We start from the raw sequence: 55,185 nt of genomic DNA, 5'->3' as shown, positions 1-55,185 counted from the left end.
CGCGTCCGCTTCGCTGAGGACGCCGGCGATCGCCGCTGCGGTGATCTCGCCGACGGAGTGGCCGGCGGCGGCGCCGATCTCGACCCCGGCTGCGCGCAGCGCGCGGGCCGTCAGCAGACCCGCGGCGACGATGAGCGGCTGCGCGATCGCCGTGTCACGGATCGTGTCGGCGTCACTGACCGTGCCGTGCGCGATGAGATCGACGCCGATCGCGTCGGACCAGCCTGCGACGAGCTCGCGCGCTGCGGGGTCGGCGATCCAGGGCTCGAGGAATCCGGGGGTCTGGGAGCCCTGGCCGGGCGCGACGAAGACGATCACGCCTTCCATCTTGCCGAAGCCGACGGACGTCTGACTGGCGTGTTCCAATGAAGAAACCGCGAAGGCTTTATCGAACCCCTACAGTCGGCGGCGGCGGTTGCTGCCGTCGGGCTCGGCGATCGCGCCGATGATGAGCGCCGACTGCAGGATCAGCGCCTCTCGGGCGCCGGTCGCATCCCATCCGATGACATCGCCGACCCGCTTCAGCCGATAGCGCACGGTGTTCGGGTGCACGAACAGCTCGCGCGCCGTGGCCTCGAGACTGCGGCCGTTGTCGAGATAGCTCCACAGCGTGTTGAGCAGCTCGGGGGAGTGCGCCTTGAGCGGCTGGTAGATGCGGTTCACGAGCGTCGAGCGCGCGAGGGGGTCTCCGGCGAAGGCGCGCTCGGGCAGCAGGTCGTCCGCATGCACGGGGCGCGGGCAGGTGCGCCACGCCTTGGCGACGGCGAAGCCCGCCAGCGCGGCCTTCGCGCTCTTCGACGCGTCGACGATGCTCGGCACGGCGTGGCCGAGCACGAGGAATCCCGGACCGAAGTTGGGCTCGAGCTGCGTCGCGATCTCGAGGAACCCGATCGGCTCCGGCGTCGAGGCCGCCTCTTCGTCCTCTCCGTGCGCCGGCGCGCCCGCGCGCCCGATCACCACGACGAGACGGCTGCCCTGCACGCCGATCAGCACATCGGCGCGCAGATGCCGCGCGGTGCGGCGGATCTGGTCGACGTCGAGCATGCGCGGTGCGGTGCCGACGAGCACTGCGACCTCGCCGCGCCCGTGCCAGCCGAGCGCCGCGATGCGGCTCGGCAGCTCGTCGTCGTACTCGCCGGTGAGGATCGAGTCGACGACGAGAGCTTCGAGCCGGGCATCCCACAGCCCTCTCGACTCCGCGGCGCGCGCATAGACGTCAGCCGAGGCGAAGGCGATCTCGCGCGAGTAGATCAGGATCGCGTCGCGGACGATCTCGCCGCCGTCCTTGGCGCGGTCCTCCACGACGGAGACGACGACGCGGATCAGCTGCAAGGTCTGCTGCAGACTGATCGAGCGCAGCAGCTCGCGCGGGGCAGAGCCGAACACGTCTGAGGCCACCCACGGAGTCGCCGTTGGGTCCTCGAACCAGTCGATGAACGACGTGATGCCCGCCTGGGCGACCAGCCCGACCGCCGAGCGCCTGCCCGGCGGCATCTCGCTGAACCAGGGGAGGGTGTCCTCCAGCCGCTTCAGTGTCGCGCTCGAGAGCTCGCCCGAGATCTTGCGAAGCCAGGCGAGCGTCTCGTCCTTGGTGCGGCGCACCGCCACCCTAGGCGTCACCGCCCGCGTTGCCCGACGTGCCGGCGTTCACGTTGAACAGCTCGTAGCGCTGGATGGCCTGCAGGGGCAGCGAGGGGTCGATCTTGCCCTCGGCGACGAGCTGCTCGAGGGTGCGGACGACGACGGAGTGGCTGTCGATGTAGAAGTAGCGACGGGCGGCCGCACGCGTGTCCGAGAATCCGAAGTCGTCGGCGCCGAGCGTCGCGAAGCGGTTCGGCACGAACTGTCGGATCTGGTCGGGCACCGCGTGGGTGAAGTCCGTGACGGCGACGACGGGGCCCTCGGCGCTGGCGAGCTTCGCCGTGACATAGGGCGTCCACGCCGGCTCCTCCGGGTGCAGGAAGTTGTGCTCCTCTGCCTTGAGCCCGTCACGACGCAGCTCGTTCCAGCTGGTCACCGACCACACGTCGGCCGACACGTTCCACTCGTCGGCGAGGATCTGCTGCGCCTCGAGCGCCCACGGCAGGGCGACGCCCGATGCCAGGATCTGCGACTTGACGGCCTTGTCGGCCGCGCCGTCCTTCAGCTTGTAGATGCCCCTGACGACGCCGTCGACGTCGAGGTCCTCGGGCTCGGCCGGCTGGACGATCGGCTCGTTGTAGACCGTCAGGTAGCACATGACGTTCGGCTCGGGGTGCGTGCCGCCGTACATGCGCTCGAGACCGGCGCGCACGATGTGGCCGATCTCGTAGCCGTAGGCCGGGTCGTAGGTGATCACAGCCGGGTTGGTGGCGGCGATCATCGGCGAGTGGCCGTCCATGTGCTGCGTGCCCTCGCCGGTCAGCGTCGTGCGGCCGGCCGTGGCGCCGATCACGAAGCCGCGCGCCAGCTGGTCGCCCGCCGCCCAGAAGGCGTCGGCGGTGCGCTGGAAGCCGAACATCGAGTAGAAGATGTAGACCGGGATGAGCGGCTCGCCATGCGTCGCATAGCTCGTCGCGAACGCGGTGAACGCCGCGGTCGCGCCCGCCTCGTTGATGCCGACGTGGAACAGCTGGCCCTGCGGGCTCTCCTTGTAGGACAGCAGCAGCTCGCGGTCGACCGAGGTGTAGTGCTGGCCGCGCGGGTTGTAGATCTTCGCGTTCGGGAAGAACGCGTCCATGCCGAAGGTGCGAGCCTCGTCAGGGATGATCGGGACGATGCGCGGGCCCCAGTTCTTGTCGCGCAGCAGGTCCTTGAGCAGGCGGACGAACGCCATCGTCGTGGCGATCTCCTGCTGGCCGGAGCCGCGCTTCGCGATCGCGTAGGCGCTGTCGCCGGGCAGCTCGAGCTGCGTGTACTTCGAGCGGCGCTCAGGCAGGAATCCGCCGAGCGCGCGGCGGCGCTCAAGCATGTACTGGATCGCCTCGTCCTCTGGGCCGGGGTTGTAATACGGCGGCAGCCAGTGGTCGCCCTCGTTCAGCTGCTCGTCGGTCACCGGGATCTGCAGCGTGTCGCGGAACAGCTTCAGGTCTTCGAGGGTGAGCTTCTTCATCTGGTGGGTCGCGTTGCGGCCCTCGAAGTGCGGCCCGAGGCCGTAGCCCTTGATGGTGTGGGCGAGAATGACGGTCGGCTGGCCCTTGTGCTCGACCGCCGCCTTGTAGGCCGCGTAGATCTTGCGGTAGTCGTGGCCGCCGCGCTTGAGCGCCCAGACCTGGTCGTCGCTGTAGTCCTTGACCAGCTCGAGCGCGCGCGGGTCGCGGCCGAAGAAGTTCTCGCGCACGTATGCGCCGTTCTCGGCCTTGTACGTCTGGAAGTCGCCGTCGGGCGTGGTGTTGAACAGGTTCAGCAGCGCGCCGTCGGCGTCGCGGGCGATCAGGTCGTCCCACTCGCGGCCCCAGATGAGCTTGATGACGTTCCAGCCCGCGCCGCGGAAGTAGCTCTCGAGCTCCTGGATGATCTTGCCGTTGCCGCGCACCGGGCCGTCGAGGCGCTGCAGGTTGCAGTTGACGACGAAAGTCAGGTTGTCGAGACCCTCGTTGGCTGCGAGCTGCAACTGGCCGCGCGACTCGATCTCGTCCATCTCGCCGTCACCGAGGAACGCCCACACGTGCGAGTCGTTGTCCTTGATGCCGCGGTTCGCGAGGTAACGGTTGAAGGATGCCTGGTAGATCGCGTTGATCGGGCCGAGACCCATCGACACCGTCGGGAACTGCCAGAAGTCGCTGAGCATGCGGGGGTGCGGGTAGGACGGCAGACCGTGCGGCGCGCGCGACTTCTCCTGCCGGAATCCGTCGAGCTGCTGCTCGGTCATGCGCCCCTCGAGGAACGCGCGCGCGTAGGCGCCGGGGCTCGAGTGACCCTGCAGGTACAGCTGGTCGCCGCCCGACGGGTCGTCCTGCCCGCGGAAGAAGTGGTTGAAGCCGACCTCCCACAGCGACGCGTAGGAGGCGTAGCTCGAGATGTGGCCGCCGACGCCGACGCCGGGCCGCTGCGCGCGGTGCACGGTGATCGCGGCGTTCCAGCGCAGCCAGCGGCGATACCGGCGCTCGAGTTCCTCATCGCCGGGGAAGTCCGGCTCGTCCTCGGCGGAGATGGTGTTGATGTAGTCGGTGGTCGGCACCTGCGGCACGCCGAGGTGCAGCTCCTTCGAGCGGTCGAGCAGGCTGACGACGATCTCGCGCGCACGCTCGGGGCCCGCGCTCTTCACCAGTTCATCGAGGGATTCGCGCCATTCGGCGGTCTCCTCGGGGTCCGAATCGACGCTCTTCACCGAATACGGGTCCTGGTGGTTAACAGTCACTTCGACCTCTTCCTTGTGCCGGTCAGTACCTGTGTCAGGCGCATGGTTGTCGGATTACGACATCGGCGCCGAGGTTCAGCCTAGTAGTGCGCGCAACGTGCTGACGCGCACCTTCGAGCCCGGGCTTAGGCTGTGCGCATGGCGTTGGAGAACGACACCCAGGCCCCCGATTTCGAGCTTCCCAACCAGTTCGGCGAGCCGGTGCGGCTGAGCGATTTCCGCGGGCGCAAGGCCGTCGCACTGGTGTTCTTCCCGCTCGCGTTCTCGGGCACGTGCACGGGCGAGCTGTGCGAGCTGCGCGACAACCTGAGCATCTTCGAAGACGCCGAGGTCGAGCTGATCGGCGTCTCCGTCGATTCGAAGTGGGCGCTGCGCGCCTGGTCGGAGACCCAGGGCTACGGATTCCAGCTGCTGGCCGACTTCTGGCCGCACGGCGCCGTCGCGAAGGACTACGGGGTCTTCCTCGACGAGAGGGGATTCGCCAACCGCGCGACCTTCGTCATCGATGAGGACGGCGTGATCCGCGCCAGCTTCATCTCCGCGCCGGGCGAGGCGCGCCCGCTCGCCGCGTACCGCACGGCACTCGAGCAGCTCGCCGCCCGCCGCGCACTCAGCAATTAGCGGAGTCGGTCGAGCGCGTCCGCCAGGAAGGCGTCGCGCCGCGCGACCATGAGCTCGCGCGTGAGGTCCGGGCGCGCGATGGCCTCGATGGTCGACTCGACGAACCAGCCGAGATCGGGTGGGGTGTTGACGGCCGCGACCGCGTCCCAGTAGGCGAGGTCCTGCGCGGGTTCGCCGGCCTCTCTCTCCCAACCGGCGAGCACATGGGCGGATGCCTCCTGACCCCAGTTCATCGCGGCGTCGAGCCGCAGCGACCCGAGGTCCACGCCCGCGCGCCCGGCGCCGGCGCAGCCCCAGTCGATGACCGCGACGAGTCCGCCGTCGCGCCAGAGGGTGTTTCCAGACCAGAGATCGCCGTGCACCAGGCCGGTGCGCCCCTCGGCCTCGATGCCGTCGAGCCGCCTGGCGGCCCGCTCGAGCAGCGGGTGCGGGGAGGCGGCCCGCAACGCCGCGAAGTCGACGCCGTCGATCGGCCGCGCGACCTCAGGCAGCTCGAGGTCACCCAGGTTGGAGCGGAAGATCGTGGCGGCCATCGCTCCGAGGGCCTCGAGGCGCACGGGGGAGGCCTCGATCGGCTGCGCGCTCGCCCCGTCGATCCACTCGACGAGCAGCAGCGACGACTCGTCGTCGACGCGCGAGCCGAGCACGTTCGGCACGGGAACGCCCTGCAGGTCGGCGATCGGCATCGCCGTCTCGGCCCGTGCCTGCTGATCGGCGTCGTCGGGGCCGCCCACCCGGAGCACCGCGCTTCCCCCGCCGTGCGCGTCGCCCCATGTGATCAGCCACTGCGATCCGCCGGCCTTCAGCGGCTTCACCTCGGTCACCGCGTCTCCGCCGACGAGCTGCAGAACCCACACGAGCTGGTCGCGGCTCGGCGAGGCCGCTGGTCTTCCGGCATCCGTCATGCCGTCGACGCTACGCAAGGATGGAGCAATGAGCTACGAGGTCGACGAGCGGGTCACCGAATACGCGGCCCGGCGCGTCGAACTGGTCACGAACGCGCACTTCGAGGCGCTCGCAGCCGCGTTCGAGAGTGCGGTGCCCGAGCTGACGGATGCCGCAGCGCTCGACCGCCTCGCCGAGGACGGCGACTGGCAGGCCTTCACCCGCCGCCTCGCGTGGGAGTCGCCGAGCGGCTTCGTGCGCGTCTGGTCGTCGCGGCCCGGCGAGCTGATGAACGCAGCCGGCAGCGGCAGGCCGAGCGGAGTGTGGCTCATCGTGAACCACGCGATCGGCGCACGCCTCTTCCGGCACGACCCGGCGACGGTCCTCTACAGCCCCGTGCGCGTCGAGGCGCATGCGGCGGCCGGCGCCGGCACCGTGCTCGCGTTCGACGTGCCGGGCGCGCGGCTGCGCAGCTTCGGGACGAACAAGGTCACCCAGGCCGGCGCCGAACTGGACCGGGCGCTGGGTGATCTCGTCGAGGACCTCGGCCTGCCGAGGCCGGTCGCCCTGCGGCGCTGACCGCCTATTTGAGCACGTCGATCTCGCCCGGGTTCGGGCCGCCCTGTCTTCCCATGCCGAAGTTCGCGATGTAGATCGCGCCGTCGGAGCCGACCGCGAGACCGGTCGGGGTGACGAGGTTCGGCACGAGCACGGTGTGGGGATGCCCGGGCGTGCTGGCGACCTTCACCAGGTCGCCCGGTGTACTGGGCGCCCCGAGCAGTCCACCCGTGTTGAACTCGAGCACGAGCAGGGCGCCCTGGCGATCGAAGGCGAGGTCGGTGATCGCCGAGAAGCCAGTCGCGTACACCGTCGGAGCCTGGCCGGGAACGACGCGGTAGACGTCGGCCGACCCGGGCGTCGACGGTGCGCCGCGCAGGCCTCCGACGTACAGCGCACCATCGGGGCCGACCGTCAACGCGTCAGGCACGGCCTGCCCGTCGCTCGTCGCCGGCAGTGTGGCGAGCTTGCTCAGCTGCCCGGATGGCGCGAGCCACAGCACGTCGTTGGCCGCGGCATCCGCGATCGCGTAGCCGCCGCGGTACGCCACGACGTCGTAGGGGTCCGAGTCGTAGGCGGTCTCACCGGGGCCTGAGCCGAGGCTGCTCGCAGTCTGCGGCTTCGCGGCCGCGAACGCCGCGAGATCCGGTGTGAGCTGCCACGAGTAGGACGGCGCCCCGAACGCCGCGGTGACCAGCTTGCCGAGCTCGTCGCCGGTCAGCAGGAGGTTGGAGCCGTCAGATTGCACCGTGAAGTCCTGCATGGTGACGATCAGCTGACCCTTGCCGAAGGCGACCGCCGACGGCCCGAGCACCTCGCCGGTGTCCGCCTGGGAGACGGACTCGAGCCCGCTCAGCACGGGAGTGACCTTGCCGTGCGCGAGCTTCCCGATCGCACCGGTCTTGCCGACGCAGGCCTCGGTCGTCCCGCCCAGCTGGCTGGGGACCGCCACGCAGCGAGCCGGGTCCACGCCGCCGGCGCCGGCCTCCGCGACGTAGAGGGCACCGTCGGGGCCGAAGGCGAGATGGCGCGGGCTGTCGACCCCGGTGGCCGCGACGGAGAGCGTCGGCTGATGCACCGGAGGACGAGACGGCGGCGGTCCGGGATGGAGCGGAGCTTGAGCGAAAGCGGCGGACCCGGCCGCTACAGAGAGCAACATGGCGGCCAGGCCGCCGAGGGCGAACATCGACTTCCGATTCACGGTGGAACCTCTCACGTGTCAACAGGGTTGGTGCGAGAGAGGTGAACTGCGCTCAGTTGTCGATTGTGTTTCTAGTCCGCCCGGTTCTTCGCGTCAAGCAACGAATCGCCGTGACCCGCAGTCACTAGACCGCGGCTTCAGCGATGGAGAACCGCACGTTCCCCTGCTCGCTGACGTCCGCGTCGAGGATCTTGTCGTCGAGCGAGATCGCGGCGTTCGGCTCGAGGAACACGCGTGCCCCGTCTGCCTCGATCACGGTGTCGGAGTCGGCCGGCTGCGGCGCGACCTCGACGGCGTACTCGCGCGATTCGGGCGCGGCGCTGCTGATGCGCAGGCCTGCCTCTTCGCTGGTGCCTCCGCGCGAGGCGAGGGTCTTGACCACGGTGCTGGCGTTCTCGGTCAGGGTGAGCATGATGCGTCCTTCCGGTTGCGTACAGGAGTCAGCCACGGTTCCGGGTTCGGCGCAGAGCCTCAACCCCGTTTGGGGGACACTCTGCAGATTGTCAGGTCGAGAATGATTCACGATGACCGAATTCGATGACCTCGAGCGGATGCTTCACGCGCGCCGCACCGAGCTGATGCTGCGACGCGGCGAGCTCGATCAAGCCGTCGCCGGCCTCGGCGCCCTGCGCGACGCGAACAACGACGACGAGCACGACCCGGACGGGGCGCCGGTCTCTGGCGAGTGGTCGCGACTGACAGGCATCCGCCACGATACCGAGAGCGAGCTGGCCGCAACGGATGCCGCGCTCGACCGCATCTCCGCAGGGACGTTCGGGGTCTGCGCCAGCTGCGGCAGACCCATCGCGCCCGCACGCCTCACAGCCCGCCCGACGGCGACGCTGTGCATCGCCTGCGCAGAGCGCGCCGGCCGCCGCCCCTAGACTCTTCGCGAGGGCCTTTAGCTCAGTTGGTAGAGCACTTGGTTTACACCCAAGATGTCGTCGGTTCGAGCCCGGCAGGGCCCACCCAATGTTGGACTCCGTGCTGAGCGTCCATGATTCCGACACCTGAGCGAGCACTCACTGGTGCACATGCGCCCGCTGCCCGTCGCGGTCAAAGATCATGATGAGTTCGACAGGGCCATCCAGGGCCGTGATCGCGTGAGGGACCATCGTGGCGAACTCCGCCGCCTCGCCCGCGTTGACGTCGATCTGCCGCTCGCCCAGCCACAGCCGCGCGCGCCCCTCGAGCACAAGGAACCAGTCGTGACCGGGGTGCACCCGTTGGCTGAGAGGGGCCTCGGACGGCTCGAAGCGCATCTTCATCGCGACCGTGCGCCCGTCAGGACGGCTCAGCGGCCATGTCGTCCGCGCGCCGCTGTGGTGCGCGACCGGACGGATGACGACGTCATCGTCAGTGGGCGCCTCGAAGAGAACATCCAGACTCAATTGGAGAGCGTTGGCCAGCGGCACGAGCACGTCCAGACTCAGCGTGCGCTTGCCGGTCTCGATCCGGCTGATGGTCGAGGGGCTGAGGTTGGTGCGCTCGGCCAGTTCCTCAAGCGAGTACCCCAGAGTGGCGCGCATACTCCGCAGGCGCGACCGTGCTAGCGCTTCGACATCGGCGACTCCGCTCACCTGACCATCCTGACGTATCTTGCGATTTCCGCAAACAGCATTGCTGAATGGGCCTGACTCCGTAGGGTCGGTCACATGGACGAGAATCCCACGCAACGCCAGCACTCCGCCCTTCCCCAGAACTCGGAGCACGGCGGTCACGTCCACTACCCCACCACTGAGCGGCACTGCGATGCCGCGGTGATCGGCGGCTCAGCCGCGGGCCTCGCCGGTGCTTTGCAGCTTGCGCGTCAGCGGCGCAGCGTCGTCGTGGTCGATGACGGCACGCCCCGTAATGCACCGGCGGCGCACATGCACGGCTATCTGGGACACGAGAGCGCAGCCCCCGGGGAGCTGAGGAGGATCGGGCGTGCTGAGGTGCGCAGCTACGGCGGGGAGGTGCTCACCGGCCGAGTCACCGGTGTGCACCGTGGCGACGACGGCAGGTTCAGACTCGGTCTCACCGGCGGTCACACGCTGGTGGCCCGCCGAGTTCTCGTCGCAACTGGCCTGACCGACCAGCTCCCAATGATTGACGGCCTCGCCGAGCAGTGGGGGCGCGGCGTGGTCCACTGTCCGTTCTGTCATGGCTTCGAGGTCCGCGACCAGCGCCTGGTGCAGATCGTCACCCAACCTTTGAGCCTGCACCCGACACCACTATTCCGGCATCTGACCAACCGCTTGACCGTCGTGCTCCACGATCCGACCGGAATCGACGAGGGGGTCATCGACGCCCTCGCCGCCTCCGGCGTCGTCATCGAACGCGACGAGGTGGCCCGGATTCTCATCAGGCCGGACGGCGAGGTATCCGGCGTAGAACTCAGCGACGGTCGCATCCTCGAAGCCGACGCCGTTGTGGTCGGTTCGCGGTTCCAGGCCCGTGCCGAGGTGCTGGCCGGGCTCGGACTCACCACCACCCCGCACCCCACCGGCGCCGGCGACGCCCTCGTGGTCGACCTGCGCGGTGAGACCACAGTGTCCGGGGTCTATGCGGCCGGCAATGTCACCGACCCGAGCCTGCAAGTGCTGCCCGCGGCCGCCCACGGCAGCCAGGTCGGGGCCATGATCGCCTTCAGCCTCGCAGAGGAGGACCTGCGCAACGCCGGCCGACTCTCCGGGGAGGAAGCCGATTGGGACCACCGCTACAGCGGAGCTGACCGAGAATGGAGCGGCAACCCCAACGGCACGCTCGTTCACGAGGTCACCGACCTGACACCCGGCCGGGCACTCGATGTCGGAGCCGGCGAGGGTGCCGATGCCCTTTGGCTGGCCGAACACGGGTGGAAGGTCACCGCCACCGACATCTCCGGCAATGCGCTCGCCCGAGTGCGCGCCGAAGCCGAGTACCGCGGACTCACCATCGACCTCCTACGCAGCGACGTCAACGACCCCGCACCCTTCGGCACCGAGACCTTCGACCTGGTTTCACTGCAGTACGGCTCGTTCAAGCGCACGCCCGACCAACGCGGTCTGCGCAGCCTGCTCGACGCCGTTGCTCCCGGCGGCACGCTCTTGGTCGTGCACCACGACCTCACCCCCATGCTCGAACCTCTGGACGCGGCGGCCCAGACCCGGATGTATGACCCCGAGGCGTTCGTCGGCGTCGAGGAGATGGCAGCCGCGCTCACCGCCGACCCGGAAACCTGGCACATCGAAGTCCACGAAACCCGGCCACGGCCCCCAGGTGCGGCCAGCACCCACCACGTCGCCGACGTCGTGCTACGCGCCACCCGACGGACGATCTGATCGCGCCGCCCGCCTGCTCGAGCATCACAAGCCCGATCGTGTCGGTCATGATCCCTGCTCTCTGCCAACCACACGGTCGGCGTGTCGAACCAGGAACCAGTCACACCGTTGATCGATCGGACAGACCCCCACCCGGTGGCGGGTCGGCTTAGGGGAATCTCAGAGCGTCGCGCCGAGGCTCGGCAGGTGCGACGCATGGCGATCAAAGTGCCCGAGATCACGGCTCTGTTCTGGGTGACGAAGCTGCTGACGACCGCGCTGGGGGAGGCGGCGAGCGACTACCTTGTGCGTGTCATCGACCCGGTGATCGCCGTGGGAGCCACGTTCCTGGTCTTCGCCGTCGCGATCGTCGCGCAACTGCTGGCGCGGCGCTACCGGCCCTGGCTCTACTGGGCGACCGTCACCATGGTCGCCGTGTTCGGCACGATGGCGGCGGATGTGCTGCACGTGGCGCTCGGCGTTCCGTACCTCGCGAGCAGCGTCGGCTTCGCGGTCATCCTCGCGATCGTCCTCGTCGCATGGCAGCGCACCGAGTGCACGCTTGACATGCACAGCATCCACACGACGCGCCGCGAGCTGTTCTACTGGGCGACCGTCAGCGCGACCTTCGCGCTCGGAACCGCTGCCGGCGATCTGTTCGCGACGGTGTTCCACCTCGGGTACGCGGGCGCGACGGCGGTGTTCGCGCTCGCCATCCTCGTCCCGCTGGCAGGCTTCCGGTTCTGGCACTGGGGCGCTGTCGGGAGCTTCTGGTTCGCCTACATCCTCACGCGGCCGCTCGGCGCGTCGGTTGCCGACTGGTTCGGCATGGAGCGCACGCTCGGCGGCCTCGGTATCGGGCACGGTCCGGTGGCACTGGTGCTGGTCGGCCTCACGGCCGGCGCGGTGGGGCTGGCTCAGGCGCGCGACGGCGCGATGACGCGCCCGGCCTCGCGCAGGAACGCGGGGCCGGCTACCTCTACGCCGTCGAGGTAGCCGCCGCTAGCGCGTGAGCAGTCGCTGCATCCTGGCCTTCGCGCGGTTCTCGTTGATGATCCAGGCGATGTCTGCGTCCGTCGCCGCACGCGCCTCGAGCTCGGTCCAGAGCTCGAGGCCGTGCTCGGGGGCTGCCGCGATCGCGACGCTCCAGCAGTAGCCGAGCGCCTGCCGCAGGGTGCGCACGTCCTCATGCCGGCGCTGCTCGAACGGGACGCTCTGCAGTCGGTCGGTCGCCGCGCGGCACGCCGTCAGTGCGGCATCCGCCATCTCGGGCGCACGAAGCAGGCGTGGCTCGCAGATGCCGGCGATAGCGGCGCGCACGACGCGCGGCGGGCCGGCCAGGAACCGGTCGACGAGCTTCAGCAACAACTCAGTCGACGCGTCGCCGACGCGCTGCAGCGCCATCGCCGCACCCTCGCGCACCCGCCAGCTGTCGTCGGCCGCCAGTTCTGTCAGACGCGCCACGACGGCCTCGTCATCAGGTCGCTCGAGGTACAAGCGCCCGAGCGCTGCCGTCGCGCACAGCCGCCGGAATTCATCGGGCGAACCGGTCAGCTGCCAGACGATCTCCTCGGGGGCGACGTCCGCGAATGCGTCGACCAGTGTCAGATTGGCGCGCGGCCCCGGCAGTCCGGAGTTCTCGTCGAGGTACTTCAGCAGGTGCAGCGGCTTGTGCCGCATCGAGAGGAGGTCGTCCTGCGCATCGGTGCGGGCGGTCATGCACGCCTACTTGTTCGGCACGACGATCGTCGGGCCTTCGAGGTTCAGCACGACGGTGTGGCTCACCGAGCCGAGGAAGAAGCGCTGGATGCCGCGCGAGGACCGCGTGCCCACCACCAGCAGCGAGCCGCGAGCGGCCTGGTCGAGGAGGCCCCACGGCGCGAGGCCGTGCACGAGCTTCTTGGTGATGACGAGCTCCGGCCAGTCCTCGGCGAACTGCGCCACCGACTCGTCGAGCACGTCCTGGTGGACCCTCTGCAGCGATTCGAGGAAGCCGTCGTCCGGCGGCAGGTAGGCGTCCTGCCAGGGCGTCGGCTCCTGCCAGACGTGCACGATGACGAGCTCCTCGCTGCCGCGGGCGAGCGCGATGCGCGCGGCCACGCGCGCCGCGGCCAGCGAGGCCGGCGTGCCGTCGACGCCGACGACGACCCCCGTGCCGAGCTCTGCCTCACCGTGCGGGATCAGCGCCACCGGGCCCTTGGCACGGGCGGCGAGCCGCGCGCCGAACGAGAACGCGTAGCGCAGCGACAGGCCGCGGCGCCGGTCGGTGCCCACGACCACGAGCTTCTCAGGGCTCGTGAGACCCGCGAGAACCTGGGGCGGGTCGCCTTCCACGAGCTGCGTGGTGACCTGGATCGACGGATGCTTCGCCCGCACCTCTGCCGCGACGCCCTCGGCGTCGCTCTGGATCTGCGCGCGCTGCGCGGCGTCATAGCTCTTCTTCGCGTCGAGCACGGTGAGCAGCGTGAGCGGGGCGGCCAGTCTGTCGATGCGCTGCAGAACCCAGTCGAGCGCTGCGTCCGCAGCCTCGGATGGCTTCCACCCCAGTACGACCTCGTCGACCTCGTAAACACGCTTCCCGGCAGCATCCGTCATGTCGTCACTCAACCGCCGCGCGCACGCTCACGTCAAGCTGTCTGAGATACTGATGACATGGTCGAAGCTGTGCTCTGGTCCGTTGTCGGTCTCATCGCCCTGGTTGGCACCGTGCTCGGCCTCGTGGCCGCCTTCGCGATGGGCTCCACCGGCTACCGCAAGTAGCTCGCGAAGCGGTAGCGCACTCCGCTCGGGCTCTGGTTCCAGCCCGAGTCCGGCTCGACTGACGCCCGCAGCCAGTCTTCCCCGATCGGCGGGGCGAACGCGTCGCCGGGGGCGTCGATGTCGACCTCGGTGACCTCGAGCCGCGTCGCGAGCGCGATGGTCTGGGCGTAGAGCTGGCCGCCGCCCATGCACCACGCCTGCTTGCCGGGGTCTGCGGCCGCGAGCGCTTCGTCGACCGAGTGCACGACGGTCGCGCCGGGCGCGTCGAAGCCCGGGTCGCGGGTGACGACGATGTTGTCGCGACCGGGCAGCGGGCGAACTCGCTCGGGCAGTGAGTCCCAGGTCTTGCGACCCATGATCACCGTGCCGCCGAGCGTCAGCTCCTTGAAGCGGCGCTGCTCGCCGGGGATGTGCCAGGGGATGTCGCCGTCACCGCCTATCACCCCCGCCGTCGTCTGCGCCCAGATCAGCGCGAGCGGAGCGGGCACTGGGCTCACACTGCGACCGCGGCGCGGATCGCCGGGTGGTGCCGGTAGTCGACGACCTCGAAATCCTCGTACGAGTAGTCGAAGATCGAGTCCGGCCTCCGGTTCAGCTTGAGGGTCGGGTACGAGAACGGGTCGCGCGTGAGCTGCTCGGTGACCTGATCGACGTGGTTGTCGTAGATGTGGCAGTCGCCGCCCGTCCACACGAAGTCGCCCACCTCGAGTCCGGTCTGCTGCGCCACCAGGTGGGTGAGCAGCGCGTAGCTCGCGATGTTGAACGGCACGCCGAGGAACAGGTCGGCGCTGCGCTGGTAAAGCTGGCAGCTGAGCTTGCCGTCGGCGACGTAGAACTGGAAGAGCGCGTGGCAGGGCATCAGCGCCATCTCGCCGAGCTCGCCGACGTTCCAGGCGCTGACGATGATGCGCCGCGAGTCTGGCGTGGTCTTCAGCTGCTCGATCACCTGGGCGATCTGGTCGATGTGCCGGCCGTCGGGCGTCGGCCACGACCGCCACTGCACGCCGTAGACGGGGCCGAGCTCGCCCGCGGCATCCGCCCATTCGTCCCAGATGGTGACCCCGTGCTCACGCAGCCAGCCGACATTGCTCTCGCCCCGCAGGAACCAGAGCAGCTCGTAGGCGATCGACTTGAAGTGCACCCGTTTCGTCGTGATGAGCGGGAAGCCCTCTGACAGGTCGAAGCGCAGCTGGCGGCCGAACACGCTGCGCGTGCCGGTGCCGGTGCGGTCGCTCTTGTGCGCGCCCGTCGCCATGACGTCTCGCAGCAGGTCTTCGTACGGAGTCTCGATCAGCGCACCCACGACACCAAGGTTACGGCGCGCGCGGGTGCGCGCGCGGCAGTGCCCCAGGGCCACTCGGATGCCTGACCGATAGGCTGGTCACGTGCAAAAAGGCGGCAACGGAGGCGGCGTGTCGCACTCCGGCGACGGGGGCGTCGACGACGACGACCCTGAAGTCACCGCGATCACCCGACGCCTCGACCGCACCGGCGACACCCTCGGTGCCATCGACGAACTCGAACAACTGCTGATCGAGCGCACCGGGCACATCCCGATCGTGTCGCCCGAGCTCCTCGCCGCGCACGGCGCGCGAATGGCGCAGGCAGAGCAGGCGCCGCCGGAGACGCGGTGGACCGTTTCCGCTGGGGCTGAGCCTGATTCTGGGGCTGCGAGCGGGGCCGAGCCAAAGCCGGCACCCGAGCACGAGGCTGAGCCTGAGGCTGAGCCTGAGCGGGCCGACCCCGACGAGGTCGACTGGTCGATTCCCGCGCGCCCGCCGCTCGAGCCCGCGCCCGGCTTCAGCGCGTGGGTCGACCCTGCTGCGGTCACAGCGGCCTTCGACGCGCAGGCCGCCTCGGAGTTCACCGATGTCTCGACCAAGGTGTTCGCCGTGTTCTCGGCCGAGCGCATGGACGAGACGGGTCCCGTCTTCGCGATGCCGGCGCAGGCTGCGCCTGCGAGGGTCGAGGATCCGCCCGCCTCGCCGCCGCTCATCTCGACTGTTCCCGTGCCGGAGCCGAGCGGCTCGACGGAAGAGCTCGACGAGCTCGACGGCATCGACGATCTCGTCGGCGTCGAGACGCCCGCACCGATGCCGAGCGCGCCGCCCCCGTCCACTGCGGAGCACGAGCCCGCCACGCTCGCCGACGATCAGTCTGCAGGGAAGCCGAAGCGCCGGTTCTGGCCCTTCGGTCGCCGGTAGGCTGGCAGGCATGCCGTACGCCCTTTCCGACGTGCTCGCCGAAGCCGAGCGGCTCTGGCCGACGGCCGGCGCGGAAGGGTGGGACGCGCCGGGACTCGTGACCGGCTCGCCGAGCCAGAGCGTCGCCTCGATCCACCTCGTGGTCGACGCCGTCGCCGACTCCCTCGACGAGGCGATCGCCGCCGGCGCCGACCTCGTCATCGCCCACCACCCGCTGCTGCTGTTCGGCGTGAAGTCGGTCGCCGAGACGCACTACAAGGGCTCGGTGCTCGCGAAGCTGATCCGCTCGGGCACCGCGCTGCTCTCGGCGCACACCAACGCCGACGTCGTGGCCGACGGCACGAGCGCGGTCCTCGCCGAGAAGCTCGGGCTCACCGGCATCCGCCCCATCGAGCCGTCCGCCACGCCGGGGACCGGTATCGGACGAGTGGGCGAACTCGCGGAGAGCAGCACTCTCGGTCACCTCGCGCGCGCCGTGGCCGAGCTGCTGCCGGCGACCGCGGGCGGCGTCCGGGTGGCGGGGGAATATGAGCGCCAGGTGCGTCGAGTCGCTGTCTGCGGGGGAGCCGGCGACTCGCTCCTCGGTAACCCGGAGGTCGTCGGCGCCGACGTCTACATCACCGCAGATCTGCGCCATCACCCCGCGTCGGAGGCGCGGGAGCAGCACCTGCTCGGCGCGGGTCCTGCGCTCATCGACGTCTCGCACTGGGCCAGCGAGTGGCTCTGGCTCGACACCGCCGCGGCGCAGCTGCAACAAGCGCTGCCCGAGGCGTCCGTCACCGTCAGCGAGGTCCGCACGGACCCGTGGGACTTCGCGATCGTCCGCTGACGACGCACTCTTGAAGGGACACATGAAAGCTACGCCCGCCCATCAGAAGGAGCTGCTGCGCCTGCAGGAGCAGGACAACCGGCTCGCGCGAGTCGCGCACAGCCTGAAGAACCTGCCGCAGGACAAGCAGCTGGCCGAGCTGCAGCCGCAGGCCGAGCAACTGCGGGCGCGGCTCGTCGAGGCGACAGGGCGCCTTGAGGATGCCAAGGCGGAGCAGCAGCGGCTCGAGTCCGACATCGCGGTCGTCGAGCAGCGCCTCACCCGAGACGAGCAGCGCCTGCAGTCCTCAGCTTCCGCGAAGGACATCGAGGGGCTGGAAGCCGAGATCACCTCGCTGAAGCGCCGGCGTTCGACCCTCGAGGACGCAGAGCTCGAGGTCATGGAGCGCGCGGAGGAGGCCGAGCGGGAGCTCGTCGGGATCCGGGGGGAACAGGAGCAGCTCGCGGCATCCGTCGACTCGCTCACCACCGCACGCGACGAGGAGATCACGCGCTTCGAGCGCGAGCGCGATGACGCGCGCGCCGATCGCATGGTCGTCGCGCAGGGCGTCCCGCAGGACCTGCTCGATCTCTACGAGCGCCAGCGCACGCGCTACGGCATCGGCGCGGCGGCCGTGCGCGGGGGAGTGAACCTGGGGACGAACCTCACGCTGTCCCCGAACGACCTCGCCGCAGCGCGGGCGGCGGCGCCCGATGAGGTGCTCGTCGACAGCGACTCCGGCGCGATCCTGATCAGGGACGACAACTCGTAGACTCTTCCCTGAGGAATGGGTCGGCAAGACGGTCGCGTCAGCCTTCGGGCTGCCGAGGAACGTCCGGGCTCCGCAGAGCAGGGCGGTGGGCAACACCCACCCGGGGCAACCCGCGAGACAGTGCCACAGAGAACAGACCGCCTCTCGTCGTCAGACCTGAGGTAAGGGTGAAACGGTGGGGTAAGAGCCCACCAGCGACCGGGGTGACCCGGCCGGCTCGGCAAACCTCGCCCGGAGCAAGGTCAGACAGGGGACCATGAGACTGCTCGTCTCGTCCCCGGGTAGACCGCTGGAGCGGCGCGGCAACGTGTCGCCGAGAGAGATGGCCGTCCAGGAATCCGCGGGAAACGCGATTCCGAACAGAACCCGGCGTATCAGCCGGCCCATTCCCCCTACGAGTGCTTCTTGGCGGCGAGGGCCGCGGCGCCGAGGATGCCCGCGTTGTTGAGGAACTGCGCCGGGATCATCTCGGTCGTGATGTCGACGAAATGGCCCCACTCGTCGAAGTGCTTGCTGACGCCGCCGCCGACGATGAACAGGTCGGGCGAGAACAGCTTCTCGAGCGTCGAGTAGTACTTCGTGAGCCTCTTGCCCCACTTCTCCCAGCTGAGATCCTCGCGCTCCTTGGCGGAATACGCCGCCTTCGACTCCGCGTCGTGGCCGTCGATCTCGAGGTGGCCGAGCTCGGTGTTCGGCACGAGGAATCCGTCGACGATGAGCGCGGACCCGATGCCCGTGCCGAGCGTCGTCAGCATCACGACGCCCGTGCGCCCCTTGGCCGCGCCGTACTCCGTCTCGGCGAAACCGGCGGCGTCGGCGTCGTTCACGAACAGGATCGGCCGGCTGAGGGTCTTCTCGAAGAACTTCTCGGCCTCGAAGCCGATCCACTTCTTGGAGACGTTCGCCGCCGACATGGTCTTGCCGTGCAGCACGACGGCGGGGAAGTCGATGCCGATCGGCAGCGACGGGTCTGCCTCGAGCTGCTCGAGCACCTGCTTGGTGGTCTCGGCGATGTCGTCGGGCTTGCCGCCGTCTGGCGTGGGCAGCTTCACCCGTGGTGAGACGAGCGCGCCTGTCGCCAGATCGACGATGCCCCCCTTGATGCCTGTGCCGCCGATGTCGATGCCAACTGCCGTCGTCGTCATGGCGACAGGGTATCGCTAGGGCAGCGTCAGGATGTCGGCGCCGCGCTCGGTGACCACGAGGGTGTGCTCGAACTGGGCGGTGATCGATTTGTCGCGCGTCGTCACGGTCCAGTCGTCGTCCCACATGTCCCACGCGATGCCGCCGAGCGTGAGCATCGGCTCGATCGTGAAGACCATGCCGGGCTCCATGACGGTGTCGTAGAGGGGCGCGGAGTCGTAGTGGGGGATGATCAGGCCGGAATGGAACGAGCGGCCGACCCCGTGCCCCGTGAAGTCGCGCACCACTCCGTAGCCGAAGCGCTTCGCGTAGGCCTCGATCGCGCGGCCGATGACGTTCACCTGGCGGCCGGGCGCGACCGCCTTGATGCCGCGGTTCAGGGCCTCACGGGTGCGGTCGACGAGGTCCACGACCTCCTGCTCGGCCGCGCCGACGACGAAGGTCTGGTTGCTGTCGCCGTGGAACCCGTTCTTGAACGCGGTGATGTCGATGTTCACGATGTCGCCCTCTGCGAGCACCGTGTCATCGGGGATGCCGTGGCAGATGACCTCGTTGAGCGACGAGCACAGCGACTTGGGGTACCCGCGGTAGCCGAGCGTCGACGGGTAGGCGTTGTGCTCGACGATGAACTCATGGCCGATGCGGTCGAGCTCGTCTGTCGTGACACCGGGCTTGATGTGCGCGCCGACCAGCTCGATGGCCTGGGCGGCGATGCGCCCGGACTCGCGGATCAGCTCGAGCTCACGCGGCGAGTACACGTCGCCGCGTGTGTTCTTCTCGGGGTTCGGCTTGCCGACGTACTCGGGGCGGTCGATTCCCTGCGGGACCGGGCGGCGGGGCGAGATGCGGCCGGGAACGAGGTGACCGGCGGAATCCTTAGGCATACGATCAAGCCTATGAGCGATGCGGCCGTCCCGAATCTCGAGAGCAAGTGGTGGTACAACGCCAAGACGGGCGCGGTCGAGCACGGACTGCTCTCACCGTCCGCCGATCGGATCGGCCCCTTCGATACGAAGGAGGGCGCAGAGCACGCGTGGGACAAGCTGCGTGAGAACAGCGCCAAGTGGGCGGAAGAGGACGACTAGCCAGCCGGCTCAGTAGCTGTTCTCCGGCCCGGGGTACTCGCCCTGCTCCACGTCCGCCTTCCAGGCGGTCGCCGCGTCGTGCAGCGCCTGACCGATCTGCGCGTACTGCCGCACGAACTTGGGGATGCGGCCCTGTGTGAGCCCCGCCCAGTCCGTCCACACGAGCAGCTGCCCGTCGCAGTGCGGCCCGGCGCCCACGCTGATCGTCGGGATCGACAGGGCCGCGGTGACCTTGGCCGCAGCATCCGCCGGCACCATCTCGAGCACCACGGCGAACGCTCCTGCCGCCTCGATCGCCTTCGCGTCGGCGAGCAGCTGGTCCTCACCTGAGCCGCGGCCCTGGATCACGTGACCGCCCAGCTGGTGCTCGCTCTGCGGAGTGAAGCCGATGTGCGCCATCACGGGGACGCCGGCGTCGACGATGTGCCGGATCTGCTCGGCCGACCGCACGCCGCCCTCGAGCTTCACGGCGTGCGCGCCGGTCTCTTTCATCATGCGGATGGCGGTGTGCACCGCGTCGTTGACGCTCGTCTCGTAGGAGCCGAACGGCATGTCTGCGACGACCAGGGCGCGGGATGCCGCCCGAGCGACGGCTCGCACCAGCGGGATCAGCTCGTCGACGGTGACGGGCAGAGTCGTCTCGTAGCCGAGCACGTTGTTCGCCGCCGAATCCCCGACGAGCAGGAAGTCGATGCCCGCGTCGTCGAAGATGTGGGCCGTGAGCTGGTCGTAGCTCGTGAGCCCCGTGATCTTGATGCCGTTCTTCTTGGCATTCAGGAAGTGCCTGGTGCGGACCCGTTTGAGGTTCTGCGGCGCCCCGCCGTACGGCGCCTCTTCGCGCATGGGTGACGACGCGGAGTTCTCCTGTGTCATGCACTCAGTGTAGGTAGCCGCATCCACTAGCCTGATGACGGAAGGGAAGGGACCCTATGTCCATGGACAAGCAGCGGGACTTCGTTCTGCGCACCATCGAGGAGCGCGGCGTCAAGTTCGTGCGCCTCTGGTTCACCGACGTCGTCGGCACGCTCAAGTCGGTGGCGCTCGCGCCCGCCGAGGTCGAGGGCGCGTTCACCGAGGGTCTCGGGTTCGACGGCTCCGCGATCGAGGGGCTGACGCGCGCGTACGAATCGGATCTGCTCGCCCACCCCGACCCCACGACGTTCCAGATCCTGCCGTGGCGCGGCGAGATCGACCCGACCGCCCGCATGTTCTGCGACATCACGACGCCCGACGGCGAGCCCGCTGTCGCCGACCCGCGCAACGTGCTGAAGCGCACGCTCGAGAAGGCGGCCGAGGCGGGCTTCACGTTCTACACGCACCCCGAGATCGAGTTCTACCTGCTCCAGTCGGCCCGTTTCGGCGATGGCGGCCCCGAGCCCGTCGACTCGGCCGGCTACTTCGACAACGTGCCGGGCGGCACGGCGCACGACTTCCGCCGCCGCGCGGTGCGCATGCTCGAGGACCTCGGCATCTCGGTGGAGTTCAGCCACCATGAGGCGGGCCCGGGTCAGAACGAGATCGACCTGCGCTACGCCGACGCGCTCACCATGGCCGACAACATCATGACCTTCCGCACGGTCGTGAAAGAGGTCGCGATCGAGCAGGGCGTCTACGCCACCTTCATGCCGAAGCCGCTGGCCGGCCACCCCGGCAGCGGCATGCACACGCACATGTCGCTCTTCGAGGGCGACGCGAACGCGTTCTACGAGGCCGGGGCGCAGTACCAGCTGTCGAAGACCGCCCGGAAGTTCATCGCCGGCCTGCTGCGGCACGCGCCGGAGATCAGCGCGGTCACGAACCAGTTCGTCAACTCGTACAAGCGCCTGTGGTCAGGGGACGAGGCGCCGAGCTATGTCAGCTGGGGCCACAACAACCGCTCCGCGCTTGTGCGCGTCCCGCTCTACAAGCCCAACAAGGGCCAGAGCGCACGCATAGAGTACCGCGCGATCGACTCTGCCGCGAACCCCTACCTCGCCTACTCGCTGATGCTGGCCGCCGGTCTCAAGGGCATTCAGGAGGACTACGAGCTTCCGCCCGAGGCGACGGAGGACGTGTGGTCGTTGACGGATGCCGAGCGCAAGGCTCTCGGCTACGAGGCGCTGCCGTCGAACCTCGATGAGGCGATCCGCCTGATGGAGAGCTCGGAGCTCGCAGCCGAGACCCTCGGCGAGCAGGTCTTCGAGAACGTGCTGCGCAACAAGCGCCAGGAGTGGGTGGGCTACCGCGCCCAGGTCACCCCGTGGGAGCTTCGCTCGAACCTCGAGCTGCTCTAGCCGCGTCCCTGGCGAGCCCGCATGCGCGTCGATGAGCCGCTGTCGCTGACCGCGCTCGCGCGCGCCGGGTTCACCGAGCTGTCGGCGGTGCGCGCGCGACTCGCCGAGTTCGAGGAGCTCGGCGGGCTGGCCGCCAGTTCGGCCCTGGCCTTGTTCCGGCGCGTCGCCGACCCCGACGCGGCGCTCGAGCGACTGCTCTCGCTGGCGCGCCGCGCGCCTGAGCAGGTCGGCGCGCATCGCGAGGACCCTGCCAGGGCCGCCCGGCTCGCCCGGGTCGTCGGTGCGAGCGAGGGGCTGTGGGAGTTCCTCATGCGCCATCCGGCGGAGCTCTCGGCTCTCGACGCGCGCGTCAGAAGCCTGCCTGGTGCTGACGAGCTGCGAGCCGACCTGCTCGAGTCGGTAGGGGCCGACCCGAAAGCATCCGCGCCCATCGCCGAGCTGACCGACGAAGAGGGCTGGTCTGCGTTCCGCCGCCGCTATCGGCGCCGCCTGCTGCAGATCGCGAGCTTCGACCTCGACCAAGCGGATCCCGTCGCGGGACTCGACGCCGTCGCCGCGTCGCTGTCCGACCTTGCGGGCGCCGCGGTCGAGGCATCGCTCGCCGTCGCGCGTGCCGGCACAATCGGCAGGGGCCCGGGCAAGTACCCGCTCGAGCAGGTCGAGGCGACCGGGCTCGCCGTCATCGGCATGGGCAAGGCCGGGGCGCGCGAGCTTAACTACGTGAGCGATGTCGACGTCATCTTCGTGTCGGAGGGCTCGGTCGACATCGCCACCCGCCTCGCCGTGCTGACGATGAGGGGCACGGATGCCCCTGCGATCGAGCCGTCGCTGTGGCAGCTCGACGCGAACCTCAGGCCAGAGGGGAAGGACGGCGTGCTGGTGCGCTCGCTGGAGTCGCACATCGCGTACTACGACCGCTGGGCGAAGACCTGGGAGTTCCAGGCGCTGCTGAAGGCGCGCCCGCTCGCGGGCGACCTCGAACTGGGTCGACGGTACAGCGCTGCGCTGTCGCCCCAGGTGTGGAAGAGCGCGGAGCGCGACGGCTTCGTCGACTCGGTTCAGCGCATGCGCGAGCGCGTCATCGAGCACATCATTCCTGAAGAGGTCGACTGGGAGCTCAAGCTCGGCCCGGGCGGCCTACGCGACATCGAGTTCACGGTGCAGCTGCTGCAGCTCGTGCACGGGCACGTCGACGCATCCGTTCGCCAGTCCGCCACCCTGCCCGCGCTCGCCTCGCTGGTGGCCGGCGGCTACGTCGGGCGCGATGCGGGCGCCGAGTTCGCCGACGACTATCGCACGCTGCGGCTGCTGGAGCACCGCGTGCAGCTCAGCCGGCTGCGACGCACCCACCTGATGCCGAAGGACGAGGACGCGCAGCGCGTGCTCGCGCGCGCAACGGGCCTCGCCGGCACCGCAGCCGAGCTGGTCGAGCGGTGGGCCGACATCAAGCGGCGCGTGCGTGGGCTGCATGAGCGACTGTTCTACCGCCCGCTGCTCTCCGCCGTCGCGGCCCTGCCGACCGAGGACGTGCTCATGGGCGAGCGCGCGCTCTCGCCCGAGCAGGCGCAGGCGCGGCTCGCCGCGATCGGGTTCCGCGACCCGCGCGGCGCCCTCGCCCACATCGGTGCGCTCACCGAGGGCGTCTCGCGCGCGGCGACGATCCAGCGCAACCTGCTTCCCGTGATGCTGCAGTGGTTCGCCGACGGCGCCGACCCCGACTACGGCCTGCTCACCTTCCGCCGGCTGTCCGATCAGCTGGGCGACCACCACTGGTTCCTGCGGATGCTGCGCGATTCCTCGGGAGCGGCGCAGCGTCTCACGCGGCTGCTGTCCGGCTCGCGCTTCGTCGGCGAGTTGCTCGGCTCGCTGCCCGAGTCGGTGGCGTGGCTCGACTCGGACGACGATCTGCGCCCGCGGCCGCGCGCCACCCTCGAGGATGAGCGGGACGCGGTGCTCGGCCGTCATGAAGACGCCGACTCCGTCGCCGGCGCGATGATCTGGGCCAGGCGGCGCGGGGTGCTCCGCCTCGCGATCGGCGGCATCCTCGGGGTCACGACGATCGACGAGGTCTCGCGCGGGCTGAGCGACATCACGGATGTCTTCCTGCAGTGCCTGCTCGCGGCCATTCGCCGCGAGCAGAGCGCGACCGAGCCAGACGGCTTCGAGTTCGCGATCATCGCGATGGGACGCTTCGGCGGCCGCGAGCTCGGCTTCGGCTCGGACGCCGACGTGATGTACGTGTTCCGCACGCCCGAGACGACCCCGGCCGCGAGCAGGGCCGGCCTGCACATCGCCGCAGAGCTGAAGCGCCTCAGCGACGACCCCCGGCTTCCCTTCGACCTCGACCTCGACCTGCGGCCGGAGGGCCGCAACGGACCGGTGGCGCGCTCGTTCGAGGCATACGCCGCCTACTACGCCCGCTGGTCGCTCACGTGGGAGGCGCAGGCGCTGCTGCGCGGCAGGGGCGCGGCCGGCGACGCCGCGCTGATCGCCGACTTCGAACGGCTCGCCGACCGCACGCGCTACCCGGCATCCATCGGCCCTACCGAGGTGCGCGAGGTCCGCCGCATCAAGGCGCGCGTCGAGTCGGAGCGGCTGCCCCAGGGCGCCGACCCCGCGCGCCATCTCAAGCTCGGCCGCGGCTCGCTCTCCGACGTGGAGTGGTACGTGCAGCTGATCCAGCTGCAGAACGCGGCGAGGCTGCCCGCGCTGCGCACGACCTCCACCCTGGGCGCACTGCAGGCTGCGGTGGACGCGGGGCTCGTCGATGATGCGGATGCCGAGCGGTTGCGGGCCGCGTGGGTGTTCGCCTCCCGCGCGCGCAGTGCGATGACGCTATGGACGGCCAAGACGTCAGACGTGTTGCCGCTCGACCGCGTGCAGCTCGACGGCGTCGCGCGCCTGATGGGCTACCCGCGCCGCTCGGCGAGCCGGCTGGAGGAGGAGTATCTCGCCGTCACGCGCCGCGCCCGCGCCGTGTTCGAGCGCGGCTTCTACGGCACTGCGTCGTAGCCCGTGGCCGGTTGGCGGTACCGAGGGGTGAGGATGCCGTCGAGCAGGTTGTCGAGCAACGCGTCGACGAAGCCCGGGGTGATCGGCTCGTCGGGAATGAGCAGGCGGTGATAGACGGCGCCCCACAGCTGGTCGACGACGACCTGGGGGTCGACGTCGACGCGAAGCTGGCCCGCCGTCTGGGCGCGTTGCATCCGCACCACTGCGAGGTGTCGGCGTTCTGACGAGTAGAGCGCACGATAGGCGACGGCGAGCTCGGCGTCCGTCTGCGCGGCACCGATCAACTCGGCCAGAAGTCGTCCAGCCGGGGTCTCGCTGACCAGCTGCCCGAACGCGTGGAGCTGCGTGGTGAGGTCGGCACGGATGTCATCGGTGTCAGGGAAGGCGAGTGCCGGCTCGACGGCGTGGAAGTAGCCGTCGAGGGCGAGTGCGCCGCGGGAGGGCCACCACTTGTAGATCGTGGTCTTGCTGACGCCGGACATGCGTGCGACCCGCTCGATCGTGAAGTCCGCAAGTCCCTCTGCGAGCAACAGCTCACCGACGGTACGCAGCACGTCGGCACGTACTTCGTCGGCGGGGCGTCGGCCGCGGCCGCGGCGCGGCGCGGCCGCTCTGTTCGCAAGCGGGGGATCCGGCAGTTCGATGCCGGTCTGCGGGTTCTCGGACACGGTGGGTCGCTCCTGTCGGGCTCCGGGACAGTCTAGGTTGCGCGGTCGATCCGACCGCGGCATCGACTCAGCTGATCAGCAGCGCGGCGATAAGCCCGTCGCGCAGTTCGAAGCGCATCGGGCCGGTGCCGTTGTAGCCGTCGCCACTGACCGTCAGCGTGACGAGATAGCTGTCCGGGGAGTCGCCAGAGACTGCGTCCACAAGCTCGAAGTGAGAGCGCTTGCCGATGTTGTCGCTGCGGTCCCAGGCGAGGATGCCCGCGTGGCCGTCGAAGCCGCGGCCCCAGTCGTCGAGGTGCGCGTCTGGAGTGAACGCTGCCACGAAGGCATCCGAGTCGCCGCGGTTGGTCGCGTCGATGAAGGCGGCGATCGCTGCGGGAAGTTCAATGCTCATGGTGTTCAGTTTCCCTTCGGAAGGCGCCCTCTCGGCCTACTTGGCGACGGTGAGCAGGTCGGCGAGGTCGACGCGGGTGAGGAACTCGGTGCGGATGCGGTCGGCGACCTCGGAGACCTCTTCCGAGCCATCGTTCGCGGGGTCGATGTGCACGCGGTACGGGCGTTCGCCCTCGGGCAGCGCGACGATACGGGCGATCTCGTCGGAGACCATCGAGGCGTCGGCGTCGGCCGGGGCCAGCGCGGCGAGCTTCTCGCTCACCTGCTCCATCAGCCCGGCGTACTTCGTCTCGTACTCGGCCTCGACCGCGGAGTCCTGCGGCCGGCCCGAGTGGGCGAAGTGGTTCGTGCCGTTCGTGAACGAGCCGGGGACGACGATCGAGGTCTCCACGCCCCAGCGGGCGAGCTCGGCCGCGTAGGACACGGCGAGCGAGTCCATGCCGGCCTTCGCCGCGAAGTACGGCGACAGGTACGGCGGAGTGCCGCCCTTGACGGACGACGAGGAGACCCAGATCACAAGGCCCGCGCCGCGGTGGCGCATGCCGGGCAGCGCCGCGCGGTTCACCCGCTGGGTCGACAGCACGTTAACGTTGTACAGCTCGGCGAGCTGCTCGGGGGTGAAGGCCTCGGCCGGGCCGACGACCATGTGGCCGGCGTTGTGGATCAGCACATCGATCCGGCCGTGCTCGGCCTCGACCTGCGCGATGGCGGCATTCACGGATGCCTGATCGTTGACGTCCATCTCGATGGCCCGCAGGTCGACACCGTTCTCCTTCGAGAAGTCCGCGACGGCCTGGACCTGCGGGGCGTTGCGGCCGGTGGTCTCGCGCATGCCGGCGTAGACGGTGTTGCCCGCCAGCGCCAGGGTGCGGGCGGTGAGGGCCCCGAAGCCGCTCGAGGCGCCCGTGATGACGGCGATATTGCTCATGATTGCGCTTCTTTCGATCTCAGTCGATGCGGCGGCGGATGCCTACGCGAGGCCGCCGTTGGCGAAGATGACCTGGCCGTTGACCCAGCGGGCAGGGCCTGCGAGGAACGCGACCGTCTCGGCGATGTCCTCGGGCCGGCCGAGGCGCTCGAGCGGGGCGGCCTTGGAGAGGTTCGCGATCGTCGCCTCGTCCTTGCCGTCCAGGAACAGCGCGGTCGCGGTGGGCCCGGGGGCCACAGCGTTGACCGTGATGTCCTTGCCGCGCAGCTCGCGAGCGAGGATCAGCGTGATGCCCTCCACTGCAGCCTTGCTCGCGACATAGGCGCCGTACGTGGGGAAGGAGGTGCGGGTCACCGTGGTGGAGAAGTTGACGATCGCACCGCCTGCGCGCAGCCGGTTGGCCGCGAGCTGCGAGACGACGAAGGTGCCGCGGATGTTGGTGCGGTGCATCCGGTCCAGGTCCTCGAGCTTCAGCGTTGCGATCGGGGACAGGATCATGATGCCCGCCGTGTTCACGACGACGTCGATGCCGCCGAAGGCCGCCTCGACCGCGTCGAACGCCTGTGCCATGGCGTTCTCGTCCGCGACGTCGCCACCGACCGAGATGGCCTTGCCGCCGGCCGAGGTGATGTCGGCGACGATCGCGTCGGCCTTGGCCTGGTTGCCTGCGTAGTGCACGGCCACGGCGAAGCCGTCGGAGACGAGCTTCTCCACAACGGCCTTGCCGATGCCACCGGAGCCGCCGGTGACGAGAGCGACACGGTCGGCGGTGGGGGTGCTGTTCATGGTGAATGTCCTTTCCTGACCATCATCCGTAATTGAACGATACGTCCATATAATCACAAAATGAACGCTTAGTCCATATTTATCGAGAAAAGGGCCGTCTATGAAGAAGGCCCCCGCCGATGGCGGGGGCCTTCTTCGTAGACTCTGTCAGCAGATCAGACGCCGTAGTACAGCTCGAACTCGAAGGGGTGGGGGCGCTGGGCGAGGGGCTTGAGCTCCTTCTCGCGCTTGTACTCGATCCAGGTCTCGATGAGCTCCTCGGTGAACACGCCACCCTTGGTGAGGAACTCGTGGTCAGCCTCGAGCGCGTCCAGCACGGCCTCCAGCGAGCCGGGAACCTGCGGAATCAGCTTCGCCTCCTCCGGGGGGAGTTCGTACAGGTCCTTGTCGACCGGCTCGTGCGGCTCGATGCGGTTCTGGATTCCGTCCAGGCCCGCCATCAGCTGCGCCGCGAACGCAAGATACGGGTTGCCCGACGCATCCGGCGCACGGAACTCGATGCGCTTGGCCTTCGGGTTCGTACCCGTGATCGGGATGCGGATCGCCGCCGAGCGGTTGCCCGCCGAGTAGACCAGGTTGACGGGAGCCTCGAAGCCCGGCACCAGGCGGTGGTACGAGTTCACCGTCGGGTTCGTGAACGCCAGCAGCGCCGGGGCGTGCGCGAGCAGGCCGCCGATGTACCAGCGGGCAATGTCGGACAGGCCACCGTAGCCGGCCTCGTCGTAGAACAGCGGCGTGCCGCCGTTCCACAGCGACTGGTGCGTGTGCATGCCCGAGCCGTTGTCGCCGAAGAGGGGCTTGGGCATGAACGTGGCGGTCTTGCCCCACAACTCGGCCGTGTTCTTCACGATGTACTTGAACTTCAGGATGTCATCGGCGGCGTGCACCATGGTGTCGAAGCGGTAGTTGATCTCCGCCTGGCCGCCGGTGCCGACCTCGTGGTGGGCGCGTTCGAGGATGAGGCCCGCCTCGATCAGCTTCAGCGAGATGTCATCGCGCAGGTCGGCCTGCTTGTCCACGGGGGAGACGGGGAAGTAGCCGCCCTTGTACGGGGTCTTGTTGCCGAGGTTCCCGCCCTCTTCGACACGGCCCGAGTTCCAGGCGCCCTCCTCGGAGTCGACGTGGAAGAACGCGCCGTTCTGCTTCACCTCGTAGCGGACATCGTCGAAGATGTAGAACTCCGCCTCGGGGGCGAAGAATGCCGTGTCCGCGATACCCGTCGACGCGAGGTACTTCTCCGCCTTCTTCGCGACCTGACGCGGGTCCTTCGAGTAGATCTCCCCGTTGCGCGGGTTGTAGATGTCGAAGACCATGATCAGCGTCTTCTCCGCACGGAACTGGTCGACGTACGCCGTGGTCACGTCGGGGATCAGCTGCATGTCGGACTCGTGGATGTTCGCGAACCCACGAATCGACGAGCCATCGAACAGCTGGCCGACGGTGAAGAACTCCTCGTCGACGGTCGATGCGGGGATGTTGAAGTGCTGCTGCACACCGGGGAGGTCGGTGAAGCGGATATCAAGGAACTTGACGTCTTCGTCCTTGATGAACTTCAGCACCTCGGATGAATCCTTGAACATTCAGGCTCCAAAAGGCTGACGGGAAGGGCGCGAGCGCGACCTGCTTGCAGGGTATGGCCAGGCGGTTTCTCTGCAGTGACGCAAATGTTTCCGGCCTGTTACGTGGCAGGCTATCAGGCCCGAGTTCCTAGGATTGACGCGTGAGTTCGAGAACTGCGGATGCTGCACCGAGCAACTTTCCTGGCGAAAGACTGGGGCTCCCTGAGGACGGGATGGGCTCGGTCGGGCGCCTCGGTCGGCGCATCATCGGGCTCTGCATCGACTGGGCGATCGCGTCCGTCATCTCGTGGCTGATCACGCGCCACTACGGCGGCTGGACGGTCTACCCCATCTTCGCCGTGCTGCAGATCGTCTCGATCTGGGCTCTGGGCGGCTCGATCGGCCATCGCATCGCGGGCTTGCGGCTCTCGGCGCTGCCCGGCTCGCAGCCCGCCTTCTGGCGCCCGATCGTGCGCAGCGTGCTGCTCATGATCGTCTTCCCTGCGCTGGTCTGGGACTCCGACCACCGCGGCTTCCACGACAAGATCGCGGGAACCGTGCTGGTGCGCTCCTAACGGGGCTGACGCGGGGCGCGAACGCGGTTCGGGTCAACGCCCTTCGGGATCGGCATCGGCGCCTGCAGCGACGAGAGGCGGTTGTCGACCGCCTGCACTTCGGACTTGGTCAGCGACGGCTTGATCTTCGCGAGCGCAGAAGCGACCTTGCGCAGCGGCACCGAGTCGACGTCGGGGCCCACGCTGAGCGTCGTCACCGCGACGTTCGGCACGGTACGGGCGATCTTGCGACGCTCTTCGTCAAGCATCCGCCCGGTCCGCGACTTGGGGCCCTCGCTGATCAGCACCACGCCCCCGCGGCCGACGGCGCGATAGATGGCGTCGCGCGTCTTGCTGTTGACCGCGACAGGCATCTCGCTGCCGCGCCAGCCGCGCTTGAGCGACGAGCGCAGCACGGCGCCCACGGCGCCCGGCTGGCCGTTGATCTGCGAGTACGCAGCGCCCTCAGCGCGGCGGCCGAGGATGACCGTGGCGAGCAGCACGCCGCCGAGCACGCCCGCGACGATCCAGAGGATCCTCGAAAGGACGCCGGGCGACAGCAGGAGCGCGAGCACCACGCCGATGACGACCGGAAGCAGGAATCCGCCGATCATCAGCGGAAGCGCCTGCTTGTCGTACTTGCGGGTCATCTGGAAGACGTCCCACATCTGCCGGATGCGGCCGGGTTCTGCGGCCGGCGTCGCGGCGGAGGAGCTGGTTCGTGCCATGTCTAGAGATTACCTGAACCCGTTCAGGCAACACGCTGTGAGAGCGCCTCGCGGGCCTGCGCCCAGAGGCGTCCTGCGCGGTACGAAGAGCGCACGAGAGGGCCCGACATGACCCCCAGGAATCCGATCTCGCGTGCGGCCTGCTCGAAGTCGACGAACTCCTCCGGCTTGACCCAGCGCGCCACCGGAAGATGACGTGGGGAGGGGCGCAGGTACTGCGTGATCGTGATCAGATCGGTACCCGCGTTGTGCAGGTCCTCGAGGGCATGCAGCACCTCGTCGGGCTCCTCGCCCATGCCGAGGATGAGGTTCGACTTCGTGATCATGCCTGCGGTCTTGGCCTGCGTCAGCACGTCGAGCGAGCGCTCGTAGCGGAACGCGGGGCGGATGCGCTTGAAGATGCGCGGCACCGTCTCGACGTTGTGCGCGAACACCTCGGGCTGCGCGCCGAATACCTCGCCGAGGTGTCGCGGGTTGCCCGAGAAGTCGGGGACGAGGATCTCGACGCCGACGCCGGGCGCCTGGCGGTGGATCTCGCGGATCGTCTCGGCGTAGAGCCAGGAGCCCTCGTCGTCGAGATCGTCGCGCGCGACGCCCGTGACGGTCGCGTAGCGCAGCTCCATCTGGGCGACGGACTCCGCGACCCGTCGCGGCTCGTCGCGGTCGTAGTCCGCCGGCTTGCCGGTGTCGATCTGGCAGAAGTCGCAGCGACGGGTGCAGGCGGAGCCGCCGATGAGGAAGGTCGCCTCCCGGTCCTCCCAGCACTCGAAGATGTTCGGGCAGCCGGCTTCCTGGCACACCGTGTGCAGCTGCTCGCTCTTCACGAGGTTCTGCAGCTGGCGGTATTCGGGGCCCATCTTCGCCCGCGTCTTGATCCAGTCGGGCTTCTTCTCGATCGGGGTCTGCGCGTTGCGCGCCTCGAGGCGCAGCAGCTTGCGCCCGCTCGTGTCGTGCGCGGGGCCGGCGCCGTTCGAGATGTTGACGGCGGTCATGCGAGCACCGCCTGCTCGCCGAGCACCCGGTCGAAGACGCGCGTCAGCACGGGCACGACGGCGGTGGGGTCGACCACCGTCGCGTCGCCGCGACGCGCGAGCTCGCGCGTGATCGTGGTGACGCCGGCGTCGCGGATGCCGCATGCGACGATCTGCTCGTAGGCGTCGAGGCTGTTCGAGCAGTTCAGCGCGAAGCCATGCATGGTGACGCCCTCGGCGACGCGCAGGCCGATCGCACCGATCTTGGCATCGGGGGCCTGCTCGCCGGCATCCGTCGTCTGGCTCACCCACACGCCGCTGCGACCTTCGACGCGATGCCCGTCCACGCCGAACTCGGCGATGACGTCGATCATCAGCTGCTCGAGGCGGCGGACGAACGCGACCACGTCGACGGGCTCCTTGAGACGCATGATCGGGTAGCCGACCAGTTGCCCCGGGCCGTGCCAGGTGATCTTGCCGCCGCGATCGACGTCGATCACGGGCGTGCCGTCTGTCGGCCGCTCAGAGGCCTCTGTGCGCTTGCCGGCCGTGAACACGGACGGGTGCTCAAGCAGCAGAACGGTGTCGGGCGCCGCCCCGCGAACCACGGCAGCGTGGGTCTCACGCTGGAGTTCGAGGGCTTCGAGATACGGCACGGAATTGGCGCTTAGTCCCGTGACGCGGTACTCGATCATGTCGGAGGATTTCCCTACGTCGGTGGTCTGAAGTTGTCCCGCCAGCCTATGCCAAGGGGGTGCACTCGCACAGCACAGGGCCGTTGTACCGGGGGTTGTCCACTTCTGCCGGGCTCTGGCGGTTCCGGGTCAGCCGCGGGCCAGCAGGATGAGCGGCATGACGGATGCTTCGGCCGCGGTCGCCTCTGACGCAGTCGCGTTCGGCCGACGGGCCGCCGCGCTGATCGCGAGCGAGTCCGCGCATCTTCCCCGGGTGCTCGATGTGACGGTGCTGGGGGAGCGGCGCGAGTTGCAGCTGCACGAAGTCGCCGGGCCGGCGCTCGCCGACGTGCTCGCGCGGCGCCGCCGGCTGCCGGCCGGCGAGGCGGTCACGATCGTGATCAGCGCCGCGCGCGCCGTCGCCGCCCTGCACTCCGCAGGGTTCTGCTGCGTCGCGCTCGACGCGGGGCTCGTGCGCTTCGACCACGCCGGCACGCCCCTGATTCTCGGGCTCGACGATGTGCGCGAGATCGTCCTCGCCGGCGCGCAGGGAACGGCTGACGACTGGCGCGCGGTCGCAGACCTGGCTGACCGGCTCGGGCTCATCGCGCACGGACGAGCAGGCGGCGCACTCGGGCCCGCCCAGGTCGGTCTGGGCCTCGCGCTGGCCACCCTCACCGCAGGCGAGAACGAGCAGACCGTCGACCGGCTCGAAGCGGCGCTGTTCGAGCTCGCCGAGCCCGAACCCGTGCAGCTCTCCGGCGCACCCGCCGCCCACCACGAGACAGCGCAGTCACCGCTCGGCGAGCGACGGGTGAGCGCGGCGCACCGCCGCCCGAGCGGCTCGATTCTGATCGAAGCGTTCGACGCCGGGCCGGCCGCCCTGCTCGCCGGACCGCTGGCGCGGCTGCGCGCACGCACCGCAGAGGTCCTCGGCCGCATTCACGGCCGCGGTCGACTTCTGCTCATCGCCGGCGCTGCTGCCGCGGCGCTGACGTTCGTCGCTGTCGCGCTTCTGCCCGGCGACGCCACTGCGCCCGCGGCGCCACCGCGCGCAGGCGGCGGCGCCGCGGTGCGGTCTGATGCGCGCACGACGCCGAGCACCGCTCCGACGGCCGCGCACGACGCCGCCCTGTTCGGCGCTGATCCGGTTGCCGCGGCCTCCGTCCTGCTCGCACAGCGCGACGGATGCCTGGACGTGAGGGGCGACGGGCGGGCGGTCTGTTTGGCGCGCGTCGCGGACGGGCAGGCATCCGCCCTCGATCGGCCTGCGCGCCCGCTCGCCGGGCTTACGCCCTCACTGCTCGAACGCACCGGCGATTCAGCACTCATCGCACTGACTCCGAACGACCCGGGTACGGCGCCGGCCTCGGCCCTGCTGATGAGGACCGAGGCCGGGTGGAAGCTGAGACAGCTGTATGAGAACTGACGTCCCTAGATGCCGAGGTCGCCCTCGAAGGCCGCCTGCTCGAGACGGGCCTTGACAGCGCCCAGGTAGCGCGCAGCGTCTGCCCCCGCGATGGTGCGGTGGTCGTACGACAGGGCGAGATAGACGATCGAGCGGATCGCGATGACATCCTGGCCGTCGGCCTTGATGACGGTCGGCTCCTTGACGACGATGCCCGTGCCGAGGATCGCGGACTGCGGCAGGAACACGACCGGAGTGTCGAACAGCGCGCCGCGCGACCCGGTGTTGGTCAGCGTGAACGTGCCGCCGGCGAGCTCGTCGGGCTTCAGCTTGTTGTCGCGCGTGCGGCCGGCGAGGTCGGCGATCTGCGCGGCGAGGCCGGCGATGTCAAGCGAGCTGGCGTCCTTGATCACCGGCGTGAGCAGGCCGCGGTCGGTGTCGACGGCGATCGCGAGGTTCTCGGTGGCGGGGTAGGTGATGTTCTCACCGTCGAACGTCGAGTTGATGATCGGGTAGACCTGCAGCGCCTCAAGCGCCGCCTTGGCGAAGAACGGCAGGAAGGACAGCTTGTTTCCGGTCTTGGCCTGGAAGTCGGCCTTCACCCTGTCTCGCAGCGCGGCGACCTTGGTGACGTCGACCTTGACGACGGTGGTGAGCTGAGCCGTCTGCTGCATCGACTCGACCGCGCGCTGCGACATGACCTTCGTCAGGCGCGTGGCCGCAACGGTGCTTCCGCGCAGCGGCGAGACCTCGAGCGGAGCAGGAGCCGGAGCCGGAGCCGCGACGGGCGCTGAGCTCGCACCGGAGGCGGCGTTGAGCACGTCCTCCTTGCGGATGCGACCGCCGACGCCGGTGCCGGCCACACTGTTGAGGTCGACGCCCTGCTCGCTCGCGATCTTGCGAACGATCGGGGTGACGTAGCCGCCGCCCGCGTGGGCGCCGCCCGCGGCGGGCGCAGCAGGGGCCGCGGCTGCAGGGGCCGGAGCCGGGGCAGCAGGAGCAGCCGGTGCAACAGGCTGAGGAGCGGGCGCGGCAGCAGCGGGAGCCGCCACGGGCTCCGGAGCGACCACAGCCGCGGGCGCGGCCGCGGGGGCCGGGACAGGCTCGGGAGCGGGAACAGGCTCAGGCGCGGGGGCCGCGACGGGCTCGGGCGCCGGTGCGGGCTCGGGGGGCGCGACAGGCTCCGGCGCAGCAGCAGGGGCCGGCTCCGCCTCGGCCGGGGCGGCGGCGCCGCTGCCGTCGCCGATGGTCACGAGCGCGGTGCCGACCTCGACGGTCTCGTCCTCCTGCACGAGGATCGCCTCGATGACGCCTGCCACCGGAGAGGGGATCTCGGTGTCGACCTTGTCGGTCGAGACCTCGAGCAGGGGCTCGTCGACCTCTACACGATCGCCGACGTTCTTGAGCCAGCGGGTAACCGTGCCTTCTGTAACACTCTCGCCGAGTGCCGGGAGGCTGACGGATTCGCTCATGTGACTGTCTCCTTAGACCTTCAGTTCGGAACTAGCTTATTGCCAAGTGGCCGGCTCACAGCGCGTGCAGCGGCTTGCCTGCGAGCTTCAGGAACGCCTCGCCCAGCGCTTCGTTCTGCGTCGGGTGGGCGTGGACGAACGGCGCGACGTCCTCCGGGTGGGCCTCCCACCCGACGGCGAGCTGCGCCTCGCCGATGAGCTCGCCCACTCGTGCGCCGAGCAGATGGATGCCGACGACGGGGCCGCCAGCCACACGCACGATCTTCACGACGCCGTTCGTGCCGAGGATCTCGCTGCGCGCGTTGCCGGCAAGGCTGTACTCGTACGACGAGACGGCGTTCACCGCGTCGGCGCCGTAGCGCTCGACCGCGGCGGCTTCGCTCAGTCCGACGGAGGCGACCTCTGGGCTGCAGTACGCGATCTTCGGGATGAGCGCGTCGCCGATGACGGCGGGGGCGAGCCCCGCGATCTCCTCCGCGACGAACACGCCGTGCTGGAAGCCGCGGTGCGCGAGCTGGGGGCCGGCGACGATGTCGCCGACGGCGTACAGGCCTGGCACGGATGTCTGCAGCCGTTCGTCGGTCGCGACGAAACCGCGCTCGAGTTCGACGCCGAGCTCTTCGAGACCGAGGCCGCCGGTGACCGGCGCGCGCCCGACCGCGACGAGAAGCAGCTCGACCTCGATCGTGTCACCGTTCTCAAGAGCCACGGTCACGCCGGCATCCGTCTGCTCGGCGCCGCGGAACGGCACGCCGAGGCGGAAGTCGATCTCCCTGCGGCGAAAGGCCCTCTCCAGGCCCTTGCTGATCGCCTCGTCCTCGAGGGGGAGCAGATGCGGCAGCGCCTCGATGATGGTGACCTCCGCGCCGAGCGATCGCCAGAGGCTCGCGAACTCGACGCCGATCACCCCGCCGCCGAGCACCGCGACCGAGGCCGGTACGTGGTCGAGCTGCAGCGCCTCGTCGCTCGTGATCACGCGGCCGCCGATCTCGAGCCCGGGAAGCGTCCGAGCGGAAGCGCCGGTCGCGAGCACGACGTTGCGTCCCTCGTAGACGTCGTCGCCGACAGCGACCGTCGTGCCGGAGACCAGGCGCCCGAACCCTTCGACGACGGTGATGCCGCGGGCGCGGATGAGCGCCTGCAGTCCTTTGTACTTCCTGGCGACGACGCCGTCGCGGTAGGCGGCGAGCCTCTCGGGGTCGATGCCCTCGAAGGTCGCCAGCACGCCGGTCTTCTCCGCATCGCGCGCGGAGTCGGCGATCTCGGCGCTGTGCAGCAGCGCCTTCGTCGGGATGCAGCCGCGGTGAAGGCAGGTGCCGCCGACCTTGCCTTTCTCGATGAGCGCGACCCGGGAGCCGAGCTCGGCTGCGCGCAGCGCTGCCGCGTAGCCTCCGCTGCCGCCGCCGAGCACGACGAGATCGAAGGTGTGGTCTGCCACGCTCGCGACCCTAGCCGACCGTGCTCGCCGCGGCGGCGAGCCGCTCAGCGTGGCGCACGAGCAGGCGCACGGCGACGCCCGTGCCGCCCTTGCCGGTGAAGCCGTACGGGCCGCCCTTGTTCTCCTCGGAGCCGGCGATGTCGAGGTGCGCCCACGGAATCCGGGGCGCGTCGTCGCCGTCGGCCTGCGCGCCGACGAACTCGCGCAGGAAGACGCCGGCCAGCAGCATCCCCCCTGCGGCGACGCCGGGGTTCGCGTTCGCGAGGTCCGCTATTCCCGAATTGATGGTCGCGCGCAGCTCGTCCGGCAGCGGCATCGGCCAGAGCAGCTCGCCCGAGTCGGCTGCAGCCGCGCGCAGTTCGTCGACGAGGCCGTCGTCACCCATGACCGCGGAGTACCGCACGCCGAGCGCCGTCACCTTGGCGCCGGTCAGTGTCGCGACGTCGATGAGCTGGTCAGGGTGCTCCTCGCTGGCTGCGACGAGCCCGTCCGCCATGACGAGCCGCCCCTCTGCGTCGGTGTTCAGCACCTCGACGGTCTTCCCGCCGCGGATGCGCAGCACGTCCCCCGGGCGAATGGCAGCGCCGGAGGGCATGTTCTCTGCGAGACACAGCCACGCGGTGACCCGCACGGGCAGCTCGAGCTCGGCGACCGCGCGCACTGCGGCGAGCGCGACCGCCGCACCCGTCATGTCGCCCTTCATGCCGATCATGCCGGTGGGCGGCTTGAGCGACAGGCCGCCCGAGTCGAAGGTGATGCCCTTGCCGACCAGCGCCAGGTGCTGGGTCGCGCCGACGGGGGAGTAGCTCAGCTTGGCGAGGCGGGGCCCGCGCGTCGACCCCTGGCCGACCCCCAGGATGCCGCCGAAGCCCTCGTCCGCGAGCGCCTGCTCGTCCCACACCTGCACCGCGACCGGCAGGTGGCCCACCGCTTCACGGGCCGCGTGCACGAAGGTTTCGGGGTACAGGTCGAGGGGCGGCTGGTTGAAGAGGTCCTTGACGAGCGCCACCGCGTCGGCGTCGACCCTGGCGCGGGTGAGCGCGGCTGCGGCATCCGCCACCCCGCTCACCACCTGGATGCGCGCGACCGGCGTCTTCGCGCCCGCCTTGCTCGCCGTGCGATACACGTCGTAGGAGTAGGAGCCGAGCGCGGCGCCGGCCAGCACGGCAGGCAGCAGCTCGTCATCGGCGGTCAGGGCGAGGGCGACGGATGCCGCACCGGCAAGCTGCCGCACAGCCGAACCGGCCGCCGCCCGCACCCCGTCCGCCGTCACGCTCTTCCCGAGACCGATCACGGCGATCGCACGGCCGTCGACAGCGAGCCGCGCGAGCTCGTCGGCACCGCCGCCGAAGCCGACCAACGGAAGCTGCTCGGCGACCGCCCTGACCAGCTCTGGGGCGAGTTCCGCGCCGACGACGGTCGGTGCGGGCTTGTCGGCCGTCGCGGCGAACACCAGGATCTCGGCGTCGGCTACGGCCACCTCGGGAACGATGATGAGCTCAGCTGCGGTCATGCGAAAAACCCTATCGACGTACGCGGCCGGCCCTGTTCGCTCTGGGCATCACCCACCGCCCCGAGCCGTGCGCACCCCGCGCCTACAGTTGAAGAATGCGCAACCCCCGCGAACTCTACGAGCTCACCGCCGCCGCGATGGACGTGCCGGCCGGGCTTCCGCTCGTGGGCGGTCTGACGGGGTTCGCCGACGCAGGCGGGACGGTTTCGCAGCTCGGCGCATACACGCTTGAGAACCTGCCGAGGCACGAGCTGATCGCGCTGTTCGACAACGACATCCTGCTCGACTACCGAGCGCGCAGACCGACCTTCACGTTCGAGCAGGACCACCTCACCGACTACGCGCCGCCGAAGCTCGCCCTCTACCTCGTCGACGACGAGGTCGGGCGGCCGTTCCTGTTCCTGCACGGCTACGAGCCCGACTTCGAATGGGAGGCGTTCAGCGCCGCCGTCATCGGCCTCATCGAGACGCTCGAGGTCTCGAGCACGACGTGGGTGCACGCGATCCCGATGCCGGTGCCCCACACCCGGCCGCTGTCGGTGACGGTGAGCGGCAACAACGCCGAGCTGATCGAGCAGCTCTCGGCGTGGCGGCCGCGCACGCAGGCGCCGGCGACCGCCATGCACCTGATCGAGTACCGCCTCACCGAGCGCGAGCACCTGACGACCGGGTTCGTCGTGCTCGTTCCGCACTACCTCGGTGACACCGAATACCCGGCGGCGCTGATCACGGCGCTGCAGAGCATCGCCGCATCGACGGGTCTCGTGTTCCCCACCGACTTCCTGCGCGACGACGACCGCGACTTCGTCGCCAACATCAACGAGCAGGTGCAGAGCAACCAGGAGCTCGAGCGGTTGGTCGGCGCGCTCGAGGAGCGGCACGACACGTATATGCAGGACAACCCGATCAAGCGCGGGCTGGCGGATGCCGGCAACCTGCCGTCGGCCGACGAGATCGCCGCCGAGCTGGAGCAGTTCCTGGCGCACCAGCGCCGCCACGGCAAGGACGACGCAGGCGATAGCCTTGACTGAGTGAGCCGCCGCGGAGCCCTGGTCTATGCGACCGGGCTCTTCGCGTATCTGGTGGCCATCACCCAGCGGACGACCATCGGCGTCGCCGGCGTCAGCGCCACCGAGCGATTCCATGCGAGCGCCGCCGTGCTGTCGATGCTCGCCGTGCTCCAGCTCGTCGTCTACGCAGGGGCGCAGATCCCGTTCGGGGTGCTGCTCGACCGGTTCGGCCCGCGCCGCATGATGATCGGGGGTCTCGGCGTCATGGCCGTCGGCCAGGTCGTCGTCGCGCTCTCGCCGAACATCGGCGACGCCATCGTCGGCCGCGTGCTCGTCGGCGCGGGCGACGCGACGGTGTTCCTGTCCGTGATCCGGCTCGTGAGCTCGTGGTTCCCCGGCCGCAGGGTGCCCGTCGCGGTGCAGTGGGTCAGCAACGTCGGCCAGCTCGGCCAGGTGCTCTCGGCTGTGCCGTTCGCGGCGATCCTGCACGAGGCGGGGTGGACGCCCGCATTCCTCTCAGCCGCGGCATTCGTCGTGCTCGGGGTGGTGCTCGTCACGACCCTGGTCGTCGACCGTCCGGCCGATGCGGTCGAGGGTCCGCGCCCCGAGAACTGGACCCAGTCGCTGCGACAGCTGGGGGAGAGCCTCAAGATGCCGGGCACGCAGCTCGGCTTCTGGTCGCATTTCGTCACCATGAGCCCGATGACGATGTTCACGCTGATGTGGGGGCTGCCGTTTCTCGTCTTCGGGCTCGGCTACCCCCGAGCCGAGGCATCCGTCCTTCTCATCGTTCCGGTCGTCGCCGGCATGGTCGTGGGGCCGATCCTCGGCGTGCTCACCGGGCGCCACCCGCTGCGCCGATCGAACATCGTTCTCATGGTGGTCGCGGCCATGGCGGCGATCTGGGCCGTCATGCTGCTCTGGCCGGGGAAGCCGCCGTTCGCCGTCGTTGTGCTGATGCTCGTGATCGTCGGGATCGGCGGCCCGGGCTCTGCGATCGGATTCGACTTCGCGCGCACCTCGAATCCGCTGCACGCCCTCGGCTCGGCGAACGGGGTCGTCAATGTCGGCGGCTTCAGCGCCAGCTTCGTCATGATCTACGTCATCGGGTCGCTGCTCGACCTCGCCCATTCGCATTTCGGACAGCCGATGTACTCGCTCGCGTCCTTCCGCGTCGCGTTCCTCATCGTGTTCGCCGTGCTGGCGGTCGGGCTGGTCGGCGTCGTGCGGGCGAGGCGCCGCACGCGGGCGCGGATGCTGGACGAAGAGGGAATACGCGTGGCCCCGATCTGGGTTGCACTGAATGATGCATGGGCTCGCCGAAAGGCCGCGCGGGGCTGACGCTCGCCACCCGGCGCCTGTGCCATACTTGAAGCTCAGGACCCGTTCATGTTCGCGGGGCGCCAGCTGAATGACAGCGGTGCCGTCACCACCCGGACTTGACATGGGCCTTTGTAATGTCCGCAATACGGACGGAAGGTGACGACCATGGCCGCTAAGACTGCCGCGAAGACCCCTGCCACCGCGAAGAAGACGACGACCGCGAAGGCGGCGACCGCGACCAAGCGCACCAGCACCAAGAAGGCTGCTGCGAACGACGAGGCCGAGAACGAGGAAGAGCTCGACGAGGGCGACGCGCCCGAGACCGAGGTTGTGGTCGAGGCCGCGCCTGCGGCCGAAGAGAACGACGACTCCGAGGAATCCGACGAGGCTGAAGAGAAGCCGGCCGCTCCCGAGATGACCGAGCCGCTGCCCACTGGCGCGATCGTGCTGCGTGCGGCCGACGAGGACGACGACGTCCCCGTCTACTCGACCACCATCACGGGCGCCACCGCCGACCCGGTGAAGGACTACCTGAAGCAGATCGGAAAGGTCGCGCTGCTCAACGCCGAGCAGGAGGTCGAGCTCGCGATGCGCATCGAGGCCGGCCTGTTCGCCGAAGAGAAGCTGTCGCACATGGACGACAAGGAGAAGCGCACCCAGCTGGGTCGCGAGCTCACCTGGGTCGCCCGTGACGGCCAGCGCGCCAAGAGCCACCTCCTGGGCGCGAACCTGCGCCTCGTCGTCTCGCTCGCCAAGCGCTACACCGGCCGCGGCATGCAGTTCCTGGACCTGATCCAGGAAGGCAACCTGGGCCTCATCCGCGCCGTCGAGAAGTTCGACTACACCAAGGGCTTCAAGTTCTCGACCTACGCCACGTGGTGGATCCGCCAGGCGATCACCCGCGCCATGGCCGACCAGGCCCGCACCATCCGCATCCCGGTGCACATGGTCGAGGTCATCAACAAGCTCGCCCGCGTGCAGCGCCAGATGCTGCAGGACCTGGGCCGCGAGCCCACGCCGGAAGAACTGAGCCGCGAGCTCGACATGACGCCCGAGAAGGTCGTCGAGGTGCAGAAGTACGGCCGCGAGCCGATCTCCCTGCACACCCCGCTCGGCGAAGACGGCGACAGCGAGTTCGGCGACCTCATCGAGGACACCGAGGCGGTCGTGCCGGCCGACGCCGTCGGCTTCACGATGCTGCAGAAGCAGCTCGAGAGCCTGCTCGACTCGCTCTCCGAGCGCGAGGCGGGCGTGATCCGCATGCGCTTCGGCCTCGGTGACGGCCAGCCGAAGACGCTCGACCAGATCGGCGACACCTTCGGCGTGACGCGCGAGCGCATCCGCCAGATCGAGTCCAAGACCATGGCCAAGCTGCGTCACCCCTCGCGGTCGCAGTCGCTGCGCGACTACCTGGAGTAAGCCGGATGGACTTCTTTGCGAACGACGGCAAGCAGGTCGAGGTCGTCGTCGGTGGCGCGAGCTATCCGCGGCACACGATCAAGACGCACTTCATCGAGCCGAACGAGTCGTACCTCGGGCTGATCGAGCGGTACGTGCTGCCGCACTTCGAGCGGGGCGACGTGCTGTTCTCCGCGTCGAAGATCGTCTCCATCGCGAGCGGCAACGTCATCGACCCTGACAGCCTCAAGGTCGGCCGGCTCGCGAAGTGGCTGTCGTCGAAGGTCGACGCCGACCCCGTGAAGGGCGCGGGAGTGGGCGTTCCGCTCAAGATGCAGTACGCCATCGACACCGTCGGCGTGCCCCGCATCCTGCTCGGCGCCGCCGCCGCGGTCATCGGCAAGGTGATCTTCCGCCGCAAGGGCTGGTTCTACGTCGTCACCGGGCCGAAGGTCGTGGGCATCGACGGCCTCGGCGACGACTACGGCAACCCCGACGAGTTCCACCGTCAGGGCATCCCGCTGCCCGACAACGCGCAGGAGCTGTGCGACGAGGTGCTCGTCAAGCTCGGTGTGCCGCTTGTGATCACCGACACGAACGACTTCGGCGGAAGCCTGCTCGGCGCCTCGAAGTCGTTGCTCGCCCTCAAGACCAAGGCCGAGCTGAACGAGTTCATCCGCGACAACCCTTACGGCCAGGGCCATCAGCAGACGCCGTTCGTGATCGTCAAGGGAGCGACTGCATGAGCGCGAGGGATGCTTTCGCATTCCTCGTCGGCAAGGCAGCGCTCGTCGGCCTCAGGGCGATCGGCCGACCCGGCTACCACATCCCCGGCGCGCTGGCCTTCCGCATCTCGCCGTCGGTGCTGAGCTACATCCGCAAGCCGGCCAGGGTCGTCTTCGTCACCGGGACCAACGGCAAGTCGACGACGACCGCGCTCGTGCAGCAGGTGGTCGCGGCCTCCGGGCAGACGGTCGCGTACAACACCGAGTCGAACAACCAGCCCGGCATCGTCGCGAGCCTCTTGCGGTACACGTCGTTCTTCAACCGGCCGAAGGCCGACGTGCTGGTGCTCGAGGTCGCCGAAGAGGCGCTGTCGAAGATCGTCCCGGTCATCCACCCGCAGCATCTGCTGCTCACGAACGTCCAGAAGGACGTTCCGCAGGTGAACCAGAGCCCCAACTACATCCGCGACCGGATCGCCGAGGTCATCACGGCCGACATGACCCTGCTCGTCAACAACGACGACCCCGACGTCTCGTCGATCGGCGCGAAGTGGCAGCGAGTGCGCAGCTACGGTCTTCCACGGAACAGCTACAGCGCGGAGCCGCGCGTCTCGCGCTTCTCCATCTCACGACCCTGCCCGGTCTGCTCGGGCACGCTCGTGTTCGACTACGAGAACATGCCGAGCATCGGGCGGTTCCACTGCACGAAGTGCGGCTTCGCGTCGAAGGCAGAGACCGACTACACGGTCGACGGGTTCGACCTCGACGCGGGCACGGTCACCATCGGCGGGCGCTCCTTCCCGATGCACTACCGGGCGATCCACTTCGTCTACGACTATCTGCTCGCGTACTCGTACGCGAAGGAACTCGGCATCGACGACGACGCGATCGCTCGCGCCTTCGACTCCTTCGTCAACATCCAGGGGCGCCTCGAAGACACCGAGATCGCCGGGAAGACCGTGCACTACGCGCGCTTCAAGCAGGAGACCCCCGACACGCTCGCGCTCGCGATCGAGAACATCCGCCGCGACCCGAAGCCGAAGACCGTCGCCGTCGGCCTGAACATCGTCGAGAACGCGTGGGGTCCGAAGACCGCGAACACCGCGTACGGCTTCGACGTCGACTTCTCGCGCCTTGCCGACGCCAACGTCGAGAAGTTCGTGTGCATCGGCGACGTCGTCGCGCACGACACCGCGAACATCCTGCGATACGCCGGCGTACCCCGCGACAAGATCTCCGTCGTCGCCACCGACGACCCGGTCGTGACCGCCAAGGCGCTGCTGGCCGAGCCCGCGAAGGACCTCTATCTGCTGACGCTGCTGCACCACTATCAGGAGGTCCGGAAGGCGATGACCGATGAGTGACGGCGCGCGCCCCACGCTGACCGTCAACTGGATGTTCCCGGACCAGCTGTGGCTCAACGGCGACCGCGGCAACCTCATGGCCCTCGACCGCCTCGGCGGGCAGCTCGGCTTCGACGTCGTGCTCAACCGCATCGACGACGTGTCGACCGCGGTGCCCGCCGATCTCGCCGTGTTCGGGTCGGGCGATCTCGAAGTGCTCGCGTCGTTGGCTGCCGACGGAGAAGCCCTGCGCGCCTTCCTGGCATCCAGCCGCCGCATCGTCGTCTTCGGCACGTCCATTGCGCTGTTCGCGCGCACGACGGCGCGCGTCTCGCACCCGGGTTTCGCCGGCCTCGGGCTGCTTCCGGGCGATGCCGTCGAACGCCCGACCGACCGCCACGTCTACGGCGACGACCTGCTCGTCCAGTACGCACCGGGCTCGGCACACCCCGACGCGGCCGGCGTCTACGTCAAGACGCTCTCCGTCACGCTGGACGCCGGCGTGACCCCGTTCGGCAGAGTGCTGTTCGGCCTCGACAACACGGCGAAGCTGAACAACCAGGGCGACGACGGCGCACGCCACGGCTCGCTGATCTGGACCAACCTGCTCGGCCCGGCGTTCGTGCGGAACCCCTGGCTCGCGCGCTCCATGGTCGAGGACGTGCTCGGGCCGCTGCCGGGGGAGCTGGACGGCGAATGGGAGCTCGAGCTGGCCTCGCTCGACGCCACCCGCCGATTCGTCGCCGGCAAGCGCTGATGGCAGCAGGAAAGCGGCACGTCGCCTTCCGCGAGGCGTCGATCGATCTCACCGTGCTCGCCGCCAACGTCGCGCGCTTCCGCGAGCTGACGGACGGCGCGCCGCTGCTCGTCGACGTCGGCGCGGATGCCTGGGGCCACGGCCTCGAGGTCGTCGTTCCCGCCCTCACCGAACTCGGCGCTCAGGCCTTCGTGGTCGCCCGCCTCGATGAAGCCGAACGGGTGCGCGCTCTCGCCTCCGAGACCCTCGTCGTCACGACGCAGCACAGTGCCGACGAGGACTTCCGCCGTGCGGCGGCGCTCGGCGTCGCGCCCCGGGTTCATTCGCTCGGCGAATACGAGCGCGCGGCTGACGGCGGCGTCACCGGCGTGGTGCTCGCCGAAGAGGACGGCGACGGGCTTCCCGGGCTGGCGCCCGCCGAGCTCGACGACGCCCTCGCCGATGCGGCCCAGCGGGGCATCGCCGCCGTTGTGGACTCCGCGTTCCCCGTCGTCGGCGCCGAGCTCTTCGGCGTCAGCGAAGACAGCGCGGACCTCGCCCCCGATTTCCGCCCCGTTCTGCGCCTCTGGGCGCCGATCGCCGCCACCAAGCGGGTCGGCGCCGACGAAGGGGTGAGCTACGGCTACACCTACCGCACCCGCACCCAGACCACCCTGGCGCTTGTGACACTCGGCTATGCGGACGGGCTCACGCGCGCAGGAGGCAACCGGGTCGACGCATCCGTCGACGGCGCGCGCCACACGATCGCCGGCCGGGTCGCGATGGATGCCTTCATGCTCGATCTCGGCGACGTCGACGCCCCTGCGCTCGGCACCGAGGCGACCGTGCTCGGCGACGCGCGCCGCGGCGAACCGACCGCGCATCAGCACGCGCAGGCGCTCGGCACCCACAGCGCCGAGATCACCACCCGGTTGAGCTCGCGGCCCCGCCGCCACCCCGCGGGGGAGGAGCGATGACCGGGTCCCTCGTCGAAGCCGTCATCGACCTCGGCGCGCTCGACGCCAACATCGCGCACCTGCGCCGGGCTGTCGCGCCGGCCGAGCTGATGGTCGTCGTCAAGGCCGACGCCTACGGCCACGGCCGGGTGCGCGTCGCACAGCAGGCGATCGAAAGCGGCATCCGCGCGATCGGCGCTCTCGACCTCGACACGGCGCTCGAGCTGCGCGCCGCCGGCATCGGTGACGAGGTCGCGGTGCTCTCGTGGCTCTACCCGCCCGGGCAGGACTTCGCCGACGCGATCGCCGCGCACGTCGACCTCGGCGTCTCGAGCATTCCGGAGCTCACCGCCATCACGGATGCCGCGCGCGAGCTCTCCGGCACGGCCGGGTTTGTTCCACCCCGGTTGCACCTGAAGCTCGACACCGGCCTGCACCGCAACGGTGCCACGACCGACGATTGGCCGGCGCTCGTGGCCGGCGCGGTCGAGGCCGAGCGGGCGGGCCTCGTGCGCACCTTCGCGGCGTGGACTCACATCGCCGAGGCCTCGGAGGACGAGGACACGATCGCTCTCGAGCGCTTCCTCGATGGCGTCTCCGTCGCCCGCGACCTCGGCGCCACGATCGATGTGCGCCACCTCGCCGCGAGCTCGGCCGGGCTTCGGCGCGAAGACGTGCGCCTCGACCTCGTCCGCATGGGCGGCCACTGCTGGGGCATCCCGTCGTTCGACGGCGTCACGCCGGCCGAGATCGGCCTGACGCCCGTTATGACTCTGCGCGCACAGGTGCTCGCCGTGCGCGAGACCGGCGACGATCGCGCCGAGGCGTATGTCAGCGCCGGCTACGGCGACGGCGTGCCGCGCAATGTCGCGGGGAGCTGCGCCGTCGCGGTGCGCGGCGTGCAGCATCCGATCGTGCGCGTCGAGCGGGACCATCTCGTGATCGCGGTCGCCCCCGGCGCCGAGCTCGGGCAGGGCGACGCCGCTGTGCTGTTCGGCGCCGGCGCCGAGGGCGAGCAGACGGTGCGCCAATGGGGGGACCTCTCGGGCACGCTCGGCGACGAGATCACGACGCGCATCGCCGCGCGTGTTCCGCGCCGCTACCTCGAGGCATAGAGAAAGGGCCAGGCTTCCGCCTGGCCCCACGTCTCTTCCGGTGCTTACGCGCGCGAGTCCTCAAGGAGTCGAGCCGACTCGTCGTGCCAGCTCTCGGCGATCGCCTCGAGCTTCTCTTGGTGCTTCTTCGCGTGGTGAGCGCAGAACAGCAGCTCGGTGCCGTTCACCGTGGCCCGCACGTACGCCTGGGCGCCGCACGCGTCACAGCGGTCGGCCGCGGTCAGCTGCGGCTCCGCCCGGAGGTCGTCGTTCGGTGTGGTGTTGAGCGACATTTCGAGAACCTCCTACGTAGCGAACCGCTTGTCGTTGCAACCCAGTGAAACACGGACTGCTGATAAATCGCGCCTTGTGCTGCGCATTTCGCTCGCGGCGTACGAGCTGCGCCGACAGGGTGTCGTCAGGCGTGCACTGCTTTCGGTTCGTAGTCTTGAACACGTGGGAAGTGCCGATTATTCTGCGAGACACCTGTCAGTCCTCGAAGGGCTGGAGGCGGTGCGCAAGCGCCCAGGCATGTACATCGGCTCGACCGACGAGCGCGGGCTCATGCACTGTCTGTGGGAGATCATCGACAACTCCGTCGACGAGGCGCTCGCCGGTTTCGGCGGCGGGATCGATGTCGTGCTGCACCCCGACGACAGCGTCGAGGTGCGCGACAGCGCGCGCGGCATCCCTGTCGACATCGAGCCGAAGACCGGGCTGTCGGGCGTCGAGGTGGTCTTCACGAAGCTGCACGCCGGCGGCAAGTTCGGCGGCGGCTCGTATTCCGCCTCTGGCGGCCTGCACGGGGTCGGCGCGTCGGTCGTGAACGCGCTGTCGGAGCGGCTCGACGTCGAGGTGGACCGCGACGGCAAGACCTGGGCGATGAGCTTCCACCGCGGCGAGCCCGGCGTCTTCGACGACAGGGGCAAGGCCCCGACACCGGATGCCCCGTTCACGCCGTTCGTCGCGGACAGCGAGCTGCGCGTCGTGGGCAGGGTCGCGAAGGCGAAGACCGGCACGCGCATCCGCTACTGGGCCGACCGCCAGATCTTCGGCCGCGACGCGTCCTTCCAGCCCGACGGGCTCGTCGCCCGCGCCCGCCAGACCGCCTTCCTCGTTCCTGGCCTGCGCATCGTGATCGACGATCAGCGCAGCTCCGACGGAGAGAAGACCGAGTTCCACTTCGACGGCGGCATCTCGCAGTTCGCCGATTACCTGGCGCCCGACGCGGGCGTCACCGACACGTGGCGCATCACCGGCGAGGGCCACTTCACCGAAACCGTTCCCGTGCTCAACGAGAGCGGCAACATGGTGCCCACCGAGGTGAAGCGCACCTGTGAGGTCGACATCGCCCTGCGCTGGGGCACCGGCTACGAGACCGTCATGAAGAGCTTCGTGAACATCATCGCGACGCCGAAGGGCGGCAGCCACCAGACCGGCTTCGAACAGGGTCTGATGAAGTTCTTCCGCACCCAGTTCGAACAGAACGCGCGCCGGCTCAAGATCGCCGCGACCGAGAAGCTCGAGAAGGACGACCTGTTGGCAGGCCTCACCGCCGTGCTGACCGTGCGCCTGCCGGAGCCGCAGTTCGAGGGACAGACGAAAGAGGTGCTCGGCACTCCCGCCGTGCGCAACATCGTCGCGAATGTGCTCACCAAGGGGCTCGGCGAGCGGTTCACCTCGACGAAGCGCGACGACAAGGCGCAGGCATCCGTTCTGCTCGACAAGCTCGTGGCCGAGATGAAATCGCGCATCTCCGCGCGCGCCCACAAAGAGACGCAGCGGCGCAAGAGCGCGCTCGAGTCGTCGACGCTGCCGGCCAAGCTGGTCGACTGCCGGTCGACGAACGTCGCGCAGACCGAGCTGTTCATCGTCGAGGGCGACTCGGCGCTCGGCACGGCGCGCCGCGGTCGCGACAGCGAGTACCAGGCGCTTCTGCCGATCCGCGGGAAGATCCTCAACGTGCAGCGCGCGTCGGTCTCCGACATGCTGTCGAACGCCGAATGCGCCGCGATCATCCAGGTGATCGGCGCAGGCTCCGGCCGCACCTTCGACCTCGAATCTGCACGCTACGGCAAGGTCATCATCATGTCCGACGCCGACGTCGACGGCGCCCACATCCGCACCCTGCTGCTGACGCTGTTCTTCCGCTACATGAGGCCGATGGTCGAGGCGGGGCGCGTGTTCGCGGCTGTGCCGCCGCTGCACCGCGTGCAGACGGTGGGGCGGGGCTCGCGGCAGTCCGAGACGATCTACACCTACTCGGAGGCCGAGCTGCGCGCCGTCCTCGCCGACCTGAAGAAGCGCAACATCGGGTGGAAGGACCCGATTCAGCGCTACAAGGGCCTCGGCGAGATGGACGCGGACCAGCTCGCGTCGACCACGATGGACCGAGCGCATCGGATGCTTCGCCGGGTCCGCGTCTCCGACGCAGAGCAGGCCGCGAAGGTCTTCGAAATGCTCATGGGCAACGAGGTCGCCCCGCGCAAGGAGTTCATCATCGCGGGCTCCGACTCACTGTCGCGCGACCGCATCGACGCGTAACGCGCGAGGCCTTCGCGCGGCAACCCCGGCGTTCTCTCGCCTGCGCTTCGATGAGGGAACAGATTCGGTGCGATTACCCGCGAACCGAATCTGTTCCCTCATCGAAATGCCGGGAAGGGGACGTGCCGCCTGAACTCAGAAGAGCGTGTCTTCGTTATCAGCATCAGCATCAGCATCGGCGGCGACAGGGTCGGCCGGCGCCGCGGCGAGAGCAAGCGACTCCGCACCGACGGCCGCGCCGACGCTCGCGACGACGTTGTCGAGCGGCACGCCGCTCGCGTCGCGCTTGGCGAGCGCCTCGGGCAGCTGACGAGCCGAGCCGTCTGAGCCGACCGCGCGTGCCGGCTGCGGGCCGACCCAGGCGAGCGACAGCATGCCCTCGCCCTTGAGGAACGCGTGCGCGCGCACGCCGCCGGTCGCGCGGCCCTTCCCAGGGAACTCGCCGAACGCCGACACCTTGCCGCGCCCCGGGTCAGTGCCAGGCAAGGTCGCGAGCGGCACCGAGACCGTGACGACGACGTTCTCGGCGGCCGGGTCGACGACGAAGAAACCGATCGCCTTCGCCTCTCTGCCGAGGCTGATGCCTGCCATACCGCCGGCGGGCGCGCCTTGCGGACGCACGGCCGCGGCGGCGAAGTGCAGCAGCTGCGCATCGGAGGCGGCGAACACCAGCTCGCGATCGTCGGCCGCGTGAGCCACGCCGACCACCTCGTCGCCAACCTTCAACGCGATGATCTCGAAGTCGGGCCGGTTCGGCCAGGCGCCCGGCGTGACGCGCTTCACGACGCCTTGCGCGGTGCCGAGAGCGATCGGCGCGGCCTCTGCCGCGAGCGAGATGAGCGCGAGCACACGCTCGCCCTTGCCGAGGCCGCCCAGGTACTCGGCGATGCGCGCGCCGGCGGCAAGGTGGATGGCGTTGGCCGGCACCACCGGCAGATCGACGGGGGAGAAGCGGATGGCGCGCCCGCGGTTGGTGACAGCGGCGATCTCGGCGCGCGCTGTGGTGAGGAGGCTCGATAGCACGGCGTCGTGCTTCGAGCGCCGAGGCGCGACAGCCGGCGCCGCGGCGCCCTCGGGCAGGTCGACCCGAACGGTGCGACCGGTCGTCGAAAGGTAGATCACAGCCGGGGAATCCGCGATCTCGAGCGCCGGCCCCGAGGACGCCGACTTCCTGGACCCCACGGAGGCGATCGACGCCTTCGCCTCGGTGAGCAGCGTGCGACGCGGCGTGCCGAAACGCTCGGCAACGTCGTCGAGCTCGTCGGCGACGACCGTGCGGATGCGCGCGGGGGAGGCCAGGATCGCCTCGAGCTCGGCGATCTCGGCCTGCAACTGGGCCTTCTCGGTCTCGAGCTCGATGCGGCTGAACTTCGTCAAGCGGCGCAGGCGCAGCTCGAGGATGTACTCGGCCTGCAGCTGCGACAGATCGAACACGGACTGCAAGCGGGTGGATGCCTCCGCCGAGTCATCCGACGTCCTGATGACCTGGATGACCTCGTCGATGTCGAGGATCGCGATCAGCAGACCCTCGACGAGGTGCAGGCGCTCCTGCCGGCGCGCGAGCCGGAAGCGGGAGCGCCGCGTGACGACCTCGATGCGGTGGTCGAGATAGACACGCAGCAGCTCGCGCAGACCGAGGGTCTGCGGGCCGCCGTCGACCAGGGCGACGTTGTTGATCGCGAAGCCGTCTTCGAGCGGCGTGTGCTTGTACAGCTGCTCGAGCACCGCATCCGGGTTGAATCCGGTCTTGATGCCGATGACGAGCCGCAGCCCATGCTGCCGGTCGGAGAGATCGGCGACGTCGGAGATGCCCTGCAGCTTCTTCCCGTTGACGCCGTCCTTGATCTTCTCGATGACCTTCTCGGGGCCGATGAGATACGGCAGTTCGGTGATCACGAGGCCCGTCTTGCGGGCGGTGAGCTGCTCGACGCGCGCCTTCGCGCGGGTGCGGAAGCTGCCGCGGCCGGTCTCGTACGCCTCGCGGATGCCGGCGAGACCGACGATCGTGCCGCCGCCGGGCAGATCAGGGCCGGGCACGTAGGCCATGAGGTCGTCGAGCGAGGCGTCCGGGTTCTCGAGCAGGTGCTTCGCCGCGCCGACGACCTCGATCAGGTTGTGCGGCGCCATGTTGGTCGCCATGCCGACCGCGATGCCGCTCGCGCCGTTCACCAGCAGGTTGGGGATCGCCGACGGCAGCACCACCGGCTCCTGCTGCGACGAGTCGTAGTTCGACTGGAAGTCGACGGTGTCCTCGTCGATGTCGGCGGTCATCTCGAGCGAGACGGCCGCGAGGCGCGCCTCGGTGTACCGCGAGGCGGCCGGCCCGTCGTCGAGCGAGCCGAAGTTGCCATGGCCGTCGACGAGCGGCACGCGCAGCGTGAAGTCCTGCGCCATGCGCACGAGAGCGTCGTAGATGGCGCCGTCGCCGTGCGGGTGCAGCTTGCCCATCACCTCGCCGGTGACGCGCGCCGACTTCACATGGCCGCGATCGGGGCGCAGCCCCATCTCGCTCATCATGTAGAGGATGCGGCGCTGCACCGGCTTCAACCCGTCGCGCGCGTCGGGCAGAGCGCGCGCGTAGATGACCGAGTAGGCGTACTCCAGATAGGAATCCTGCATCTCGGACGAGACGTCGACGTCTTCGATGCGCTCCACGATCTCGGGCGGGGGAGTACGGTCTGCTGGGCTCAATCTGGTCCTTGCTTTTCCTGGCACACTGAAAGCCATGGCGACTCTACCGAACGCGTATTCGCAATCCGTGAGCCTCGCCGCCGTGCTCGCCAGTTGCTTCGCAGCGGTCGAGCGCGGTGCTCCGCAGCTCCCGCTGGCGCCCGTCGACGCGGCTGTCGTCGTGCTCGCCGACGGCCTCGGCGCGCTGCCGCTCAAGGCGCGTGCCGGACACGCGCGCACCATCGCGCCGCGGCTGAACCGCGCGACGACGATCGAGAGCGGGTTCCCCACGACCACCGCCGCCGCCCTCGCGACCCTCTGCACCGGCGTCTTCCCCGGGCAGCACGGCATCACCGCCTACGAGGCCGTCGATCCAGAGGCCGACCGGGTGTTCAACCACCTGAGCGGCTGGAAGACGGGGCCGGACCCTGCGACCTGGCAGCGGGTGCCGACCCTGTTCGAGACGCATGCTGCCACCGGCATCCGCTCGTATCTCGTCGGTCAGGCCCGCTACGCGGACACGCGGCTCACGCAGGCCGTGCACCGCGGCGCCGAATACGTGCCCGCGAAATCGATCGCAGAGCGGATGTCTGCCGCGATCTCGTTGGCGCGCGCGGGCCGCGCCGTGGTGTTCGTGTACGTGCCCGAGCTCGACATGGCCGCGCACCAGTACGGCTGGCAGTCCCCGGAGTGGACGGCCGCCCTCGAAGAGCTCGACGCAGGCATGGCGCAGCTCGAGCGAGGACTCGGCAAGGCCCAGGGCGCCCTGCTCACCGCCGACCACGGCATGGTCGACATCGCGGACAGCGGGAAGCTCTTCTTCGACCGCGAAGCCGAGCTGATCGAGGGTGTGCGGCACGTGGCCGGCGACTACCGCTGCGTGCAGCTGCACCTCGAACCGGGTGCGACAGCCGGCGACCTCGAGCGGCTCGCGCAGGTATGGCACGAGGCGGAGGACGACCGCGCGTGGGTCGCGACCCGTGACGAGGCGATCGCAGCGGGCTGGTTCGGGCCGAGCGGGGTCGCCGACGAGGTGCTGCCGCGCATCGGCGAGCTGCTGATCGCCGCGCGGTCACAGGTCGTCTACTACGACACCCGCAGCACGAACGCCGGCAACTGGTCGATGGTCGGCCAGCACGGCTCGTTCAGCCCCGACGAGGTCAGGGTGCCGCTGATCGGCTTCGGCGCGTTCGCCTAGGCGGAGGTGTCGTCGTCGCCGCGGGCGCCGAAGACGATCTCGTCCCAGCTGGGCATCGACGCGCGACCGCGCTTCGATGAGCCGCGCACGCCGACCGGACCGGTCTCGCGGGGGCCGAAGCCGCCCGCAGGCACGGCGATCGGGCCGGACGGATGCTCGGTCTTGGTCTGCGGGGCGTCGAGCTCGTCATCGGGCAGCAACGGCAGCTCGAGCTCGATGGGCTGCGAGTCACGGGCGGATGCCTCGCGCTCGCCGCGCCGACGACGCAGCGCCTCGAGCAGGTCTGCCGTGTTGTGCACGTCGCGCGGATGGTCATCGTCTGCGCGCTTGATCGCGCCGACCGGGACCTGAGGTGCCGCGGCCGCCGGCTCCTTCCGCACAGGCTCGACGAAGTCGAACTGGCCGGAGTCGAAGCGCGACTCGTCCGCCACGAGCGGCACCGCGCGCAGGCGCGGGATCAGTCCGGCCGGCGGCAGCTCGCCGTGCTGCGAGAGCGTGCTCGCCTCGGCGTTGGCTGGGGCGAGGTGCGCCTTGCGGGGCTCGTAGCTCCAGCGGGCGTCGTGCTCGATGTCGTCGGCGGTGAAGGTCAGCTTGACGAGCCAGCCCGCCTCCTCCTCGCGCCAGCTCGCCCAGCGCTCGGCCGTCGCGCCCAGGGCTGCGAGGCGGTCGCGGATGACGGCGCCGAAGGTCGCGTTCTCGCCGAGCACATCGACGTCGGCCGCGATGCGCACAGGAACGGCGAGAGCCTGCGCGATGATGTGCTCGCGCTCGGCGGTGATCGGGGGCTCGAAGCGCTGCACGTACTCGAGGGACGCGCCGGTCAGCTCTGCGACGTCCTCGGCGGAGAGGCCGCCGCGGATGTGAGCCTGGATCTCGCGCGGCGAGATGCGCACGCCGGAATCCTGCTGCTCGACCTTCAGCCGGCGCAGCTTCGTGAGCGCGACCTCATCGATCGCGATGCGGTACCGATCGCCGTCGTTGCTGGCCGCGATCAGGGCGCCTTCCTCGACACCGATGACCTTCAATTCCTGCATGGGATCTTCGCCTTCCGAACCGTCCGGGGACCTCGTCAGGATGCCATGCGGAATGGCCGTCAGCCGGGAATAACGCGGGCGCGCCGCGAGTTTCCCCGGGCAGCACCGGAGAGCGGCTCGAATCGGTTTGATAATCCTCGGTGCGTGATGCAGAATATCGCCGCCGATCATGCTGATCGGCGGGCAATTTCAGAAGTGGATGGGCATGGCAACCGATTACGACGCGCCAAGGAAGAACGACGACGAATCCGAATCGATCGAGGCGCTGAAGGAGCGGGTCCCGGACAAGACGTCCGCAGTCATCGACGAGGACCCCGACAACCCGGGCAGCTTCGAACTGCAGGGCGCCGACCTCTCCGACCTCGATCTCGACGTCGTCGTGCTGCCCCCGCAGGCTGACGAGTTCACGTGCGTCAGCTGCTTCCTCGTGAAGCACCGCTCCCAGTTGGATCACGAGACGAAGCTCGGACCCATCTGCATGGAGTGCGCTGCGTAAGGCAGCTTCACCGATGGACATCGCCCCCGGAGTCCCCGGGGGCTTTTCCATGTCTAGGCTCGGCCGTTGAGCGCCGCCGCGAGCTCGCGCGGTCGGCGCGTCGACACGATCCAGTAGGGAACCGGGTCCGCGGCATCCATGATCGGCACCTTGACGATCGGCAGCGAGCCGCGCAGCAGCAGCCAGGCGCGGGCGTCGAGGCGCTGCCCGCGCTCGAGCGCCGCCTCCCTGCCGGCGAAGGACTCGACGGGCCCGATGAACTCGCGCTCGATATTGGCCCGCCCCGCCCGGAACTCTTCTGCTGTCACCTCGAGCACGGGGGCGAACCCCACGAGCAAGGCGACGATCACCGCATACATCACGATCGCCAGGATGATGCCGACGGTGCGGTTGATCGGCCAGAAGACTCCGAGGCACGCCGGCATGATCAGCGCGCACGCGACGAACAACCAGGGGGCGGCATACAGCCGCTCACGGAACAGCGTCATGAAGCAATCCCACCACGAGAACCCCTGTCAACTTTCTGCACTAGCCTCGTGGCTGTGACTGAGACCGTCGACGTGCCGATCGTCGCGCCCGCCGTTCCCGGCTACGCCCACCCCGGCGATGCGGGCGCAGACC

Annotated in this window: 54 protein-coding genes, 1 tRNA gene and 1 other RNA gene (2 of these 56 only partly in view); 27 read left to right on the top strand and 29 right to left on the bottom strand. The window is 69.4% G+C overall.

All coding sequences use genetic code 11. From position 1 onward, the window contains the following. From D7I44_RS17035 to aceE, 3 genes are all read right to left on the bottom strand, one after another. Nucleotides 1-318, bottom strand: partial view of an ACP S-malonyltransferase gene (locus tag D7I44_RS17035; protein WP_120791036.1) — the 5' portion only. It extends 597 nt beyond the left edge of the window; only the first 318 of its 915 coding nucleotides appear in the window; the start codon lies at nt 316-318; its stop codon lies off the left edge, out of view. A gap of 78 nt (nt 319-396) precedes the next feature. Beyond that, nucleotides 397-1,602 carry a PucR family transcriptional regulator gene (locus tag D7I44_RS17030; protein WP_120791035.1) on the bottom strand — a complete coding sequence of 402 codons (1,206 nt, stop codon included), beginning with the start codon at nt 1,600-1,602 and terminating at the stop codon, nt 397-399. Nucleotides 1,603-1,609: 7 nt separating this feature from the next. After that, complete coding sequence (aceE, locus tag D7I44_RS17025) at nt 1,610-4,339, bottom strand: pyruvate dehydrogenase (acetyl-transferring), homodimeric type (RefSeq protein ID WP_120790581.1); 2,730 nt, start codon at nt 4,337-4,339, stop codon at nt 1,610-1,612. Nucleotides 4,340-4,477: 138 nt separating this feature from the next. Here aceE and D7I44_RS17020 point away from each other — a divergent pair, with 138 nt between their 5' ends. Further along, nucleotides 4,478-4,960, top strand: a complete 483-nt coding sequence (locus D7I44_RS17020) for a peroxiredoxin (protein ID WP_120790580.1) — start codon at nt 4,478-4,480, stop codon at nt 4,958-4,960. Here the strand turns inward: D7I44_RS17020 and D7I44_RS17015 are convergent. After that, a complete protein-coding gene (locus D7I44_RS17015) occupies nt 4,957-5,865 on the bottom strand; it encodes a phosphotransferase family protein (RefSeq protein ID WP_120790579.1) in 909 nt (302 codons plus the stop codon). The genes D7I44_RS17020 and D7I44_RS17015 overlap by 4 nt on opposite strands. Before the next feature lie 28 nt (nt 5,866-5,893). Here D7I44_RS17015 and D7I44_RS17010 point away from each other — a divergent pair, with 28 nt between their 5' ends. Then, nucleotides 5,894-6,424, top strand: coding sequence for a hypothetical protein (locus D7I44_RS17010; RefSeq protein WP_120790578.1), 531 nt, complete (start codon nt 5,894-5,896; stop codon nt 6,422-6,424). A gap of 4 nt (nt 6,425-6,428) precedes the next feature. Here the strand turns inward: D7I44_RS17010 and D7I44_RS17005 are convergent, their stop codons facing one another. Next, entirely contained in the window at nt 6,429-7,481 is a 1,053-nt protein-coding gene (locus D7I44_RS17005) for a ScyD/ScyE family protein (protein ID WP_162940345.1), read from the bottom strand. A gap of 247 nt (nt 7,482-7,728) precedes the next feature. After that, a complete protein-coding gene (locus tag D7I44_RS17000; RefSeq protein WP_120790576.1) occupies nt 7,729-8,016 on the bottom strand; it encodes a Fe-S cluster assembly protein HesB in 288 nt (95 codons plus the stop codon). Nucleotides 8,017-8,128: 112 nt separating this feature from the next. Here D7I44_RS17000 and D7I44_RS16995 point away from each other — a divergent pair, with 112 nt between their 5' ends. Both D7I44_RS16995 and D7I44_RS16990 read left to right on the top strand, forming a co-directional pair. Continuing rightward, nucleotides 8,129-8,488 (top strand): TraR/DksA family transcriptional regulator, encoded by a 360-nt coding sequence (locus tag D7I44_RS16995; RefSeq protein ID WP_120790575.1) that lies wholly within the window; start codon nt 8,129-8,131, stop codon nt 8,486-8,488. An 11-nt stretch (nt 8,489-8,499) separates the two neighbouring features. Next, nucleotides 8,500-8,572: transfer RNA gene (locus D7I44_RS16990), tRNA-Val, on the top strand. A gap of 54 nt (nt 8,573-8,626) precedes the next feature. On the opposite strand, the gene D7I44_RS16985 is transcribed toward D7I44_RS16990, so the two are convergent. After that, entirely contained in the window at nt 8,627-9,184 is a 558-nt protein-coding gene (locus D7I44_RS16985; protein ID WP_120790574.1) for a helix-turn-helix transcriptional regulator, read from the bottom strand. A 75-nt stretch (nt 9,185-9,259) separates the two neighbouring features. Between D7I44_RS16985 and D7I44_RS16980 the strand changes: the two genes are divergently transcribed. Continuing rightward, on the top strand, nt 9,260-10,909 hold the full coding sequence (locus D7I44_RS16980) for a bifunctional NAD(P)/FAD-dependent oxidoreductase/class I SAM-dependent methyltransferase (protein ID WP_120790573.1): 1,650 nt from the start codon (nt 9,260-9,262) through the stop codon (nt 10,907-10,909). A gap of 195 nt (nt 10,910-11,104) precedes the next feature. Beyond that, nucleotides 11,105-11,884 carry a COG4705 family protein gene (locus D7I44_RS16975; RefSeq protein WP_120790572.1) on the top strand — a complete coding sequence of 260 codons (780 nt, stop codon included), beginning with the start codon at nt 11,105-11,107 and terminating at the stop codon, nt 11,882-11,884. 6 nt (nt 11,885-11,890) lie between these two features. Here the strand turns inward: D7I44_RS16975 and D7I44_RS16970 are convergent, their stop codons facing one another. The 4 genes from D7I44_RS16970 to D7I44_RS16955 all read right to left on the bottom strand — a co-directional run bounded on the left by D7I44_RS16970 (nt 11,891) and on the right by D7I44_RS16955 (nt 14,903). After that, entirely contained in the window at nt 11,891-12,607 is a 717-nt protein-coding gene (locus tag D7I44_RS16970; protein ID WP_220093796.1) for a HEAT repeat domain-containing protein, read from the bottom strand. 6 nt (nt 12,608-12,613) lie between these two features. Then, nucleotides 12,614-13,483 (bottom strand): universal stress protein, encoded by an 870-nt coding sequence (locus D7I44_RS16965; protein ID WP_120790571.1) that lies wholly within the window; start codon nt 13,481-13,483, stop codon nt 12,614-12,616. Nucleotides 13,484-13,635: 152 nt separating this feature from the next. Further along, nucleotides 13,636-14,136, bottom strand: coding sequence for a dihydrofolate reductase (locus D7I44_RS16960; protein WP_120790570.1), 501 nt, complete (start codon nt 14,134-14,136; stop codon nt 13,636-13,638). Nucleotides 14,137-14,141: 5 nt separating this feature from the next. Further along, entirely contained in the window at nt 14,142-14,903 is a 762-nt protein-coding gene (locus D7I44_RS16955) for a thymidylate synthase (protein ID WP_245980342.1), read from the bottom strand. Between the two features lie 130 nt (nt 14,904-15,033). Here D7I44_RS16955 and D7I44_RS16950 point away from each other — a divergent pair, with 130 nt between their 5' ends. The 4 genes from D7I44_RS16950 (at nt 15,034) to rnpB (ending at nt 17,822) form a co-directional block, all read left to right on the top strand. Continuing rightward, a complete protein-coding gene (locus D7I44_RS16950) occupies nt 15,034-15,852 on the top strand; it encodes a hypothetical protein (RefSeq protein WP_162940344.1) in 819 nt (272 codons plus the stop codon). A gap of 10 nt (nt 15,853-15,862) precedes the next feature. Next, complete coding sequence (locus D7I44_RS16945; protein WP_120790568.1) at nt 15,863-16,681, top strand: Nif3-like dinuclear metal center hexameric protein; 819 nt, start codon at nt 15,863-15,865, stop codon at nt 16,679-16,681. Between the two features lie 22 nt (nt 16,682-16,703). Then, a complete protein-coding gene (locus tag D7I44_RS16940; RefSeq protein ID WP_120790567.1) occupies nt 16,704-17,432 on the top strand; it encodes a zinc ribbon domain-containing protein in 729 nt (242 codons plus the stop codon). Between the two features lie 16 nt (nt 17,433-17,448). Next, nucleotides 17,449-17,822, top strand: an RNA gene (gene rnpB, locus D7I44_RS16935) — RNase P RNA component class A. 2 nt (nt 17,823-17,824) lie between these two features. On the opposite strand, the gene ppgK is transcribed toward rnpB, so the two are convergent. Together ppgK and map are read right to left on the bottom strand one after the other, a co-directional pair. Then, complete coding sequence (gene ppgK, locus D7I44_RS16930) at nt 17,825-18,577, bottom strand: polyphosphate--glucose phosphotransferase (RefSeq protein WP_120790566.1); 753 nt, start codon at nt 18,575-18,577, stop codon at nt 17,825-17,827. Nucleotides 18,578-18,592: 15 nt separating this feature from the next. Next, complete coding sequence (map, locus tag D7I44_RS16925; protein WP_120790565.1) at nt 18,593-19,459, bottom strand: type I methionyl aminopeptidase; 867 nt, start codon at nt 19,457-19,459, stop codon at nt 18,593-18,595. A 12-nt stretch (nt 19,460-19,471) separates the two neighbouring features. Between map and D7I44_RS16920 the strand changes: the two genes are divergently transcribed. Continuing rightward, nucleotides 19,472-19,660: an SPOR domain-containing protein gene (locus D7I44_RS16920; protein ID WP_120790564.1), complete on the top strand. Its 189-nt coding sequence runs from the start codon at nt 19,472-19,474 to the stop codon at nt 19,658-19,660. A gap of 9 nt (nt 19,661-19,669) precedes the next feature. Here the strand turns inward: D7I44_RS16920 and panB are convergent, their stop codons facing one another. Next, the gene (panB, locus tag D7I44_RS16915; protein ID WP_220093794.1) at nt 19,670-20,533 is read right to left on the bottom strand and encodes a 3-methyl-2-oxobutanoate hydroxymethyltransferase; all 864 of its coding nucleotides are present in this window, start codon (nt 20,531-20,533) and stop codon (nt 19,670-19,672) included. 62 nt (nt 20,534-20,595) lie between these two features. Here panB and glnA (D7I44_RS16910) point away from each other — a divergent pair, with 62 nt between their 5' ends. Both glnA (D7I44_RS16910) and D7I44_RS16905 read left to right on the top strand, forming a co-directional pair. Next, a complete protein-coding gene (glnA, locus tag D7I44_RS16910) occupies nt 20,596-21,933 on the top strand; it encodes a type I glutamate--ammonia ligase (protein ID WP_120790562.1) in 1,338 nt (445 codons plus the stop codon). 21 nt (nt 21,934-21,954) lie between these two features. After that, nucleotides 21,955-24,945, top strand: coding sequence for a bifunctional [glutamine synthetase] adenylyltransferase/[glutamine synthetase]-adenylyl-L-tyrosine phosphorylase (locus D7I44_RS16905; protein ID WP_120790561.1), 2,991 nt, complete (start codon nt 21,955-21,957; stop codon nt 24,943-24,945). Here the strand turns inward: D7I44_RS16905 and D7I44_RS16900 are convergent. The 5 genes from D7I44_RS16900 to glnA (D7I44_RS16880) all read right to left on the bottom strand — a co-directional run bounded on the left by D7I44_RS16900 (nt 24,927) and on the right by glnA (D7I44_RS16880) (nt 29,300). Next, nucleotides 24,927-25,613, bottom strand: coding sequence for a TetR/AcrR family transcriptional regulator (locus D7I44_RS16900; RefSeq protein ID WP_245979773.1), 687 nt, complete (start codon nt 25,611-25,613; stop codon nt 24,927-24,929). The genes D7I44_RS16905 and D7I44_RS16900 overlap by 19 nt on opposite strands. A 67-nt stretch (nt 25,614-25,680) precedes the next feature. Next, nucleotides 25,681-26,007, bottom strand: coding sequence for a nuclear transport factor 2 family protein (locus D7I44_RS16895; RefSeq protein ID WP_120790559.1), 327 nt, complete (start codon nt 26,005-26,007; stop codon nt 25,681-25,683). Between the two features lie 36 nt (nt 26,008-26,043). Further along, on the bottom strand, nt 26,044-26,934 hold the full coding sequence (locus D7I44_RS16890; protein ID WP_120790558.1) for an SDR family oxidoreductase: 891 nt from the start codon (nt 26,932-26,934) through the stop codon (nt 26,044-26,046). Between the two features lie 42 nt (nt 26,935-26,976). Next, entirely contained in the window at nt 26,977-27,720 is a 744-nt protein-coding gene (locus tag D7I44_RS16885; protein WP_120790557.1) for an SDR family oxidoreductase, read from the bottom strand. Nucleotides 27,721-27,875: 155 nt separating this feature from the next. After that, complete coding sequence (gene glnA, locus D7I44_RS16880) at nt 27,876-29,300, bottom strand: type I glutamate--ammonia ligase (RefSeq protein ID WP_120790556.1); 1,425 nt, start codon at nt 29,298-29,300, stop codon at nt 27,876-27,878. A gap of 140 nt (nt 29,301-29,440) precedes the next feature. On the opposite strand from glnA (D7I44_RS16880), the gene D7I44_RS16875 reads away from it, so the two are divergent. Then, a complete protein-coding gene (locus D7I44_RS16875) occupies nt 29,441-29,854 on the top strand; it encodes an RDD family protein (RefSeq protein WP_245979772.1) in 414 nt (137 codons plus the stop codon). Here the strand turns inward: D7I44_RS16875 and D7I44_RS16870 are convergent. Genes D7I44_RS16870 through lipB form a run of 3 tightly spaced genes read right to left on the bottom strand, consistent with a single transcriptional unit; the run spans nt 29,851 to nt 32,227 of the window. Continuing rightward, nucleotides 29,851-30,561 carry a DUF4191 domain-containing protein gene (locus tag D7I44_RS16870; protein WP_120790554.1) on the bottom strand — a complete coding sequence of 237 codons (711 nt, stop codon included), beginning with the start codon at nt 30,559-30,561 and terminating at the stop codon, nt 29,851-29,853. The genes D7I44_RS16875 and D7I44_RS16870 overlap by 4 nt on opposite strands. Before the next feature lie 23 nt (nt 30,562-30,584). Continuing rightward, complete coding sequence (gene lipA / locus D7I44_RS16865) at nt 30,585-31,553, bottom strand: lipoyl synthase (protein WP_120790553.1); 969 nt, start codon at nt 31,551-31,553, stop codon at nt 30,585-30,587. Continuing rightward, the gene (gene lipB, locus D7I44_RS16860; protein ID WP_120790552.1) at nt 31,550-32,227 is read right to left on the bottom strand and encodes a lipoyl(octanoyl) transferase LipB; all 678 of its coding nucleotides are present in this window, start codon (nt 32,225-32,227) and stop codon (nt 31,550-31,552) included. The genes lipA and lipB overlap by 4 nt, the downstream gene beginning before the upstream one ends. 157 nt (nt 32,228-32,384) lie before the next feature. Here lipB and D7I44_RS16855 point away from each other — a divergent pair, with 157 nt between their 5' ends. Further along, nucleotides 32,385-33,635: a hypothetical protein gene (locus tag D7I44_RS16855; RefSeq protein ID WP_120790551.1), complete on the top strand. Its 1,251-nt coding sequence runs from the start codon at nt 32,385-32,387 to the stop codon at nt 33,633-33,635. A gap of 5 nt (nt 33,636-33,640) precedes the next feature. Here D7I44_RS16855 and sucB read toward each other — a convergent pair whose 3' ends face one another. Genes sucB through D7I44_RS16840 form a run of 3 tightly spaced genes read right to left on the bottom strand, consistent with a single transcriptional unit; the run spans nt 33,641 to nt 38,037 of the window. Next, nucleotides 33,641-35,086, bottom strand: coding sequence for a 2-oxoglutarate dehydrogenase, E2 component, dihydrolipoamide succinyltransferase (gene sucB / locus D7I44_RS16850; RefSeq protein WP_120790550.1), 1,446 nt, complete (start codon nt 35,084-35,086; stop codon nt 33,641-33,643). A 55-nt stretch (nt 35,087-35,141) separates the two neighbouring features. Further along, complete coding sequence (gene lpdA / locus D7I44_RS16845) at nt 35,142-36,524, bottom strand: dihydrolipoyl dehydrogenase (RefSeq protein WP_120790549.1); 1,383 nt, start codon at nt 36,522-36,524, stop codon at nt 35,142-35,144. A 10-nt stretch (nt 36,525-36,534) separates the two neighbouring features. Then, on the bottom strand, nt 36,535-38,037 hold the full coding sequence (locus D7I44_RS16840) for a leucyl aminopeptidase (protein ID WP_120790548.1): 1,503 nt from the start codon (nt 38,035-38,037) through the stop codon (nt 36,535-36,537). A 95-nt stretch (nt 38,038-38,132) separates the two neighbouring features. On the opposite strand from D7I44_RS16840, the gene D7I44_RS16835 reads away from it, so the two are divergent. The 8 genes from D7I44_RS16835 (at nt 38,133) to D7I44_RS16800 (ending at nt 46,643) form a co-directional block, all read left to right on the top strand. Further along, nucleotides 38,133-39,068, top strand: a complete 936-nt coding sequence (locus D7I44_RS16835) for a proteasome assembly chaperone family protein (RefSeq protein WP_120790547.1) — start codon at nt 38,133-38,135, stop codon at nt 39,066-39,068. Then, nucleotides 39,069-40,388: an MFS transporter gene (locus D7I44_RS16830; RefSeq protein WP_120790546.1), complete on the top strand. Its 1,320-nt coding sequence runs from the start codon at nt 39,069-39,071 to the stop codon at nt 40,386-40,388. Nucleotides 40,389-40,535: 147 nt separating this feature from the next. Next, on the top strand, nt 40,536-41,789 hold the full coding sequence (locus D7I44_RS16825) for an RNA polymerase sigma factor (RefSeq protein ID WP_120790545.1): 1,254 nt from the start codon (nt 40,536-40,538) through the stop codon (nt 41,787-41,789). Nucleotides 41,790-41,794: 5 nt separating this feature from the next. Further along, on the top strand, nt 41,795-42,514 hold the full coding sequence (locus D7I44_RS16820; RefSeq protein ID WP_120790544.1) for a coenzyme F420-0:L-glutamate ligase: 720 nt from the start codon (nt 41,795-41,797) through the stop codon (nt 42,512-42,514). Then, entirely contained in the window at nt 42,511-43,857 is a 1,347-nt protein-coding gene (locus D7I44_RS16815; protein ID WP_120790543.1) for a MurT ligase domain-containing protein, read from the top strand. The genes D7I44_RS16820 and D7I44_RS16815 overlap by 4 nt, the downstream gene beginning before the upstream one ends. Then, nucleotides 43,850-44,593, top strand: a complete 744-nt coding sequence (locus D7I44_RS16810; RefSeq protein ID WP_120790542.1) for a hypothetical protein — start codon at nt 43,850-43,852, stop codon at nt 44,591-44,593. The genes D7I44_RS16815 and D7I44_RS16810 overlap by 8 nt, the downstream gene beginning before the upstream one ends. Then, complete coding sequence (locus D7I44_RS16805) at nt 44,593-45,549, top strand: alanine racemase (RefSeq protein WP_162940343.1); 957 nt, start codon at nt 44,593-44,595, stop codon at nt 45,547-45,549. Before D7I44_RS16810 ends, D7I44_RS16805 begins: the two co-directional genes overlap by 1 nt. Continuing rightward, nucleotides 45,546-46,643, top strand: a complete 1,098-nt coding sequence (locus D7I44_RS16800) for an alanine racemase (RefSeq protein WP_120790540.1) — start codon at nt 45,546-45,548, stop codon at nt 46,641-46,643. Before D7I44_RS16805 ends, D7I44_RS16800 begins: the two co-directional genes overlap by 4 nt. Before the next feature lie 44 nt (nt 46,644-46,687). On the opposite strand, the gene D7I44_RS16795 is transcribed toward D7I44_RS16800, so the two are convergent. Next, on the bottom strand, nt 46,688-46,915 hold the full coding sequence (locus D7I44_RS16795) for a DUF7455 domain-containing protein (RefSeq protein ID WP_120790539.1): 228 nt from the start codon (nt 46,913-46,915) through the stop codon (nt 46,688-46,690). Between the two features lie 163 nt (nt 46,916-47,078). Between D7I44_RS16795 and D7I44_RS16790 the strand changes: the two genes are divergently transcribed. Next, the gene (locus tag D7I44_RS16790; RefSeq protein ID WP_120790538.1) at nt 47,079-49,166 is read left to right on the top strand and encodes a DNA gyrase/topoisomerase IV subunit B; all 2,088 of its coding nucleotides are present in this window, start codon (nt 47,079-47,081) and stop codon (nt 49,164-49,166) included. A 135-nt stretch (nt 49,167-49,301) separates the two neighbouring features. Here D7I44_RS16790 and D7I44_RS16785 read toward each other — a convergent pair whose 3' ends face one another. After that, nucleotides 49,302-51,857 carry a DNA gyrase/topoisomerase IV subunit A gene (locus D7I44_RS16785; RefSeq protein WP_425459317.1) on the bottom strand — a complete coding sequence of 852 codons (2,556 nt, stop codon included), beginning with the start codon at nt 51,855-51,857 and terminating at the stop codon, nt 49,302-49,304. A 34-nt stretch (nt 51,858-51,891) separates the two neighbouring features. Here D7I44_RS16785 and D7I44_RS16780 point away from each other — a divergent pair, with 34 nt between their 5' ends. Further along, on the top strand, nt 51,892-53,034 hold the full coding sequence (locus D7I44_RS16780; protein ID WP_120790536.1) for an alkaline phosphatase family protein: 1,143 nt from the start codon (nt 51,892-51,894) through the stop codon (nt 53,032-53,034). Here D7I44_RS16780 and sepH read toward each other — a convergent pair. Further along, entirely contained in the window at nt 53,031-54,068 is a 1,038-nt protein-coding gene (gene sepH / locus D7I44_RS16775) for a septation protein SepH (RefSeq protein ID WP_120790535.1), read from the bottom strand. The genes D7I44_RS16780 and sepH overlap by 4 nt on opposite strands. 205 nt (nt 54,069-54,273) lie before the next feature. On the opposite strand from sepH, the gene D7I44_RS16770 reads away from it, so the two are divergent. Then, nucleotides 54,274-54,564 (top strand): DUF4193 domain-containing protein, encoded by a 291-nt coding sequence (locus D7I44_RS16770; protein WP_162940342.1) that lies wholly within the window; start codon nt 54,274-54,276, stop codon nt 54,562-54,564. A gap of 53 nt (nt 54,565-54,617) precedes the next feature. On the opposite strand, the gene D7I44_RS16765 is transcribed toward D7I44_RS16770, so the two are convergent. Next, on the bottom strand, nt 54,618-55,052 hold the full coding sequence (locus tag D7I44_RS16765; protein WP_120790534.1) for a DUF3093 domain-containing protein: 435 nt from the start codon (nt 55,050-55,052) through the stop codon (nt 54,618-54,620). Nucleotides 55,053-55,106: 54 nt separating this feature from the next. Between D7I44_RS16765 and dut the strand changes: the two genes are divergently transcribed. After that, nucleotides 55,107-55,185, top strand: the 5' end (the start) of a protein-coding gene (gene dut / locus D7I44_RS16760) for a dUTP diphosphatase (protein ID WP_120790533.1). Its footprint extends 401 nt past the window's final position; the window shows 79 of its 480 coding nt (coding positions 1-79); its start codon is at nt 55,107-55,109; its stop codon lies beyond the right edge, outside the window.

It is taken from the genome of Gryllotalpicola protaetiae (assembly GCF_003627055.1).
In the GTDB taxonomy this organism is placed as follows: Bacteria; Actinomycetota; Actinomycetes; order Actinomycetales; family Microbacteriaceae; genus Gryllotalpicola; species Gryllotalpicola protaetiae.
The sequence above is the reverse complement of the archived record's forward strand: the minus strand, read 5'-3'. Positions and strand labels throughout refer to the sequence as shown.

Bases quoted from the DNA above. Each gene is read 5' to 3' on its own strand.
- D7I44_RS17020 (WP_120790580.1), top strand. From the start codon at position 4,478: ATGGCGTTGGAGAACGACACCCAGGCCCCCGATTTCGAGCTTCCCAAC.
- D7I44_RS17015 (WP_120790579.1), bottom strand. From the start codon at position 5,865: ATGACGGATGCCGGAAGACCAGCGGCCTCGCCGAGCCGCGACCAGCTC.
- D7I44_RS17010 (WP_120790578.1), top strand. From the start codon at position 5,894: ATGAGCTACGAGGTCGACGAGCGGGTCACCGAATACGCGGCCCGGCGC.
- D7I44_RS17000 (WP_120790576.1), bottom strand. From the start codon at position 8,016: ATGCTCACCCTGACCGAGAACGCCAGCACCGTGGTCAAGACCCTCGCC.
- D7I44_RS16995 (WP_120790575.1), top strand. From the start codon at position 8,129: ATGACCGAATTCGATGACCTCGAGCGGATGCTTCACGCGCGCCGCACC.
- D7I44_RS16980 (WP_120790573.1), top strand. From the start codon at position 9,260: ATGGACGAGAATCCCACGCAACGCCAGCACTCCGCCCTTCCCCAGAAC.
- D7I44_RS16975 (WP_120790572.1), top strand. From the start codon at position 11,105: ATGGCGATCAAAGTGCCCGAGATCACGGCTCTGTTCTGGGTGACGAAG.
- D7I44_RS16970 (WP_220093796.1), bottom strand. From the start codon at position 12,607: ATGACCGCCCGCACCGATGCGCAGGACGACCTCCTCTCGATGCGGCAC.
- D7I44_RS16965 (WP_120790571.1), bottom strand. From the start codon at position 13,483: ATGACGGATGCTGCCGGGAAGCGTGTTTACGAGGTCGACGAGGTCGTA.
- D7I44_RS16955 (WP_245980342.1), bottom strand. From the start codon at position 14,903: ATGGCGACGGGCGCGCACAAGAGCGACCGCACCGGCACCGGCACGCGC.
- D7I44_RS16945 (WP_120790568.1), top strand. From the start codon at position 15,863: ATGCCGTACGCCCTTTCCGACGTGCTCGCCGAAGCCGAGCGGCTCTGG.
- D7I44_RS16940 (WP_120790567.1), top strand. From the start codon at position 16,704: ATGAAAGCTACGCCCGCCCATCAGAAGGAGCTGCTGCGCCTGCAGGAG.
- ppgK (WP_120790566.1), bottom strand. From the start codon at position 18,577: ATGACGACGACGGCAGTTGGCATCGACATCGGCGGCACAGGCATCAAG.
- map (WP_120790565.1), bottom strand. From the start codon at position 19,459: ATGCCTAAGGATTCCGCCGGTCACCTCGTTCCCGGCCGCATCTCGCCC.
- D7I44_RS16920 (WP_120790564.1), top strand. From the start codon at position 19,472: ATGAGCGATGCGGCCGTCCCGAATCTCGAGAGCAAGTGGTGGTACAAC.
- panB (WP_220093794.1), bottom strand. From the start codon at position 20,533: ATGACACAGGAGAACTCCGCGTCGTCACCCATGCGCGAAGAGGCGCCG.
- glnA (WP_120790562.1), top strand. From the start codon at position 20,596: ATGGACAAGCAGCGGGACTTCGTTCTGCGCACCATCGAGGAGCGCGGC.
- D7I44_RS16905 (WP_120790561.1), top strand. From the start codon at position 21,955: ATGCGCGTCGATGAGCCGCTGTCGCTGACCGCGCTCGCGCGCGCCGGG.
- D7I44_RS16895 (WP_120790559.1), bottom strand. From the start codon at position 26,007: ATGAGCATTGAACTTCCCGCAGCGATCGCCGCCTTCATCGACGCGACC.
- D7I44_RS16890 (WP_120790558.1), bottom strand. From the start codon at position 26,934: ATGAGCAATATCGCCGTCATCACGGGCGCCTCGAGCGGCTTCGGGGCC.
- D7I44_RS16885 (WP_120790557.1), bottom strand. From the start codon at position 27,720: ATGAACAGCACCCCCACCGCCGACCGTGTCGCTCTCGTCACCGGCGGC.
- glnA (WP_120790556.1), bottom strand. From the start codon at position 29,300: ATGTTCAAGGATTCATCCGAGGTGCTGAAGTTCATCAAGGACGAAGAC.
- D7I44_RS16870 (WP_120790554.1), bottom strand. From the start codon at position 30,561: ATGGCACGAACCAGCTCCTCCGCCGCGACGCCGGCCGCAGAACCCGGC.
- lipA (WP_120790553.1), bottom strand. From the start codon at position 31,553: ATGACCGCCGTCAACATCTCGAACGGCGCCGGCCCCGCGCACGACACG.
- lipB (WP_120790552.1), bottom strand. From the start codon at position 32,227: ATGATCGAGTACCGCGTCACGGGACTAAGCGCCAATTCCGTGCCGTAT.
- D7I44_RS16855 (WP_120790551.1), top strand. From the start codon at position 32,385: ATGACGGATGCTTCGGCCGCGGTCGCCTCTGACGCAGTCGCGTTCGGC.
- sucB (WP_120790550.1), bottom strand. From the start codon at position 35,086: ATGAGCGAATCCGTCAGCCTCCCGGCACTCGGCGAGAGTGTTACAGAA.
- D7I44_RS16840 (WP_120790548.1), bottom strand. From the start codon at position 38,037: ATGACCGCAGCTGAGCTCATCATCGTTCCCGAGGTGGCCGTAGCCGAC.
- D7I44_RS16835 (WP_120790547.1), top strand. From the start codon at position 38,133: ATGCGCAACCCCCGCGAACTCTACGAGCTCACCGCCGCCGCGATGGAC.
- D7I44_RS16825 (WP_120790545.1), top strand. From the start codon at position 40,536: ATGGCCGCTAAGACTGCCGCGAAGACCCCTGCCACCGCGAAGAAGACG.
- D7I44_RS16820 (WP_120790544.1), top strand. From the start codon at position 41,795: ATGGACTTCTTTGCGAACGACGGCAAGCAGGTCGAGGTCGTCGTCGGT.
- D7I44_RS16815 (WP_120790543.1), top strand. From the start codon at position 42,511: ATGAGCGCGAGGGATGCTTTCGCATTCCTCGTCGGCAAGGCAGCGCTC.
- D7I44_RS16810 (WP_120790542.1), top strand. From the start codon at position 43,850: ATGAGTGACGGCGCGCGCCCCACGCTGACCGTCAACTGGATGTTCCCG.
- D7I44_RS16805 (WP_162940343.1), top strand. From the start codon at position 44,593: ATGGCAGCAGGAAAGCGGCACGTCGCCTTCCGCGAGGCGTCGATCGAT.
- D7I44_RS16800 (WP_120790540.1), top strand. From the start codon at position 45,546: ATGACCGGGTCCCTCGTCGAAGCCGTCATCGACCTCGGCGCGCTCGAC.
- D7I44_RS16795 (WP_120790539.1), bottom strand. From the start codon at position 46,915: ATGTCGCTCAACACCACACCGAACGACGACCTCCGGGCGGAGCCGCAG.
- D7I44_RS16780 (WP_120790536.1), top strand. From the start codon at position 51,892: ATGGCGACTCTACCGAACGCGTATTCGCAATCCGTGAGCCTCGCCGCC.
- sepH (WP_120790535.1), bottom strand. From the start codon at position 54,068: ATGCAGGAATTGAAGGTCATCGGTGTCGAGGAAGGCGCCCTGATCGCG.
- D7I44_RS16770 (WP_162940342.1), top strand. From the start codon at position 54,274: ATGGCAACCGATTACGACGCGCCAAGGAAGAACGACGACGAATCCGAA.
- D7I44_RS16765 (WP_120790534.1), bottom strand. From the start codon at position 55,052: ATGACGCTGTTCCGTGAGCGGCTGTATGCCGCCCCCTGGTTGTTCGTC.